This is a genomic window from Pseudomonas sp. CROZ-RG-20F-R04-15 (assembly GCF_022662375.1).
Lineage (GTDB): Bacteria > Pseudomonadota > Gammaproteobacteria > Pseudomonadales > Pseudomonadaceae > Aquipseudomonas.
In genome coordinates this window covers 52,024-94,700 of sequence record NZ_JAKNQL010000023.1, presented here as the reverse complement: position 1 = coordinate 94,700, position 42,677 = coordinate 52,024, and the positions used below count along the sequence as shown (strand labels likewise).

The following is a 42,677-nucleotide window of genomic DNA, read 5'->3' as shown; positions in this document are numbered from 1 at the left end:
TTTGGAATGCATTTCCCCTGTGGGAGCGAGCCTGCTCGCGAAGACGATAGACCAGGCGACAGAGAACCCTCTGGCATCCCTGAACCACCGCCTTATAATGCCCGCCTTTGCACAAACAGCAGGCTGTCCCACCTTGGCAAACATAGATAACCCGGTCGCCGAAATGGCCCCCGACGGCTTTTACCGCGTCGCGCTGGGCGTTGAGTACAAAGGCTCGCGCTACAGCGGCTGGCAGCGTCAGTTGACGGGTGTGGCGACGGTACAGGAAGAACTCGAAAAAGCCCTGTCGAAAGTCGCCAACTCGCCGGTTTCGCTACAGTGCGCCGGGCGCACTGACGCCGGCGTGCATGCCTGCGGACAAGTGGTGCACTTTGATACTACGGTCGATCGCTCGCTGAAGGCCTGGGTCATGGGCGCCAATATCAATCTGCCTCACGACATCAGTGTCAGTTGGGCGCGGGTGATGCCGGCGCATTTTCACGCGCGCTTCAAAGCCATCGCCCGGCGCTATCGCTATGTGATCTACAACGACCAGATCCGCCCGGCGCATCTCAACGAAGAAATCACCTGGAACCATCGCCCGCTCGACGTCGAGCGCATGGCCGAGGCCGCGCAGTACCTGATCGGCACCCACGATTTCAGTGCGTTCCGTGCCGGCCAGTGCCAGGCCAAATCGCCGATCAAGAAGATGCATCACCTGCGCGTGACTCGTCACGGCAAGATGATCGTGCTCGATATTCGCGCCAATGCGTTCCTGCATCACATGGTGCGCAACATCGCCGGGGTGCTGATGACCATTGGTGCCGGCGAACGTCCGGTGGAGTGGATGAAAGAAGTCCTGGAAAGCCGCGAGCGTCGCTCCGGCGGCGTCACGGCGCATCCGTACGGCTTGTATCTGGTGCAGGTCGAGTACCACGATGAATTCCCGTTGCCCGAGCGTTTTATCGGGCCACATTTCCTTACGGGTTTCTCCGAACTTGACGGCTGACGCCCTCGAACGCTTTTGTTACCATCCGGGACTTTCCCGGATTTTGCCTTGGAGTTTTTCTCGACATGTCAGCCGTTCGCAGCAAGATCTGCGGGATTACCCGCATAGAAGATGCGCTGGCCGCCGTCGAAGCCGGGGCGGATGCGATCGGGTTCGTGTTCTACGCCAAGAGTCCGCGTGCGGTGAGCGTGCAGCAGGCACGGGCGATCATCCAGGCGTTGCCACCGTTCGTGACCAGCGTGGGTTTGTTCGTCAATGCCAGCCGCTGCGAGTTAGGGGAAATCCTCGATGCCGTGCCGCTGGATCTGTTGCAGTTCCATGGTGATGAAACCGTTGAAGACTGTGAAGGCTGGCATCGTCCTTATATCAAGGCGCTGCGGGTCAAGGCCAGTGATGACATTGCTGCAGCCGTTGATGCTTACCCGAGCGCCAGTGGTGTGCTGCTCGACACTTACGTTGAAGGCGTGCCCGGCGGAACCGGTGAGGCATTCGACTGGTCATTGATTCCGCAGAGTTTGAGCAAACCGTTGATTCTGGCGGGTGGTTTGACTGCCGAGAACGTCGCAGACGCCGTGGCGCGGGTAAAACCCTATGCGGTAGACGTCAGTGGGGGAGTAGAGGCGAGCAAGGGCATCAAGGATCACGCAAAGGTTCGGGCGTTCATCGACGCTGTACGCAAAGCGCCATATTGATGTGACGGCTGGCAGTCTGCCGCCGTCCATCAATGCACTTGCACAAAGCAGGCGCGGCTGAGGGTTAATGAAATGTACGCAGGTCATGTTTCGCGCTGACCGTGGCTGTCCATCAACCATCGCCACACACATGAATTTAGCTGAAGGGCATACGCGGGGCTGCGAACCAGAGCGTTCGGGCCGCCGGTACTGGAGAAAGAAAGCATGAGCAACTGGTTAGTAGACAAACTGATCCCTTCGATCATGCGTTCCGAGGTCAAGAAGAGCTCGGTCCCTGAAGGTCTGTGGCACAAATGCCCGTCCTGCGAGGCGGTGTTGTATCGTCCAGAGCTGGAAAAGACCCTGGACGTTTGCCCCAAGTGCAACCACCACATGCGCATCGGCGCACGTGCACGCATCGACATCTTCCTCGATGCCGAAGGTCGCAACGAACTGGGCGCCGATCTGGAGCCGGTTGACCGTCTGAAATTCCGCGACGGCAAGAAGTACAAGGATCGCCTGACCGCTGCACAGAAGCAGACCGGCGAGAAAGACGCGCTGATCTCGGTCAGCGGCACCTTGCTGGGCATGCCAGTGGTGGTTTCGGCCTTTGAATTCGCCTTCATGGGCGGTTCGATGGGCGCCATCGTCGGTGAGCGCTTTGTGCGCGCCGCCAACTACGCGCTGGAAAACCGCTGCCCGATGATCTGCTTCGCCGCTTCCGGTGGTGCGCGCATGCAGGAAGCGCTGATCTCGCTGATGCAGATGGCCAAGACTTCGGCCGTGCTGGCGCGTCTGCGTGAAGAGGGCATCCCGTTCATCTCCGTGCTGACCGACCCGGTCTACGGCGGTGTTTCCGCGAGTCTGGCGATGCTCGGTGACGTGATCGTCGGTGAGCCGAAAGCCCTGATCGGCTTCGCCGGTCCGCGCGTTATCGAACAAACCGTGCGTGAAAAACTGCCGGAAGGCTTCCAGCGCAGCGAGTTCCTGCTGGAGCACGGTGCGATCGACATGATCATCCACCGTCAGGAGCTGCGCCCGCGTCTGGGTAACCTGCTGGCACAAATGACTGGCAAGCCGACGCCGAAATTCGTCGCCGCGCCAATCGAGCCGATCGTGGTACCGCCGGTCCCTGCTGGCCTATGACCGAGCGCACCCTTGGCGAATGGCTCGCCTACCTTGAGCAGTTGCATCCGTCGGCCATCGACATGGGTCTGGAGCGTTCGCAACAGGTAGCGTCCCGTATGGGGCTGGGCCAGCCGGCGCCTCGGGTGATTACGGTCACCGGCACCAACGGCAAGGGTTCGACCTGCGCTTTCGTGGCTTCATTGCTGCGCGCGCAGGGCCTGAGCGTTGGTGTCTACAATTCCCCGCACCTGCTGCGTTACAACGAGCGGGTGCAGCTCAATGGCGTAGAAGCCACTGACGTGCAGCTGTGCGAAGCCTTTGCTGCGGTCGAGGCCGGGCGCGGCGACACTTCCCTGACTTACTTCGAAATGGGAACTCTGGCGGCGTTCTGGCTGTTTCAACAGGCAAAACTCGACGCTGTGGTGCTGGAAGTCGGACTGGGCGGGCGCCTGGACACGGTCAACGTGGTCGATGCCGACATCGCGCTGGTCACCAGCATTGGCGTCGATCACGCTGATTATCTGGGCGACACCCGCGAATCCGTGGCTTTCGAAAAGGCCGGTATCTTCCGTCAGGGCAAACCGGCCTTGTGCGGCGATCTGAATCCTCCGCAACCGTTGCTCGACAAGGCGCGTGAACTCGCCTGTCCATTCTTTTTGCGTGGGCGTGATTTCGATCTCGGCATCAGTGATCAGCATTGGCAGTGGCGCGGTACTGATGCGCAAGGGCAGGTTGTCGAATTGCGTGACTTGCCGCTGCTCGACCTGCCAATGGAAAACGCCGCGCTGGCATTGCAGGCGTATCTGTTGCTCGGTTTGCCGTGGGATGCTCAGCAGATTGTCACAGCGCTGCAGGCGACTCGCGTGGTCGGTCGACTGGATCGGCGCTCGTTCGAGTGGAACGGCAAGCGCCTGAATTTGTTGCTGGATGTTGGTCACAACCCGCATGCCGCCGAGTATCTGGCCCGTCGTCTGGCCGCGCGGCCACCGGTCGGCAAGCGTCTGGCGGTGTTCGGTCTGCTGGCGGACAAGGATCTGGATGGTGTTGTCAGTGAATTGAATGCTAGTGTCGAGCATTGGGCCGTTGCCCCGCTGGATTCGCCGCGTGCCCGTCCGGTGGCTGAATTGAACGCGGCATTGCAGAACCTTGGTGCCGCCGTCACGTCTTACGACAGTGTCGCGTCCGCTCTGGAAGGGCAGTGCGCCGTGGCCACCAGTGACGACGAGATTCTGTTGTTCGGATCATTTTATTGTGTCGCCGAGGCCCTTGAATGGCTGGCCCGGCGCTCCACGGAGGAAGCGGCAAATGGCTTTGCTGGATAAAGCGTACAAGCAGCGCATGGTTGGCGCTTTGGTGCTGGTGGCGCTGGCAGTGATTTTCCTGCCGATGCTGTTTTCCCGTCAGGACGAGCAACGTCAGGTCACCGTCGAAGCGCCCGCCGCGCCGCAAGCGCCTGTCGTGCCGCAAGTGCAGATGGAAACGGTGGCCGTTCCCGAGCCGCAAGCCTTGCCGCAGGAGCCAGTGCCAACGGATGAAGAGGTCGCCGAAGAGACGGCACCTGCCGCACCCGTTGCGCCGGCACCGACAGCGCCCATTATGATCACCAAGCCTGTTGCGCCGCCGGCGGTGGCCAAGCCGATTCCGGCTCCTGCTCAGCCGATCACTGCGGCCTCGAGCAAACCTGACACTACGCAAAGCCGTGTCGATGCCAATGGCCTTTCGGTGAGCTGGTCGGTGCAGCTGGCCAGTCTGTCGAGTCGGGCCAGTGCCGAGAGCTTGCAGAAAACCCTGCGCAGCCAAGGCTACAACGCCTATATCCGTTCGGCCGATGGCAAGAATCGGGTGTTTGTCGGTCCGCTGATCGAACGTGCCGAAGCCGATCGTCTGCGTGATCTGTTGGGCCGTCAGCAGAACCTCAAGGGTTTTGTTGTGCGCTTCCAGCCCGAGCGCGGCTAAAAACTATCACCTCGATTGAAATGCACTGACAATCGCAGCTTACCGAGAGGCATGCGCTCTGCTAAAATGCGCCGCCTTATCCGTCTGTAGGCTGCACTGTGCCATTTACCTGGGTTGACTGGGCGATCGTTGCAATCATCGCCATCTCCGCTTTGATCAGTTTGAGCCGCGGCTTCGTCAAGGAAGCATTATCGCTGGTGACCTGGATCATCGCAGGAGTCGTCGCCTGGATGTTCGGTGGCTCACTGTCCGAGTACCTCGCCGGATACATCGAAACCCCATCGGCTCGCGTGATCGCGGGCTGTGCCATCATGTTTGTCGCCACACTGATCGTGGGCGCAATGATCAATTATCTTATCGGCGAGTTGGTTCGCGTCACCGGGTTGTCCGGGACCGATCGATTCCTCGGCATGGCCTTCGGCGCGGCGCGTGGCGTGTTGCTGGTGGTCGTGGCGGTCGGGCTGTTGAGCCTGGGGCCGGTACAGCAGGACGGGTGGTGGAAAGAATCACAGCTCGTGCCAAAGTTTCTATTGGTCGCCGACTGGTCCAAAAACCTGATCCTCGGGTGGAGCAGTCAGTGGCTTGCCAGCGGAATCAGCGTACCCGCTGATATTCCGTTCAAGGAGCAACTCTTGCCGTCGGCGAAAACGCCTCAGTGAGTGTTGTTCAGTTCAGATCCATTAAGTAGGGGTTGCGTCGCATGTGTGGCATCGTCGGTATCGTCGGTAAGTCGAACGTCAATCAGGCGCTGTATGACGCGCTAACCGTGCTCCAGCACCGCGGCCAGGACGCTGCCGGTATCGTGACCAGCCATGATGGCCGGTTGTTCCTGCGCAAGGACAATGGCCTGGTGCGTGACGTGTTTCAGCAGCGTCACATGCAGCGTCTGGTCGGCCACATGGGTATCGGTCACGTCCGTTACCCGACTGCGGGCAGCTCGACTTCGGCCGAAGCCCAGCCGTTTTACGTCAACTCGCCTTACGGCATTACCCTGGCGCACAACGGTAACCTGACCAACGTTGAGCAGTTGGCCAAAGAGATCTACGAATCCGATCTGCGTCACGTCAACACCAGTTCCGACTCGGAAGTGCTGCTTAACGTGTTCGCTCACGAACTGGCCCAGCGCGGCAAGCTGCAACCGACCGAAGAAGACGTGTTTGCCGCGGTGACCGACGTGCACAACCGCTGCGTCGGCGGTTATGCCGTTGTGGCGATGGTGACCGGTTATGGCATCGTCGGCTTCCGTGACCCGCACGGCATCCGCCCGATCGTGTTCGGCCAGCGTCATACCGACGAAGGCGTCGAGTACATGATCGCCTCGGAAAGCGTTTCGCTGGACGTGCTCGGTTTCACCCTGATCCGCGATCTGGCGCCGGGCGAAGCGGTCTACATCACTGAAGACGGCAAGCTGCACACCCGTCAGTGCGCGACCAACCCGTCCCTGACCCCGTGCATCTTCGAACACGTCTACCTGGCGCGTCCGGATTCGATCATCGACGGTGTGTCGGTCTATAAGGCGCGTCTGCGCATGGGTGAGAAGCTCGCCGAGAAGATCCTGCGCGAGCGTCCAGAGCACGACATCGACGTGGTTATCCCGATTCCGGACACCAGCCGTACGGCGGCACTGGAACTGGCCAACCACCTGGGTGTGAAGTTCCGCGAAGGTTTCGTCAAGAACCGTTACATCGGCCGTACCTTCATCATGCCGGGCCAGGCGGCGCGCAAGAAGTCGGTGCGTCAGAAGCTCAACGCCATCGAGCTGGAATTCCGCGGCAAGAACGTGATGCTGGTCGACGACTCGATCGTGCGCGGCACCACGTGCAAGCAGATCATCCAGATGGCTCGCGAAGCCGGCGCGAAAAACGTCTACTTCTGCTCGGCTGCCCCGGCGGTACGCTTCCCGAACGTCTACGGCATCGACATGCCAAGCGCTCACGAACTGATCGCGCACAATCGTTCGACTCAGGACGTGGCGGATCTGATCGGCGCTGACTGGCTGATCTATCAGGACCTGCCTGACTTGATCGAAGCGGTCGGTGGCGGCAAGATCAAGATCGAGAACTTCGATTGCGCGGTGTTCGACGGCAAGTACGTCACCGGCGACGTCGACGAGGCGTACCTGAACAAGATCGAGCAGGCGCGTAACGACTCCTCGAAGATCAAGACCCAAGCGGTCAGTGCGATCATCGATCTGTACAACAACTGAGTTTCTACCGGCCCTGAGGGGCCGGTTTTGTATCTGAATTTCAATTTTTGCGAACAGGGCAAGGAGTGACAGCATGAGTCAGGAATGGGATGCCGGTCGGCTGGACAGCGACCTTGAAGGCGTAGCGTTCGATACCCTGGCCGTACGTGCCGGTCAGCACCGTACGCCGGAGGGCGAGCACGGTGATCCGATGTTCTTCACTTCCAGCTACGTGTTCCGTACCGCTGCCGATGCAGCCGCACGGTTCGCCGGGGAAGTGCCGGGCAACGTTTACTCGCGTTACACCAACCCGACCGTGCGTGCGTTCGAAGAGCGTATTGCTGCGCTGGAAAGCGCCGAGCAAGCCGTGGCGACCGCCACCGGCATGGCCGCGATCATGGCAGTGGTAATGAGCCTGTGCAGCGCCGGCGATCACGTGCTGGTTTCGCGCAGTGTGTTCGGTTCGACCATCAGCCTGTTCGAGAAGTACTTCAAGCGTTTTGGCGTTGAGGTCGATTACGTACCGCTGGCTGACCTGTCGGCCTGGGATGCGGCAATCAAGTCGAACACCAAACTGCTCTTCGTCGAATCTCCGTCGAACCCTTTGGCTGAACTGGTCGACATCACCGCACTGGCGGAAATCGCCCACGCCAAAGGCGCGATGCTGGTAGTCGACAACTGCTTCTGCACCCCGGCGTTGCAACAGCCGCTGAAAATGGGCGCAGATATCGTGGTGCACTCGGCGACCAAGTTCATCGACGGCCAGGGTCGTTGCATGGGTGGCGTGGTTGCCGGTCGCAGCGAGCAGATGAAAGAAGTCGTCGGCTTCCTGCGCACTGCCGGCCCGACTCTGAGCCCGTTCAATGCGTGGATCTTTCTCAAAGGTCTGGAAACCCTGAACCTGCGAATGAAGGCGCACTGCGCGAATGCCCAGGAACTGGCTGAATGGCTGGAGCAGCAGGACGGCATTGAGAAGGTGCATTACGCCGGTCTCAAGAGTCATCCGCAGCACGAGTTGGCCCAGCGTCAGCAAAAGGGCTTTGGTGCGGTGGTGAGCTTTGAGGTCAAGGGCGGCAAAGAGGGCGCGTGGCGCTTTATCGATGCCACCCGGTTGATTTCGATTACTGCCAACCTCGGTGACAGCAAAACCACCATCACGCACCCGAGCACCACCTCCCACGGCCGTCTGGCGCCGCAAGAGCGTGAAGCGGCGGGCATTCGTGACAGCCTGATCCGCATTGCGGTCGGTCTGGAAGACGTGGCGGATCTGCAAGCCGATCTGGCACGCGGTCTGGCTGCGTTGTGATCGAGTTGTCCACTCCGACAGCGGGTACCCATGGCCGCGTCGCACTGGTCACGGGGGCCGCGCGCGGTATCGGTCTGGGGATCGCGGCGTGGCTGATCAGCGAAGGCTGGCAAGTCGTGCTGACCGATCTGGATCGTGCGCGCGGTTCGAAAGTGGCGAAGGTGCTGGGTGAAAATGCCTGGTTCATCGCCATGGATGTCGCCGATGAGGGCCAGGTTGCGCTTGGGGTCGCTGAAGTGCTGGGGCAGTTTGGTCGTCTCGATGCGCTGGTCTGCAACGCGGCGGTCGCTGATCCGCATAACATCACGCTGGAAAGTCTCGATCTGGCTTATTGGAATCGCGTGCTGGCGGTGAATCTCAGCGGGCCGATGCTGTTGGCCAAGCACTGTGCGCCTTATCTGCGCGCGCACAACGGTTCGATCGTCAACCTGGCCTCAACCCGTGCGCGGCAATCGGAGGCAGACTCCGAGGCCTATGCGGCGAGCAAGGGCGGGTTGTTGGCATTGACGCATGCGCTGGCGATCAGCCTGGGGCCGGAGATTCGCGTCAATGCGGTCAGTCCGGGCTGGATCGATGCGCGAGATCCTTCTGCGCGTCGGGCTGAGCCTCTGGCCGATGCCGATCATGCCCAGCATCCGGCGGGCAGGGTAGGGACGGTTGAAGATGTGGCAGCGATGGTTGCCTGGTTGCTGTCGAGGAATGCCGGGTTTGTCACCGGGCAGGAATTCGTCGTCGACGGTGGCATGACCAAGAAGATGATTTACAGCGAATAGATTGCGTTCTTTTTCTGAATTTGCGTTGAATGGACTGGCGCCTTCGCGAGCAAGCTCGCTCCCACATTTGGAATGCAATCCCCTGTGGGAGCGAGCTTGCTCGCGAAGGCGGTCTTGCAGGATGGAAGCAATTTCGTCTTTTTCAGAAAAACTTCAATCCTGCTATTGACTTAGGTTCGCTACCTGCGTAAATTTCGCGGCCTCGGAGATGCAAACGGGTGATTAGCTCAGCTGGGAGAGCGTCTGCCTTACAAGCAGAATGTCGGCGGTTCGATCCCGTCATCACCCACCACTCCCCGAGAGACTTGCGTAAGCAAGAGCGTAGGCTGAAAGTGCCTGCACCGACGCGCAGCGGTAGTTCAGTCGGTTAGAATACCGGCCTGTCACGCCGGGGGTCGCGGGTTCGAGTCCCGTCCGCTGCGCCATATTTTACGAGTCAGACTTGTCTGGTTCGCGATTGCAAAGCACCGAAGCTAGCAGTCAAAACGAGTTACTTGAGCGCAAGCTCAAAGCGATACGCAGCGGTAGTTCAGTCGGTTAGAATACCGGCCTGTCACGCCGGGGGTCGCGGGTTCGAGTCCCGTCCGCTGCGCCATATCTGCTTCAAGGACCACTGAACGCCTTGAAGCACCGAAAGCAACCATTGGTTGATTCGGAATCGATAGCAAAGACCCTGGTCGAAAGACCGGGGTTTTTTGTGTCTGAAATTTGGCTTTTCCGCTTTTTTCTTCTATCCCCTCCATCCTGTGCCCTACACAAATCCCTGTGGGAGCGAGCTTGCTCGCGAAGGCGCCGGCACATTCAAAATTTGCATCGGCTGGCACAACGCTTTCGCGAGCAAGCTCGCTCCCACATGGGCATGCCCAATTATCTCTGCGGTCTAGATGCGGTACCACGTCGCATTGATTTTTTGATCCTTTAGTCAAATTTTTGTAACTGGTTGTTTGCTGCGAGCACAGAAACCTTTAAAGTTAACCTTTCGGTCAGCTTTGCACTGTCAATATGCCCTTTGTTTCGCCAGAAAGGGCTTCTGCAAGACTCGAGATTCCCAGTAGATAACCAGAAGGGCGGACGTATAACCGCCCAGAGGATGATCCATGTCCAACCGTGATATATCCCGGCGCTCGTTCCTCCAGGGCGGGCTGGTGGCGGGTGTGAGCGTCACGCTCACGCCGCTCAGCACCCAGGCGCTGGCTGCCTTGATGGAAAACAGCGTCACCGTGCCGTCCGAGAAATGGCTCGGCAACAACGGCAAGGCGCGCCAGCGTAACGATGCATTGTCCAAGGTCTGCGGCAGCAAGGTCTTCGCTCGCGACATCCGCTCCAAGGACATGCCGGGCTGGCCCGAACAGCAAGGCCACGCCATGTTGCTGAAAACCATCAAGGCTGACCGCATCTACGACGGTTACGACCTGTCGTGGCTCGGCGCCGATTTGCAGCCGGACCGCATCGTCACCGCCGCGGACCTGGACAAGGACGGCATCGTCTTCCCGGAAGAGCACGCCCCGGATCCGTTGCTGCCGGAAGGCAAGGTGCCGATGTTCATCGGGCACCCGGTAGCGATCCTGATCTGGAACGATTTCGAGCGTTTCCGACAAGCCAAGAACAAACTCAAATTCAATGACAAAGCGATTCGTTACGGTGCGAAAGTGCCGTTCTACGAAGGCGATCCGTATGGCAGCTTCCGCTACGTACGTGTGGGCGGTGCGACCTCGGCAGACGAAGATGAATTTGCCAGCCTCAAGGACTCGATCCTGTTCCCGATGCTGAAAAACCGTCGTCCGGTGTGGAATTCCCAGCCCAATCTGCACGGCAACCTGACCGAGCGCGGCCTGTTCTACGCCGACCGCATGAAGCAAGAGATCGATACGCCGCCGGACAACTGGCTGGTATTCGACGAGCGCTACAAAACCCCGTCGATCGAACCGGCCGCGATGGAGCCGGACAACGGCAACGGCTGGTACGACCCGAAAACCAAGACCCTGCACTTCGTCGTGGCCACTCAGTGCCCATTGGAAGCTGCGACCGAGACCGCGAAAATGATCGCGCCGTCGCGCTTCGGCCTGGACAACCTGAACATGCACCCGGGTTACACCGTAGGTTACGGTTCCAAAGACCACAACATTTTCGTCTACTACGCAGCCCTTGCTGCACTGTACGGCGCTGGCGTGCCAGTGCGCCTGGCCAACGACCGCTACGAGCAATTCCAGAGTGGCATCAAGCGCCACCCGTTCGACATCCGCTACCAATTGGCCGTGGACAAGAACGACTACACCTTCAAGATTTTCCGCGCTGACATGAGCGTCGACGGGGGCGGCCGGGTCAACTACAGCCCATCCGTAGCGGCGGTTGGCGCCACGGCGGCGCAGTCGATCTACTACATGCCGCAGAACGACCTGCAGGTCACCGCCTACCACTCGCGTGGTGTCGAGGCAGGTTCGATGCGTGGCTACGGCACTCTGCAAAGCATGGCGGCGACCGAAATGATGGTCGACGAAATCGCCAATCGCCTCGGTGTCGATGCCATCGACTTGCGTCGCAAGAATGCCCTGCGTTCGGGCATGAAAAACACCCAGGGCGCGATTCCGGCCGGTGCTCTGCGCCTGCATGAAATTCTCGACAAAGCCTCGGTGCACGAAGTCTGGAAAAACCGTGACGCGATCAAGAAGCAGCGCGAAGCCGCCGACCCGGACAACTGGTACGGCGTCGGTTTCGCCATTTGCCAGAAAGACTTCGGCACCGGTTCTGAAGCGCCGATGGCCAGCATCGAATTCACCGCCGATGGTCGCATCACCCTGCGCCACATCGGTATCGAAATCGGTACCGGCATGTCCACCTCGCAAGCTCTGGTCGTCGCCGACTTCCTCGGCAGCCCGGCGCACGAAGTGAAGACCGGCGAAACCGAATGGAAGGAAATGCAGCTGATCACCAGCGGCAACCCCTACATCATGAGCCAGGCCGAACAGGACAACCTGCTGCGCAACCCGCGTTGGGTTGGCAAACTGGCTTCGGCTTCGTCGGCGACCAACTCGGCGTACTACTTCAGCCACGCCACCCGTGAAGCGGCACGCGTGCTGTTCAACAACGGTCTGTGGCCGGCGGCCATGGAGATCTGGCGTCAGGGCCCTTATGGCGGTCAAGCCAACCCTTACGTCGTGCGTCGCGAAGATGCGCACTGGGTTGACGGCAAGCTCACCGCCAACGGCATGCAACCGTTGACCTTCGAAGAGCTGGCCAGGCGCGCTCACGAGCGTGGTCTGGTGACCGGCGCCAGCGTTCACGCGTTCAACCGCTGGAGCTGGGCCGAGGCCGAATACAGCATCGACGGCGTGCGCGAACGCCTGCCGCTCGACGGTCTGGCTGTGAAGTACGGTGATGGTGCGCCGAAAGCGAAGAAAGCGTTGATGAGCACTTCCGGTTTCCACCTGTTGGATCGCCAAAACATCAATTACCCGGTTGTGCAGTTGAACAACGCTGCCGTGACCTACTACAGCCCGGTCGCCACGCTGGTCGAGTTGAAGGTCAACAAGGGCTCGGCGGAAGTCGAAGTGCTCAACCACCATTCGTGGGTCGAGTGCGGTCGCGTGTTGGTTGAAGAATTGGTCAAGGGCCAGCTCGAAGGCGGTATTGCCATGGGCATCGGCCACGCCTTGATGGAAGAGATGCCGCTGTATGAAGGCGGGCCGGGAGAGGGTGACTGGAACTTCAACCGTTACCGTCTGCCGATGGCGCGTCACGTTGCCGTGTGGAAGCAGACTGCGGAGATTCTGCCGCCGCTGTCGCCAAGCGATCCGTCCAAAGGCATCGCCGAAGTGGTGATGATCCCGATTGTCGGTGCCATCGGTAACGCCGTGGCGCACGCCATCGGTAAACGTGTTCGCGATCTGCCTATCACTGCTACGCGCATCAAGGAGGCCCTCAATGGCTAACCGTCCGCTTCAACTGACCCTCAATGGTCAATCCGTCGGCCCGGTGGACATCCCTGATGACCTGCCGATGATCGACTACCTGCACGAATACAAGAACCTCACCGGCTCGCGTTTGGGCTGCGGTCAGGGCATTTGCCACGCTTGTGTGGTGATCGTCGACAACCCGGACGGCACCAGCGAAGAAGTGCGCACCTGCATCACCGGCGCGCATTACTTCGAGGGCAAGAAAGTCCGCACCATCGAATCCCACGCCAAGCGCGACGAGTCAGGCCAGGTCACCGAGCTGAACCCGATCCAGCAGCGTTTCGTCGACGAATTCGCTTTCCAGTGCAGCTACTGCGCACCGGGCTTCGTCAACGCCGCGACCGTGCTGGTTGAAAAGTTGCAGCGCCAGCCGACCGTGCAAAGCAAGCTTGAACAAGTCATCGAGGACAGCCTCGGACATCACGTCTGCCGTTGCACCGGGTACGTGCGTTATTACAACGCGACCCGCAACGTGCTGACCGATCTCGGCCTGGTCAAGGAGGGTTAAGCATGAAGCTTTTTCTGACCCGCCTGACCCTGGCGGTCGGCTTGGCTGCGCCGGTGTTGTTTGCCCACGCCGATGATCAGGTCAAGCGCGGCGATTATCTTGCTCGCGCGGCTGACTGCATGGCTTGCCACACCGCACCGGGTGGCGCGCCGTTTGCTGGCGGCCTGCCGATCGTCTCGCCGTTCGGCACGATCTACGGCACCAACATCACTCCGAGCAAAGAGCACGGCATCGGTCTGTACAACGATGACGAGTTCTTCGCTGCGCTGACCGAAGGCAAGCGTCGCGACGGCGCCAACCTGTATCCGGCGATGCCGTACACCTCGTATCACTTGATGCCGCGCGAAGATTCCGATGCGATTCATGCGTACCTGAAAACCATCGAGCCCATCGAGCGCGCAGCACCGGTCACCAGCCTGAGCTTTCCGTTCAACGTGCGTCCGGGCCTGATCGGCTGGAACATGATGTACGGCAAAGACCTGAAGCTGGAGCCAGCCGAAGGCAAAAGTGCAGCCTGGAAGCGCGGCCAGTACATGGTCGAAGTGCTCGGCCACTGCGGCGAATGCCACACGCCGCGCGGTCTGCCGGGTGCGATGCAGTTGGATAAACGCCTGACCGGCGGCATCCTCAATGGTTACCTGGCACCGAGCCTGCTGGCCACTGATCTGGCCGCTCGCGGCTGGAACGAGCAGGATCTGGGCACGTTCCTCAAGCACGGCATGAGCGCGCAGGGGACGATGTTCAACGAGATGTTCCCGGTGTTCCACAACAGCACCCAAGGTCTGAGCGATGCGGATCTGGCGGCGATGGCGACATTCCTGCTCGGCGACAAACCGCCAGCAGCGAAAGCGCTGGTTGAAGTGCCTGTCGAGCAACTCAGCGCCAGTGCTCAGCGCGGCCGTCAGGAATATCTGAACGTCTGCGCCGGCTGCCATGCGGTGGGTGGCGAAGGCAAGCCGCACATTGCGGTGGCCATGCGCGGCAATACTACGTTGCGTCTCGAGGATCCGCGCAACCTGCTGCGGGTAATCGAGGATGGGATCGGCGAGCAGAAGTTCTCCGGGTTCGAGCACATGCAACCGATGCCGGGTTTTGCCGACAAACTCAGTCCGGAACAGCTGACCGATCTGCTCAACTACCTGCGCCAAGGCTGGGGCGGTCAGTCCGCCGAGCTGGCAGTCAGCGAGGTGCAGAAGCTGCAAGCCGACGCACCGTCCATCGAGCACAAGGCGCACTGACATGCAGCATCTCGATCTACAAGTGGTGCGCCGCGCGCTGGAGTGGTCGGTGGCGGGGCAGCGCATCTGGCTCTGCACCGTGCTGACGACTTACGGTTCGGCACCGCGTGCGCCGGGTTCGCTGCTGGCGGTGAACGATGGCGGACAGTGGATCGGCTCGCTGTCCGGCGGCTGCGTCGAGGAAGATTTCCTTGAGCGTGTCGCCGAAGGTGCGTTTCTCGATGCAGTCAATGTCGTGCGTTACGGCGAAGGCGATGATCCGCGCTCGCGGGTCAGCCTGCCCTGTGGCGGCATTCTCGATGTGCTGGTAGAGAAATTTGACGCTGACTGTGAGGTGCAGGCGCATCTGCGTGAACTGGAGTCGGCGCTGCTGGGTCAGCGCCGCTTGATTCGCGAGGTCGATCTGGCTAGCGGTGCGCGCAGTCTGTTCGCCGATCGTGAGCAGGGTGCTCGGATCGAGCGTGAGATTGATCGGGTGCGCATTCGTATCGGCGCGGCGCAGCGTCTGTTGCTCGCTGGGTATTCCAGCGTGGCACAGGCGTGTGCCGAGTTTGCCGTCGGCCTCGGGTTTGAGGTGATTCTCTGCGATCCACGCGATGAGGTTCTGGAAGGCGTGGTCCTGGATGGCGTGGAGATTCGTCGACAACTGCCCTCGGTGTTTATTGCCGACGGCGGCTGCCACCGTGATACGGCGGTCGTGGCGTTGACGCATGACCCGCGCATCGACGATCTGGCGATGATGGAAGCGGTGCGCACTGAAGCGTTCTACATTGGCGTGATGGGTTCGCTGCAAACATCGCAGAAGCGGTTTGAGCGTTTGCGCCGGATTGGCGGTTTGGGCGAGGCTGAGTTAGCGCGGATTCATGCGCCGATTGGTCTTAATCTCGGCAGCAAGACGCCGGCGGAAATCGCGCTGGCTGTGTTGGCGGATATCTTGCGCATCCGTAGCGGAATTGCTCGGGATCAGCTCTGAAACCGTTCAGTGTTGAATAAAACGGGCCGCTGTTCAGCGGCCCTTTTTTACATCCCGAATTTGTCGCGTAAGCCGTAATACCAGGCGCCCAACGCAGCAAACGGTGTGCGCAACAGTTGTCCGCCGGGAAACGGGTAGTGCGGCAAATCGGCAAACGCATCGAAGCGCTCGGCCTGACCGCGCAGCGCTTCGGCGAGGACCTTGCCCGCCAAATGCGTGTAGGTCACGCCATGGCCGCTGCAGCCTTGCGAGTAATAGATGTTGTCGCCCAAGCGCCCGACCTGTGGCAAGCGCGACAGGGTCAGCAGGAAATTTCCGGTCCAGGCGTAGTCAATCTTCACATCCTTGAGCTGCGGGAAAGCCTTGAGCATCTTCGGGCGGATGATCGCCTCGATATTCGCCGGATCGCGCGCGCCATACACCACGCCACCGCCGAAGATCAGGCGTTTGTCGCCCGTGAGGCGATAATAGTCGAGCAAGTAATTGCAGTCTTCAACGCAGTAATCCTGTGGCAGCAAGGCTTTTGCCAGCTCATCGCCCAGCGGTTCGGTGGTGATCACTTGCGTGCCGCACGGCATCGATTTGGCCGCCAGCTCCGGCACCAGATTGCCGATGTACGCGTTACCGGCGACGATAATGAATTTGGCTCTGACCTTGCCTTGCGGTGTATGTACCACCGGATTGGCGCCGCGCTCGATGCGCACGGCAGGCGATTGTTCATGGATCGTGCCGCCGAGCGATTCGACCGCTGCTGCTTCGCCGAGCGCGAGGTTGAGCGGATGAATATGGCCGCCGCTCATGTCGAGCATGCCGCCGACGTACTGATCGCAGGCAACCACTTCGCGGATGCGGCGTTGATCGAGCAGTTCGAGTTGCGTATGGCCGAAACGCTCCCAGAGGCGTTTCTGCGATTCCAGATGGCCCATCTGCTTGGCGGTCAGGGCTGCGAATACACCGCCGTCCTTCAGATCGCACTGGATGTTGTACTTGGCCACGCGCTCGCGAATGATCCGGCCACCCTCGAACGCCATCTGCCCGAGCAGTTGCGCTTGCTTGGGGCCAACGCTGCGTTCGATGACGTCGATGTCGCGGCTATAACTGTTAACGATCTGCCCGCCATTGCGCCCGGAAGCCCCGAAACCGACCTTGGCCGCTTCCAGCACGGTGACGCGAAAACCGTTTTCCAACAGGAACAGGGCGGAGGACAGCCCGGTATACCCGGCGCCGATCACACAGACGTCCGTCTCCACATCATCCTGCAAGGCAGGGCGGGGCGGTACGGCATTGGCCGACGCAGCGTAATAAGACTCTGGGTAAGGGGTGTTCGCCATCCTGCAGCCTCTGTTTAATATATTTTACGAGTGCGTCGATCCTACCCGAGTTGAAAAACCGCCGCCAGCCACCGGAAAATCTTCGCCAACGACCCGAAATTAAATATTTTGCATATTCATAGGGTTAGGTGAAAAAAAGGTGTTGACACCCCTCCGGAATTCCGTAGAATGCCGCCTCACAGCAGGCACGTAGCTCAGTTGGTTAGAGCACCACCTTGACATGGTGGGGGTCGTTGGTTCGAGTCCAATCGCGCCTACCAAACAAAATCCGCTCTGCTGGGCGGTCTGGAAGGGCTCACCGAAAGGTGAGCCCTTTTTTGTTGTCTGCGATTTGCAAAACTTTTGCAAAACCCCCCACCTCGCAAGCAGGCATGTCCTTATATGCCTCGGATTCATCCCGAGCCTGATCACAATATCTGCGCGCCGCTGGAGTCTCAGGTATCTGAGATACTCTTCGAGAAATTCACTCAGGTTGTTTAGGCAGTTCATGTCGCGATTCGAGATTTTCAGTAATGGGCAACATATCGGGTGGTCCGATCTCGAACTTGGCGATCCGCCTATGGGGGTTGCTTGTGGTGTGTTTGTACCAAGCCCTGACTACTCCGGCTTCCAGCAGCAGATCAGAGCCTCAACTCAGCGTGACCAGAGACACCTCAACTTTGCTGTTCGCATTGTGGGAGGGGAGCAAATTCGTGCCACCGTGTCCATTGCAGACTACTCGGCTGATTGTGGGCCGGATGCAATAGAGATCACTGTTCTAGGTATCGAGTACCCCGAGTATGGTGAAATTTTTCCTGAGCACGTTGATGCTTATCGACGCCAATTTGATGTCTAGTTGCATCAGCAATTGTGGTTTACGGATTTATCGCTGCGCAGGTTATGGCGAGGGATGCTGATGCACTGTGAGTCGTGCTTCATCGTTTTGCGGTCCTTGCTGAATTGCGCACGCAGGTCTTCGTTGTGCGCCCATCATGATCGAGTTTCCGCATCGTCGGGCCGGGCAGTTAGTTGACGATTCGCCGTTCGTCGCCAGCACCCTTTAAAAAAGTGTGGATATTGAACAAGTTACGGCTGTTACTAACCAACCAGTTATCAAAAAAACGTTGTTACCGTTCGTGGAATTAAGTAACATCCGCCCCGCGTTCACCACCACGGTTTATGCATTTTTAAGTCCCAAGCTTCCATCAGCTGCTTGGGATTTTTTTTGCCTGCGATTTGGCATCCGCTGTTTCAAATTCTCCTCGCAATGCTTCATCGCGCCCGGCGATTTTGCCGCAAGCAAATCCCTGCTTTTTCGACTACTACTGACTGGCCGATTTACAACTCGTTTTGATGGGGGTGTATCGATGCTGGTTCATTGGTTACTTGCAGCTATTCATCTACTGGCTTTTGCCCTGGGCTTTTGGGCGGTTCTGACTCGAGGGACGGCATTCAGCCGCCTCGCTGTTGGCGCAGGTGAGGCCAGGCGCGTTTTGCTCGCCGATAATCTATGGGGTATTTCTGCGCTGATTCTGTTGATCACAGGTGGGATGCGTGCCTTCGGCGGCTATGAAAAAGGCACGGACTATTACCTTCATCAGCCACTCTTTCATTTGAAGATGACGCTGTTCGTGCTGATTCTGCTGATGGAGCTTGCCCCGATGATCACGTTGATAAAATGGCGAATTGCCAAAGCGCGGGGTGCAGTGCTCGATACTGGGCGGTCAAAGTTGTTCGCACGTATCAGTCACGTTGAGGCGTTGCTGTTGGTGCTGATGGTGATTGCGGCCACGGGCATGGCGCGAGGCGTGACATTCGGTTAGAAGGCGAATTCTCTGCGCTCTATCGGAAATGTCCGACAGCCAGTCACGGGGATGGCAGGTAGTATCGGGCGGCAAGGAGAGAGTGGGGGGAAGTGGAATCGGAATTGGCGTGTCAGGCGCCGTGCCCAGCAGAGTGGGGAGCGGATGGCAATACGGCGCGTGAATCTCTAGCCAGTCATTCCACAAGGTAAACGGACTGGCTACTGACTGCGATTGGTTCAGGGGGTCTGTGGCTTGTCCGGGGCGGTCAGGCCAGCCTGAATACGCTGGTAAATCTCTTCACGGTGCACGGCAACGTTTTTCGGAGCGTTGATACCAATGCGGACCTGTTGGCCGCTAACGCCCAGAATGGTGATAGTGATGTCATCACCGATGTTTATGCTTTCACCGACTTTGCGGGTGAGTATCAGCATGGTCTTCTCCTTGATTGCTTTGTAGGGCACCTGATTCAGACAGTGCAGAGGTCGGTGGTACGTATAGATTAGTGCGAAGTCTCACGGTTTGGGTGCCTCTTTCTGACGCGCAGAAGCGGCATTAATTCCCAGGGCGTAACTATACAGAGGCTGCAACCATCAATCTCGTTGTTTTGTGCCCATTTTGCGGGGCTCGCGAAGTATTTATGAATGATAAGATCGCGGCTTTGAGAATTTCGAGGAAAGCGTTGTGCGCAAATTGGTTTGGGTAGTCGCGGCACTGGTATTGGCAGGGTGTGGTGAAGGCAAGAATGTAGACGCACCAAAACCACAGTCGACAACAGTGACGGCGTCGGCGGCGGCCGCTGCACCACAGTGGGATCTCGAAGTGCGCGGCGAAACTCCACAGGCCGTCAGCGACCTGAGCGGCTGGCTGATCGAGCACGCCTTCGTGCCTACGGTAATCAAGGACAGCAGCGGCAAAACGCGGATCCTGATTGGCCCGTTCAATTCCCAGGCTGAAGCCGAAGCTCGTAAGGTACAAGTGGATGCGGCGTTGGTGAAGGCCAAAAAACAGAACATTGAATCGGTGTTGGTCGAGCATCCGCTCACGCCATAAACGATCCGGTCGGCGGAATCTCCTAAAGGCTATCAAACGCGACTCGTTACTAAAGGGTCCAGATGATTTCCAGAAGGAGTTCCCCATGGCCTCCGCCAATCCTTACAAATTATTCGATGCCATTTTGCATCGTAAAACTCAGCTGAGCCCGCACATGATGCGGATCACGCTCGCAGGCCCAGCAGTCAGCGAGATGGCTACCTGGGCGCCGGATCAGCGGGTGAAGCTGTTTTTCCCTGCAGCCAACGGTTCTCACGCGAAGCTTTCCCAGGAAGACGGTTGGTACGCTCGCTTCCGTGCGATGTTGGCAGATCGACGTCCCGCCATGCGCACCTACACCATCCGCAATCTGCGAGCGGAGCAAGGCGAAGTCGATATTGATTTTGTTCTGCACGGTGAGACCGGTCCGGCGTCGCGCTGGGCGCTGCGGTCGCAGCCGGGTGATTCGATGCAGATGCTCGCGCCTGATCGGCATTTTTCGGCGAAGGAGGCTGGCGGTTTCGAGTGGAAGCCACCACACGCGCTCAATCAAGTTTTGCTCGTTGCAGATGCGACCGCGCTGCCGGCAGCCATGGGTATTCTGGATGAGCTGGCGTTGCTCGCCGCGCCGCCGCAAGTCCAGGCATTTTTCGAAGTGGGCAGCGCTCAAGACATGCTTGCCGTTCCTGATTGGCCTGGGCTGTCGGTGCGTTGGCTGATCCGGGATCCGGCGAACGAAACCGTCGCGGGAGCGCTGATGGTGGAAGCGGTGAGGGCGGCGACTCTACCCGTTCAGGTTTCTTCGGCGGGACAAGCGATCGAATTGGCTGACGTCGACATAGAACAGGACCTTCTCTGGGAAATCGCCGAAACCGCCACTGAAGGGTTTTACGGCTGGATTGCCGGAGAGTCTGCCGCAGTGATGAGCTTGCGCAGATACCTTATCAAGGAGTGTGGCATCCCTCGTGAGTCACTCAATTTGATGGGTTACTGGCGACACAACAAAGCGGCTAATTAAGCGCAAATGAAAAGGCCTCGAACATCGTGTTCGAGGCCTTTTTGTTGGCACTGAAATCAGCCGCAGGCTTTCATGTTCACCGGGCCGACAAACTCATTGCCGCGCCCCATCACGCACGCCACGCTCTGATTGCGCTGACGTTCCCAGTCCTGAACCGGGTAAGTCTTGTCCCACGCTTCATACAATTGGCGGTCCTGTTTCGACAGGCGCAAGCCGTACTGCTTGCTCATGTAAAAGTATGTGCGGGCAATCATGCCGCGAATCGACGGGCGAGGCATGACCTTCTTCGCCTTGAAGTCGACTTGAGTCAGGCACGAGCCATATTGCCCGGATTGCACTGGCAGCCAGCCGTAGCTGAAGTTGCTCCGGTCTCCGTTGACCTCGCCAATGCTCGGCACCAGGTTGTGCAGATCGGCTTCAGCCTTTTGATAGCTTGGGTCGTATCGGGTGCAGTTTTTGCGTCCGCCTTCCTGCCAGCACTGACGCTGATGGCCGAATTGCCAGGCCGGCACAATGTGTTCCCATTCAATGCGCGATGCGCGCTTGGCATTCTTGCGTGGGACATAGCCGCAGGCTTTCAGATCAACCTTGTTGCCGGTGTATTTGCACCCGCAGTAAAACTCTGTGGACTGCGGCGCGTAAAGCTTCCAGGCAACCTTCTTGGCTTCGGTAAATGTGCGGGGTGCGCCAGCCTGCGCGCCCATGGAGATGAACAGCAACAGCAATGCAAAACAGCGGACACTCATTGAATCAATCTTCCTTCGGTACGACCCAAAAAATCTGCACGCCACCATCGTCGCGATAGGCGAGGGTGACGTTGTCGTTCTCGTCGATTTCCTCGAGCAGGCGCTCCCATTCATCCATCGGTTCATCCGGCAGACGGAAGATCAGTGCGGCTTTGGCTTTTTGGGCGGTGGGAGAATTGATGATTTTCTGAACGCGCATACCCATGCGTTCGTAAGCGTCAGGAGCATCTGGGGAGGTGGCCACGAGGTTATCCTTATTAAGCTGTACGTGCATACAGTATTTAACTGTAAGCATTTTCGCAACTGCTTAAAATTCAAGAAAATCCTCTGACAGCGCTTTTCCGATTTTGGTGTAGGCCATGTCGAATTTTTTGTGGGAAAAATGCGAGAGCGTTGTGAGCGATGCACCACCCAGCCGACAGGCGAGTGGCGCAGGGTGCCCAATCAAGAATTGATTGGGCGAAGGTCCATCAATATTCCCAGAACATCCGCTGCAGCTCTTTGCTGTCGTTGGTTTTGGTCAGTGCGACCATCGCCAGGATGCGCGCTTTTTGCGGGTTCAGGTCGTGAGCCACAACCCAATCGTACTTGTCGTCCGGCTGTTCGGCGTTACGCAGAACGAAGCCGCCAGCGTTGACGTGGGAGGAACGAATGATTTGCACGCCATCCTTGCGTAGTGCTTGCAGGGTCGGAACTACGCGAGAGGACACCGAGCCGTTGCCGGTACCTGCATGGATGATTGCCTTGGCACCGGACTGTGCGAGAGCCTTGTAGGCGGTATCGCTCACGTTGCCGTAGGAATAAGCGATTTCTACGTCAGGAAGGCTCTTGATGTTTTTGATGTCGAATTCCGAATCCATGGTGTGACGCTTGGCTGGCAAGCGGAACCAGTAGGATTTGCCTTCAACCACCATGCCCAATGGACCCCAGGCGCTTTTGAACGCTTCGGTCTTGATGTTGATCATTTTGCTGACGTCGCGACCGGACTGGATTTCATCATTCATGGTCACCAGTACGCCTTTGCCGTGCGCTTCTTTGCTGCTGGCCACGGCCACGGCGTTGTACAGGTTGAGCATGCCGTCCGCAGACATGGCGGTGCCCGGACGCATCGAGCCGACGACGATAATCGGCTTGTCGGTTTTTTCCACCAGGTTGAGGAAGTAGGCGGTTTCTTCCAGGGTGTCGGTGCCGTGGGTGATGACGATGCCATCGACGTCTTTGCTGTCAGCCAGTTCGGCCACGCGGCGACCCAGTTGCAGCAGGTTCTCGTTGGTGATGCTTTCCGAGGCAATCTGCATGACTTGTTCGCCACGCACATTCGCCAGTTTGCTCAGCTCGGGAATGCCGGCGATCAATTGCTCGACACCCACCTTTGCTGCCTGGTAGGTGGCGCTGTTGGCGGCGCTTGCGCCAGCACCGGCAATGGTGCCGCCGGTGGCAAGTACCACAACGTTAGCGAGCTTGGTCTGGGTTTCGACTTCTTTTGCCTGAAGGGCGGTGGGCAGGAGCAGGAGGAGGGCCAAAGCGCCCGGAACCAAAGTGTTGAAAGCAGATTTCATTATTTTTCTCTCTAGTAGTGAGACGGTGCTGATGCAGGTTCATCTAGATGCATCCCAAGCCGATCTGGATCCTTGGGATGCGATGAAGGGAGCAGGATCTGTACCAGCGCTACTTTGCGTTAGAAAAATGTTTAACCTGATGATTTACATCAAGATTTTATGAGTTGGCAAATGGTGGGGTGAATCGTTTATCCGGTTTTCCGAACAATGGGCGCTTTCGCGTTCGGCTCTCCGAAAGGGACTACTGCTTTTGTCGAGTATTTCGAGTGGCCGGTTTCGGCTTTTGTGCTAAAGAAACCCTCCTGTAGGCCGATGATGGTTCAAGGAAACTAGAATCTAGGGAGTTCACATGTCACTGACAGTCGGTTTATCTAATCCTGCTGCAGTCACCATCGGCGGCAAAACCGCAGCGACCATCAATGCATTGAGTGAGGCGGGAGCGGAGGCTTCCACCGAGGCGCTGGGCACTGAGAAAGAGTCCGGCAATCAGGTGCGAACCGGTGGCGCTGCGCCAGAAGACAGCAAGGCTGAAAGCGGCGATAACCTGAGCGTTACCGTCAAGATGCTGCTCAAACGCATGCAGGAATTGCAGAAGCAGCTTCAGGAGCAGCAACAGCAATTGGCAGCAGCCCAAGCCGAGACCTACCCGACGCCCGAGGCCAAGTCGCAGGCAGTCATGTCCATTCAGGGGCAGATCGTGCAAACCAGCGCCGCGATGGCAGAAGTGGCGGGTGCCTTGGTCAAGGAAATGACCAAGAGTTCCACCAGCGGTAATCTGGTCAACACCACGGTATGAGCAGCGGTAGGGTGAATCAGACGATTCGCCCTACAATAAATGACGATTTCTGATTGTTGACAAATGTCGGCGGGATTCGCATAGTTCGGTCTACGCAAACGTTTGCGAGGCTCTCCCGGCGCTATATGGCCTGGCAGATAGCCGAGTAGCTTACGCCAGCGCAAACGTTGCTCACAATAATCATAAGATCGGAGTGAACCCATGAAGCTGCCATTCGCTGGACGTCTTCTTGCTGTCGCTATGCTGGCTGCCACAGCCGCCGCACTACCTGTCTCTTCGGCATTCGCCGAGTCCGCCGAAAAACCCAAAGTCGCGTTGGTCATGAAGTCTCTGGCCAATGAATTCTTCCTGACCATGGAAGACGGCGCCAAGGCTTACCAGAAAGAACACTCCGCCGATTTCGACCTGATCTCCAACGGTATCAAGGACGAAACGGATACTGCCGGCCAGACGCGCATCGTCGAGCAGATGATCCTGGCCAAGGTCAACGCGCTGGTGATCGCGCCATCTGACTCCAAAGCCATGGTGCCGGTGATCAAGAAAGCCGTCGATGCCGGCATCACCGTGATCAACATCGATAATCAGCTCGATCCGGCCATCGTCAAAAGCAAAAACATCAGCGTGCCTTTCGTAGGTCCGGACAACCGCAAAGGTGCGCGTCTGGTCGGTGAATACCTGGCCAAGCAGCTCAAGGCCGGTGACGAAGTCGGCATCATTGAAGGCGTGTCCACCACGACCAATGCCCAGCAACGTACTGCGGGCTTCAAGGATGCGATGGACGCTGCACAGATCAAGATCGTTTCCCTGCAATCCGGTGACTGGGAAATCGACAAGGGCAACAAGGTTGCTGCTTCGATTCTCAGTGAATACCCGGACGTCAAAGCGCTGCTGGCCGGCAACGACAGCATGGCTGTAGGTGCGGTTTCCGCCGTTCGCGCTGCTGGCAAGGCCGGTCAGGTTCAAGTCGTCGGTTACGACAACATCAATGCCATCAAGCCAATGTTGAAGGACGGCCGCGTGCTGGCCACTGCAGACCAGTTCGCTGCGAAGCAAGCTGTGTTCGGCATCGAAACCGCGCTGAAAATCATCAAAGGCGAGAAAGTCGACAGCGGCGCCAATGGCGTGATCGAAACACCGGTCGAGCTGGTCACCAAGTAAGTCTTCTGGCGACACAACGGCGCTCGTCCGTCCGGGCGAGCGCATGGAGAGTTTTTATGTCTGTTTCCGCCCCGAACGCTGTCCTCTCGGTCAGCGGTATCGGTAAGACCTATGCGCAACCGGTGCTCACCGGCATCGATCTGACGTTGATGCGCGGTGAAGTGCTGGCGCTGACCGGCGAGAATGGTGCCGGCAAAAGTACGTTGTCGAAGATCATTGGCGGACTGGTCACGCCGACCACCGGCCAGATGCAATTCCAGGGCAAGGACTATCGTCCGGGCAGCCGCACCCAGGCCGAAGAGCTCGGCGTGCGTATGGTCATGCAAGAACTCAATCTGTTGCCGACACTGTCGGTCGCGGAAAACCTGTTTCTCGACAATCTGCCAAGCAATGGCGGCTGGATCAGCCGCAAGCAATTGCGTAAAGCCGCTATCGAAGCCATGGCGCAAGTCGGTCTCGACGCCATTGACCCGGATACGCTGGTCGGCGAGTTGGGTATCGGGCATCAGCAGATGGTCGAAATCGCCCGTAACCTGATCGGCGATTGCCATGTGCTGATTCTCGATGAGCCGACAGCGATGCTGACGGCGCGCGAAGTCGAAATGTTGTTCGAGCAGATCACCCGGTTGCAGGCGCGCGGCGTCTCGATCATCTACATTTCCCACCGCCTCGAAGAGCTTGCCCGAGTGGCGCAGCGCATCGCCGTGCTGCGTGACGGCAATCTGGTCTGTGTCGAGCCGATGGCCAATTACAACAGCGAGCAACTGGTAACGCTGATGGTCGGTCGCGAGTTGGGTGAGCATATCGACATGGGCCCGCGCAAGATTGGTGCCCCGGCGCTGACGATCAAAGGTCTGACGCGCTCCGACAAAGTGCGCGATGTCTCGTTTGAAGTCCGTGCCGGCGAGATCTTCGGGATTTCCGGACTGATCGGGGCAGGGCGCACGGAATTACTGCGTTTGATATTCGGTGCGGACACCGCTGACAGCGGCAGCATTGCACTCGGCTCGCCAGCCAAAGTGGTCAATGTGCGCTCGCCCGTTGATGCGGTACGCAATGGCATCGCACTGATCACTGAAGACCGCAAAGGTGAAGGCCTGCTGCTCAGTCAGTCGATCAGTGCCAACATCGCGCTCGGCAACATGCCGGAAATTTCCAGTGGCGGTGTCGTCAACAACGGCGACGAGATCGCTTTGGCACAACGTCAGATCGACGCCATGCGCATCCGCAGTTCAAGTCCGACACAGCTGGTTTCGGAGTTATCCGGTGGCAATCAGCAGAAGGTCGTGATCGGCCGCTGGCTGGAGCGTGACTGTTCGGTGCTGCTGTTCGATGAGCCGACCCGAGGCATCGACGTCGGTGCCAAGTTCGACATTTATGCCTTGCTCGGCGAGCTGACGCGCCAGGGCAAAGCGCTGGTGGTGGTGTCCAGTGACCTGCGCGAACTGATGCTGATTTGCGACCGGATCGGCGTGTTGTCGGCTGGGCGGCTGATCGACACCTTCGAGCGCGACAGCTGGACCCAGGATGACTTGCTTGCCGCCGCGTTCGCCGGCTACCAAAAACGTGATGCGTTGCTCAACGAAGCGGCGCCTAGGGATCTCCCATGAAAACTGCATCTCCTGCCGGCAAACGTGGTGGCAACTTCTATGGCCTGGGCACTTACCTGGGTCTGGCCGGTGCATTGCTGGCGATGATTGCGCTGTTCTCGGTCTTGAGCAGCCACTTTCTGTCGTATAACACCTTCAGTACTTTGGCCAACCAGATTCCTGATCTGATGGTCTTGGCGGTCGGCATGACCTTTGTGCTGATCATCGGTGGCATCGATCTGTCCGTTGGATCGGTGCTGGCATTGGCGGCCTCTACGGTCAGCGTCGCCATTCTCGGTTGGGGCTGGGGCGTATTGCCGTCGGCATTGCTCGGTATGGCTGTGGCGGCAATGGCCGGTACGGTCACCGGGTCGATCACCGTGGCCTGGCGGATTCCATCGTTCATCGTCTCTCTCGGTGTGCTGGAAATGGCCCGAGGTCTGGCGTATCAGATGACCGGATCGCGCACCGCATACATCGGAGACTCGTTCGCCTGGTTGTCGAATCCGGTCGCATTCGGTATCTCGCCGTCGTTCATTATTGCGTTGCTGGTGATTATCATCGCCCAGGCTGTGTTGACCCGGACCGTGTTCGGTCGCTACCTGATCGGCATCGGCACCAATGAAGAAGCGGTGCGACTCGCAGGGATCAATCCAAAACCTTACAAGATTCTGGTTTTCAGCCTGATGGGCCTGCTGGCCGGTATCGCCGCGCTGTTTCAGATTTCCCGTCTGGAAGCCGCTGACCCGAATGCCGGTTCTGGTCTTGAGTTGCAGGTGATCGCCGCTGTGGTGATCGGCGGCACCAGCCTGATGGGCGGGCGCGGCTCGGTGATCAGCACGTTCTTCGGCGTGTTGATCATCTCCGTGCTGGCGGCGGGTCTGGCGCAGATCGGGGCGACCGAACCGACCAAACGAATCATCACTGGCGCCGTCATCGTGATCGCGGTGGTACTCGATACTTATCGCAGTCAGCGCGCCAGTCGCCGGGGCTAAGAAATGGCAACGATCAAGGACGTGGCAGCCCTCGCGGGAATTTCCTACACGACGGTGTCGCATGTGGTGAACAACACCCGGCCGGTCAGTCAGGAAGTGCGGCTGAAAGTCGAGGCGGCGATCAAGAGCCTCGACTATGTGCCAAGTGCAGTGGCGCGCTCGTTAAAGGCCAAGACCACTGCGACCATCGGCTTGCTGGTGCCAAACAGTCTCAACCCGTACTTCGCGGAGTTGGCGCGGGGCATCGAGGATTACTGCGAGCGCAACGGCTACTGCGTGATCCTCTGCAACTCCGATGACAATCCTGACAAGCAGCGCAGCTATTTACGCGTTCTGCTGGAGAAGCGCATCGACGGTTTGATCGTCGCCTCCGCTGGCGGTGACAGCGGTCTCGCGCAGGGGCTGGCCGGGGTGAAAACGCCGATGGTCATCGTCGACCGTGGACTCGACGGTGTCGATGCCGATCTGGTGCGCATCGACCACGAATACGGTGCATACCTGGCGACCCGTCATCTGCTGGAGTTGGGTCATCGCGACATTGCCACCATTGGCGGTCCGGCCACTACCAGTGTGGCGCAGATGCGTCAGGCCGGTTATTGCCGGGCGCTGAAAGAGGCGGGCATCGACGTCCGCCAGGAGCGCATGCTGGAAAGCGACTTCACCAGTACGGGTGGATACAACGCGGCGGCGATTCTCCTTGAGAGCAATCCGCCGAGTGCGATTTTTGCCGGTAACGACATGATCGGCATCGGCGTGCTGCGTGCGGCGGCGGAGCGCAATGTGCGCGTGCCGAGCGAGCTGTCGGTGATCGGTTTTGACGATATCCAGATGAGCCGTTACGTGTATCCGGCACTCACTACGGTGGGGCAATCGATCCTGCAACTGGGTGAGATGGCGGCCGAAGTGCTGCTGCGAAGAATTGCTACGCCGAATCTGGGCACTGATCAGCGGATCGTGACCCCGAGTATTGTCTTGCGCGAATCGACCGCACCGTTGTCCGGTGTGTTCACCGAATACCGCTGAAACCGAATTGACGAGTAATGATGTATGCCAGCAAATGTAGTGGTAATAGGCAGCCTGAACATGGATCTGGTGACCCGGGCGCCACGGCTGCCCGCAGGCGGTGAAACGCTGATCGGTCATTCGTTTGCCACGGTTTCCGGTGGCAAGGGCGCCAATCAGGCAGTGGCCGCAGCGCGTTTGGGCGCGCAGGTGGCGATGGTCGGTTGCGTTGGCAATGACGACTACGGCGTGCAATTGCGTGACGCTTTGCTGGCTGAGCAGATCGATTGTCAGGCCGTGAGCACCGTCGAGGATTCCAGCGGTGTGGCGTTGATTGTGGTCGATGACAACAGTCAGAACGCAATTGTCATTGTCGCCGGTGCCAACGGTGCCATGACACCCGCAGTGATCGATCGGTTCGATGCGGTGCTGAAAGGCGCCGACGTGATCATCTGCCAGCTGGAAATTCCTGATGCGACGGTGGGGCATGCGCTCAAGCGTGCGCGCGCGCTGGGTAAAATTGTCATCCTCAATCCGGCGCCGGCCAGTCGTCCGTTGCCGGCAGACTGGTTTGCCGCGATCGACTACCTGATTCCCAACGAGAGCGAAGCGAGCGCATTGAGCGGATTGCCGGTGGATTCGCTGGCAACCGCAGAAGTTGCTGCCAACCAGCTGATCGCCATGGGGGCGGGCAAAGTCATCATTACTCTGGGGGCTCAAGGCTCGCTGTTCGCCAATGGCAAAGGCTTCGAGCATTTCCCGGCGCCGAAAGTGAAGGCTGTCGACACCACTGCGGCGGGGGACACCTTCGTCGGTGGTTTTGCCGCTGCGCTGGCCAATGGCAAGTCCGAGGCAGAAGCGATCCGCTACGGGCAGATCGCCGCCGCGCTGTCGGTAACCCGTGCCGGTGCGCAACCGTCCATTCCAACTCTATCCGACGTGCAGGCTTTTAAACACGTATGAAAAAGACTCCTCTGCTCAACGTCGCCTTGTCGCGGCTGATCGCGTCCCTGGGCCATGGCGACATGGTTGTCATTGGTGATGCTGGACTGCCGGTGCCGCCAGGGGTCGAACTGATCGATCTGGCGCTCACTCACGGCGTGCCGGATTTCATCAGCACCCTGAAAGTCGTGCTCAGCGAGATGCAGGTAGAAAGCCATGCACTGGCCAAAGAAATCTTCGACAAGCAACCGGCCGCGCTGAATACGCTGGACGAGTTGAATGAAGAGGGCGCTCTGGGCCGTCGCGATCTGCTCGGTCACGAGCAATTCAAGGTTCTCAGCCGACAGGCTCGAGCGATTGTTCGGACCGGTGAATGCCAGCCGTACTGCAATATCGTCCTCGTCGCTGGGGTTACGTTCTGATTTTCGATTCCACATGCACAAGGAATGCGCCATGCAACGCTATGCTCAGAAACTGCATCAACTCATCCGGGGTTTATTGCTTTTGTCCGTAATCACTGCGACCGGCGCTCAAGCGGCGGAAAAAATCGACCTGATCATCGATACCGATCCAGGAGCCGACGATGTGGTCGCCCTGTTGTTCGCGCTGGCCTCGCCGGATGAACTGAACATTCGCGCGCTGACCACCGTGGCCGGCAACGTGCGCCTCGACAAGACTTCGCGTAACGCGCGCCTGGCTCGCGAGTGGGCAGGGCGCGAAGACGTACCGGTTTATGCGGGTGCGCCAAAGCCGCTGATGCGCACGCCGATCTACGCCGAGAACATCCATGGCAAGGAAGGCCTGTCGGGTGTCACCGTACATGAGCCGAAAAAAGGTCTGGCTGAGGGCAATGCGGTCAACTATCTGATCGACACCCTGAAAAAAGCCAAGCCGCACAGCATCACTATCGCCATGCTCGGTCCACAGACCAACCTGGCACTGGCGCTGATCCAGGAACCTGAAATTGTTCAGGGCATCAAGGAAGTGGTGATCATGGGTGGTGCGCACTTCAACGGCGGCAATATCACCCCTGTGGCCGAATTCAACCTGTTTGCAGATCCGCAAGCGGCTGAAGTTGTGCTGAAAAGCGGCGTGAAGCTGACTTATCTGCCGCTGGACGTGACCCACAAGATCCTCACCAGTGATGCGCGCCTGAAGCAGATCGCTGCGCTGAACAACAATGCGAGCAAGATTGTCGGTGACATTCTCAACGAGTACATCAAAGGCGACATGGAGCACTACGGTATTCCGGGTGGCCCGGTGCATGACGCTACCGTTGTGGCCTATTTGCTCAAGCCGGAGCTGTTCACCGGTCGTTCGGTGAATGTCGTGGTGGATAGCCGTGAAGGGCCGACTTTCGGTCAGACCATTGTCGATTGGTACGACGGCCTGAAGGCGCCGAAAAACGCCTTCTGGGTGGAAAACGGCGACGCGCAGGGCTTCTTTGACTTGCTGACCGAGCGCCTGAAGCGCCTGAAGTAAATCATTCGCCCGCAGGTGCCAGCCTGCGGGTTTTTACACTCTCTCAGTGGGTTCGTCCTGTTCGGTCGGGTAGCGCTCGAAAATCTGCTGGATAAATTGCTTGGCTGCTTCCGTGCCGAGTTCCTTGACCAATAGATCGATACCAATCAGCGCCAGTTCTTCTGTGGTTCCCGGGCTGTAGGAGCTGTGGCCGTCTGCCCATTTGGCTTTGATGTCGGCGTCGATGCTGATGGTGGTCATGGGAGCGCTCGAAAAGTCGGAAAGTCTGAGATTCGAGTTAACCATTTTGTCGGGCGTTTGGCACTGCGACTTAGGCATGAACGGATCGCTATGCGACACTTGGTCTTTTAAAGCTTTCCAAGGATCGTCTTGTGCAGATCGATTTGAACACCCCTGACGGCCTCACACTCGAAGCCGTGCGTCAATTGCTCGCGTCGGCCAGTGATGATGAGCACACGCAGGTGCGCGTGACCAAGGGCGGTATCGCTTATATTTCTTCGGGCATCACCGGAGGGCAGGATATCGATGATCTGTTGTTTCGCCTGGAAACCTGGGCCAAGGGGTCGGGGTACGTCGGCAATGTCGCGGCCAGCGACGAGGTGTGGGTGATGCAGATTTTCAATGCACTGAAGGACAACTGGCCGAATCCGCCGTATGACTACATCGACGTTTATTGAGCGCCGTTAATATTCAGTCACGATTGATTGATGAGGCGGCACGTGCCGCTCAGGCAAACTCGGCGTTTTTCCGGTCGTGGGGCAGGGTGATGGCCTTGGCTGTGAAACCAAATGCCGGAACGGCGGTCGCACGATCTCAGCTTAACCATTTTGAAAACAAGGAGGCTTCATGCCTTTGAAGTTCGCGACACTGGGTGCACTTATGGCCGCTGTGATGTTGGCCGGTTGCAGCACGACCTCCAGCGAGTCGGCAAAGGAATCTGTGGCAACCGAAGCCGGTCATAGCCGCTGTGAAGCATCGGCGGCGGAGTTCGCCATCGGCAAGAAAGCTTCGCCAGAGTTGCTGGAGCAGGCGCGTGCCAAGGCTGGTGCGCAAAATGCCCGCTTCCTCAAGCCGAACGACATGATCACGCTCGAGTACCGCTCCGATCGCCTGAATCTGAACACTGACAACAACCTGGTGATCACACGCGTCAACTGCGGCTGATTAGCCAAGGCTTTTGTTGCAGGCATAAAAAACCCCGTCACATGGACGGGGTTTTTTTAGTGCGCCGAGAAATTACTCTGGGCGAACCTGTGCAGCTTGCATACCCTTTTGGCCTTTCTCAGCCACGAAGGAAACGGTCTGGCCTTCTTTCAGGCTTTTGAAACCGTCGCTTTCGATAGCTTTGAAGTGTACGAACAGGTCGTCACCGCCACCTTGAGGAGTGATGAAGCCGAAGCCTTTTTCATCGTTGAACCACTTAACGGTGCCGGTTTGGCGATTAGACATGGTGTATCTCCAAGAAACATATATTTTTCAGTACTGTGCTGCTCAGGCCAACTGGGCACACCCGGGTATCATAGTCGAAATGTTCGCTTTGGGAGCCCCCCGGACGTGCTGTTTGCCAATCAGTCGTGTTTTCTTTACTGCCTTTTTTCGCTGAAAGCCCCGGTTTAAAAGGCTTTGCGCGCAACGTAAAGACAATAAAAAAACCTGTAAAACCTGCATAAATCCTCTGAAAAGGCTCAAATTCAGCCCTTTTTTCGGGCGCTGAGCCGAGTCAGAACGGTTTTTTTATCACTTTTTGGCCGGTACATTTGCCTTGCATTTGGCAATCTGGCCCAGCGCTTTCTGCTGCAGTTCAGGTGTGGCCTTGTTGTCCATCAGCGCCTGAATGTCAGCGGCAGGATAAGACTTGATGGCATCTGCGCCACAAGCGCAGTGCGATTTGGCCGCCGCAGCGCCAATTTGCGGAGTCGCCGCCTGCGTGCACTGCGCCATGTACTTCTCGCGCTCGCCCTTCGGCCAATCGGCGTGGGCGCTCAGCGGCAGCAGCATAACGATGGGGGCGACTACGGCGAACAGGGTATTCAGACGCATGCGAGGATGCTCCTTGTGGGTCAATGTCTTGTTATCTGAGGGCTGAAGGGGCCATCAAGTTCAGCACTCTGGCATAAAAACAGACGATTTGCCTTCTGATCAAACAGAGGCGTAGGTGACCGCTCATCTGTGCTAGGATGCCGGGCTCAAGCGTTCTCAAGCTCCGGATGACCTTCAGTCCCGGCAGCGGTCAGCGTGCGAATATTTCGATTTGAATCCCAGTCACTCTGGTTCGGTTTTCCGGTTGGCCGCAAGGCTCCTGCCGCTGTAAGGCAGGCGTTCGTCATTGAATGGCCTGGATCGGATCTTGTACTGGCTCATCCCAACCCACGTGACCTTTGGTAGGGGTCACCACTAGGAGAGGAGGCGCCATGCCAACTATTACTCTTCCCGACGGCAGTCAACGTTCATTCGATCACCCGGTTTCCGTAGCCGAGGTCGCCGCATCCATTGGTGCGGGTCTGGCCAAAGCCACCCTGGCCGGCAAGGTCAATGGGCAACTGGTCGACGCCAGCGACATCATCAGCAGCGACGCGACCCTGCAAATCATCACGCCCAAGGATGAAGAGGGGCTGGAGATCATTCGCCACTCTTGCGCTCACCTGGTGGGCCATGCGGTCAAGCAGCTGTACCCGACTGCGAAAATGGTCATCGGCCCGGTCATCGACGAAGGCTTCTATTACGACATCGCCTTCGAACGTCCTTTTACTCCGGACGACATGGCCGCTATCGAACAGCGCATGCAGCAGCTGATCGAAAAAGATTACGACGTCATCAAGAAAGTCACTCCGCGCGCCGAAGTGATCGAAGTGTTCAAGGCCCGTGGCGAAGACTACAAGCTGCGCCTGGTCGAGGACATGCCGAACGAACAGGCCATGGGCCTGTACTACCACGAAGAATACGTTGACATGTGCCGCGGCCCGCACGTGCCGAATACACGCTTCCTGAAATCCTTCAAGCTGACCAAACTGTCGGGCGCCTACTGGCGTGGCGACGCCAAGAACGAGCAATTGCAGCGCGTTTATGGCACCGCTTGGGCAGACAAGAAGCAGCTGGCGGCTTACATCCAGCGCATCGAAGAAGCGGAAAAGCGCGATCACCGCAAGATCGGCAAGCGTCTGGGCCTGTTCCACACCCAGGAAGAATCCCCGGGTATGGTGTTCTGGCACCCGAACGGCTGGACTCTGTACCAGGTACTCGAGCAGTACATGCGCAAGATCCAGCGCGACAACGGCTACCTTGAGATCAAAACCCCTCAAGTCGTTGACCGTAGCCTGTGGGAGAAATCCGGGCACTGGGCCAACTACGCCGACAACATGTTCACCACTCAGTCGGAAAACCGCGACTACGCGATCAAGCCGATGAACTGCCCGTGCCACGTGCAGGTGTTCAACCAGGGCCTGAAGAGCTACCGCGAGCTGCCGATGCGTCTGGCCGAATTCGGTGCCTGCCACCGTAACGAGCCGTCGGGTGCGCTGCACGGCATCATGCGCGTACGTGCGTTCACTCAGGACGACGCCCACATCTTCTGCACAGAAGAGCAGATGCAGGCCGAATCCGCCGCGTTCATCAAGCTGACCATGGACGTTTATCGTGACTTCGGCTTCACCGATGTCGAGATGAAACTGTCCACTCGTCCGGAAAAGCGCGTCGGTTCCGACGAACTGTGGGATCGCGCTGAGGCCGCATTGGCTGCAGCCCTTGATTCTGCGGGCCTGCCGTACGATCTGCAGCCGGGTGAGGGTGCGTTCTACGGTCCGAAGATCGAGTTCTCGCTGAAAGACTGCCTTGGTCGGGTCTGGCAATGTGGTACTCTGCAGCTCGATTTTAACCTGCCTGTCCGTTTGGGCGCTGAATACGTCTCTGAAGACAACAGCCGCAAACACCCGGTGATGTTGCACCGTGCGATCCTCGGTTCCTTCGAGCGATTCGTCGGGATTCTGATCGAGCACTACGAAGGTGCGTTCCCTGCATGGCTCGCGCCAACGCAGGCGGTGATCATGAATATCACTGATAAACAGGCAGATTTTGTTGCAGAAGTTGAAAAAACTCTCAACGAAAGCGGATTTCGTGCCAAGTCCGACTTGAGAAATGAAAAGATCGGCTTTAAAATCCGCGAGCATACTTTGCTCAAGGTTCCCTATCTCTTGGTAATCGGAGATAAGGAAGTCGAGATGCAGACTGTCGCTGTGCGTACTCGTGAAGGTGCTGACCTGGGCTCGATGCCCGTCGCCCAGTTCGCTGAGTTTCTCGCGCAAGCGGTTTCCCGGCGTGGTCGCCCAGATTCGGAGTAATTATTATTAAGCGTGAAATGAGACAAGATAAACGAGCTGCACCGAAAGCCCCGATCAACGAGAATATCTCGGCACGCGAGGTTCGGTTAATTGGGGCTGAAGGTGAACAGCTTGGGATTGTGTCAATTGAAGACGCGCTTCTTAAGGCTGAAGAGGCCAAACTGGATTTGGTGGAAATTTCCGCCGATGCAGTACCCCCTGTTTGCAAACTGATGGACTACGGCAAATCGATCTTCGAGAAGAAGAAACAGGTTGCCGCAGCCAAGAAAAACCAGAAGCAGATTCAGGTTAAAGAAATCAAATTTCGTCCAGGGACGGAGGAAGGGGATTACCAGGTAAAACTGCGCAACCTGGTACGTTTCCTGAGTGATGGGGACAGGGCCAAGGTATCCTTGCGATTCCGCGGCCGTGAGATGGCCCACCAGGAGCTGGGGATGGAACTCCTCAAGCGGGTTGAAGCTGACCTGCTCGAGTACGGTTCGGTCGAACAGCATCCTAAGATGGAAGGACGCCAGCTGATCATGGTCATCGCCCCGAAAAAGAAGAAGTAATCAACAGGGCACGGCAGGCCTTCTGATTATGTTTATCAACTGAATGCGGAGTATCCGAACATGCCAAAAATGAAAACCAAAAGTGGTGCTGCTAAGCGGTTTCTGAAAACTGCTAACGGTATCAAGCACAAGCACGCTTTCAAGAGCCACATCCTGACTAAAATGTCGACCAAGCGTAAGCGTCAACTGCGCGGTAGCAGCTTGCTGCATCCGTCTGACGTGGCAAAAGTCGAGCGCATGCTGCGCCTTCGTTAATTTTAGTCAAGAATAGAGGAAGTAACTCATGGCTCGTGTAAAGCGTGGCGTCATTGCCCGTAAGCGTCACAAAAAAATTCTGAAACTTGCTAAAGGCTACTACGGCGCACGCTCCCGCGTATTCCGTGTTGCCAAGCAAGCGGTAATCAAGGCAGGCCAATACGCCTACCGTGACCGTCGTCAGAAAAAACGTCAGTTCCGCGCTCTGTGGATCGCTCGTATCAACGCTGGTGCTCGTGTTAACGGTCTGTCCTACAGCCGTTTCATCGCTGGCCTGAAAAAAGCGTCCATCGAGATCGACCGTAAGGTTCTGGCTGATCTGGCAGTGAACGAAAAAGCGGTGTTTGCTGCGATTGTCGAGAAAGCTAAAGCCACCTTGGCTTAAGTACCCCCGACAATCACCCGGCCTCGCTTCCGTGGGGCCAGGTGGTAAACGTCTTAAATAGGGGAAGAGCCTTCAAGCTCTTCCCCTATTTTGTATCTGGAGTCTGTACATGGAAAACCTGGATGCGCTGGTCTCTCAAGCACTAGAGGCTGTGCAAAGCGCTGAAGATATCAATGCCCTGGAGCAAATCCGGGTTCAATACCTTGGCAAAAAAGGTGAATTGACTCAGGTGATGAAGACCCTGGGGAATTTGCCGGCAGAAGAGCGTCCGCAAGTCGGCGCCCTGATCAACGTTGCCAAGGAACGTGTCACAGGCGTTCTCAATGCGCGCATGGCTCTGTTTGAAGAAGCCGAACTGGCTGCCAAACTGTCCGCCGAATCCATTGACGTGACGTTGCCGGGCCGTGGTCAGACCTCCGGTGGTCTGCATCCGGTGACCCGGACTCTGGAACGCGTAGAACAGTTCTTCACCCGCATTGGCTACGGCATCGCCGAAGGCCCTGAGGTCGAAGACGACTATCACAACTTTGAAGCGCTCAACATCCCAGGCCACCACCCGGCCCGGTCGATGCATGACACCTTCTATTTCAACGCCAACATGTTGCTGCGCACCCATACCTCGCCGGTTCAGGTCCGCACCATGGAATCGAAGCAGCCGCCGATCCGCATCGTCTGCCCAGGCCGCGTGTATCGCAGCGACTCCGATATCACCCACTCGCCGATGTTCCACCAGGTCGAAGGCCTGCTGGTTGATCGCGACATCAATTTTGCCGATCTCAAAGGCACCATCGAAGAATTCCTGCGGGTGTTCTTCGAGAAAGAGCTGGCCGTACGTTTCCGTCCTTCGTACTTCCCGTTCACCGAGCCATCCGCTGAAGTCGATATGGAATGCGTGATGTGCAGCGGTAAAGGCTGCCGCGTCTGCAAGCAGACCGGCTGGCTGGAAGTGATGGGCTGCGGCATGGTTCACCCGAACGTGCTGCGCATGTCCGGCATCGATCCGGAAGAGTTCTCCGGTTTTGCTTTCGGTATGGGCGTCGAGCGTCTGGCCATGCTCCGTTACGGCGTGAACGACTTGCGTCTGTTCTTCGACAACGACTTGCGGTTCCTCGCGCAATTTCGCTAGTCGTAACGAATTCTTAGGAGAGCAGGATGAAATTCAGTGAACAATGGCTGCGTGGCTGGGTTAGCCCGCAGGTAAATCGCGACGAGCTGGTTGCTCGTCTGTCGATGGCTGGCCTGGAGGTCGATAGCGTGACCCCGGCCGCCGGTGTTTTCAGTGGTGTTGTGGTGGGCGAGGTGCTGAGCACCGAGCAACACCCTGATGCCGACAAGTTGCGCGTTTGCCAGGTCAGCAATGGCGCGGAAACCTTCCAGGTCGTGTGCGGAGCGCCAAACGTGCGTCCGGGCCTGAAGATTCCGTTCGCCATGATCGGTGCCGAACTGCCGGGCGACTTCAAGATCAAGAAAGCCAAGCTGCGCGGCGTTGAGTCCAACGGCATGCTCTGCTCGCAAGCCGAGTTGCAGGTTGGTGAAGGCAACGACGGTCTGATGGAGCTGCCGGCCGATGCGCCGGTGGGCGAAGACTTCCGTGTGTACCTGGAGCTGGAAGACGCCAGCATCGAGGTCGACCTGACTCCGAACCGCGGCGACTGCCTGTCTCTGGCCGGTCTGGCCCGTGAAGTCGGCGCGCTGTACGACGCGCCGGTCACCCGTCCGGTGGTCATGACCATTCCTGCCGTGCACGACGAAGTGCGTTCGGTAGAAGTGCTGGCGCCTGCCGCGTGCCCACGTTACCTGGGCCGGGTTATCCGTAACGTTGATCTGTCCAGGCCAACGCCGCTGTGGATGGTTGAGCGTCTGCGTCGCGCCGACGTGCGCAGCATCGACGCTGCCGTCGACATCACCAACTATGTGATGCTCGAACTGGGCCAGCCGCTGCACGCGTTCGATCTCGCCGAAATCAACGGCGGCATCCGTGTACGCATGGCGGAAGAGGGCGAGAAACTTGTGCTGCTCGACGGTCAGGAAGTCAGCCTGCGTAGCGATACGCTGGTCATCGCCGACCACACCCGCGCGCTGGCGATTGCCGGTGTCATGGGTGGCGAGCACAGCGGTGTGTCCGCGACCACTCGCGACGTATTCCTGGAGAGTGCGTTCTTCGACCAGATCGCTGTGGCGGGCAAGGCTCGTTCCTACGGCCTGCACACCGACGCTTCGCACCGCTACGAGCGTGGCGTCGACTGGCAACTGGCCCGTGAAGCCATGGAGCGCGCCACTGGCCTGCTGCTGGAAATCACTGGCGGCGAAGCCGGCCCGATCATCGAGACCGTCAGCGAACAGCATCTGCCGTCGATCGCGCCTATCACGTTGCGTTCCCAGCGCATCACTCAGATGCTCGGTATGGAAATGGATTCCGCCCAAGTCGAGCGTCTGCTCAGCGGCCTGGGTCTTGGCATTGCTGCCGACGGTGAAGGCCAGTGGCGCGTAGAAGTGCCAAGCCATCGCTTCGACATCAGCCTGGAAGTCGATCTGATCGAAGAGTTGGCCCGTCTGTACGGCTACAACCGTCTGCCTGTTCGTTACCCGCAAGCGCGTCTGGCGCCACAAGCCAAAGCTGAAGCGCGTAGCGATCTGCCGGAACTGCGTCGCCTGCTGGTGGCGCGTGGTTATCAGGAAGCGATCACCTACAGCTTCATCGATCCACGCCAGTTCGAACTGTTCAACCCGGGCGTCGAGCCGCTGTTGCTGGCCAATCCGATCTCCAACGACATGGCTGCCATGCGCTCGTCGCTGTGGCCGGGTCTGGTCAAGGCGCTGCTGCACAACCTCAACCGTCAGCAGGATCGCGTGCGTCTGTTCGAAAGCGGTCTGCGCTTCGTTGGTCAGCTGGAAGGTCTGAAGCAAGAGCCGATGCTGTCCGGTGTGGTTTGCGGTAGCCGTCTGCCGGAAGGTTGGGCGCAGGGTCGCGACACCGTAGACTTCTTCGACGTCAAAGCTGATGTGGAAGCAGTACTCGGCTTCGCCGGTGCACTGGATTCGTTCACCTTCGCACCGGGCAAACACCCGGCGTTGCACCCGGGTCAAACCGCGCGCATCGAGCGCGAAGGGCGTGAAGTCGGCTTCATCGGCGCCATTCACCCGGAATTGTCGAAAGCCTTGGGTCTGGACCGTCCAGTCTTCGTTTTCGAGCTGGTTCTGGCGGAAGTGGCACTCGGTAAAATGCCGAAATTCCACGAGTTGTCGCGCTTTCCTGAAGTGCGTCGTGACCTTGCACTGATTGCGCACAAAGACGTCGCGTCCGCGGCCGTACTGGACGTAATCCGAGAAAATGCAGGCGAATGGCTCACAGATCTCAGGCTGTTTGACGTGTATCAGGGTAAAGGCATTGATCCTGATAGAAAAAGCCTTGCAGTTGGCTTGACCTGGCAGCATCCATCGCGCACTCTTAATGACGATGAGGTGAATTCGACGACGCAAAATATCCTCACCTCGCTCGAACAAAGGTTGAACGCCACGTTAAGGAAGTGACGTATGGGGGCTTTGACGAAAGCTGAGATGGCGGAACGTCTGTATGAAGAGCTGGGCCTGAACAAGCGGGAAGCCAAGGAATTGGTCGAACTGTTTTTCGAGGAAATCAGGCACGCTCTTGAAGACAACGAGCAGGTCAAATTGTCCGGTTTCGGCAATTTCGATCTTCGGGACAAACGCCAGCGGCCTGGCCGCAACCCGAAAACGGGGGAAGAAATCCCGATCACGGCTCGCCGTGTGGTCACCTTTCGTCCAGGGCAGAAGTTGAAGGCCCGAGTTGAGGCTTATGCTGGAACCAAGTCATAACGACGAACTACCCGTCATCCCGGGCAAACGCTACTTCACCATCGGTGAAGTCAGCGAGCTGTGTGCCGTAAAGCCACACGTGCTGCGCTACTGGGAGCAGGAGTTTCCTCAGCTCAACCCCGTCAAACGCCGCGGAAACCGCCGGTATTATCAGCGCCAGGATGTGCTGATGATCCGGCAGATCCGCGCGCTCCTTTACGATCAGGGTTTCACCATCGGCGGCGCACGCTTGCGTTTGTCCGGTGATGAGGCCAAAGACGACACGACCCAGTACAAGCAGATGATTCGGCAGATGATTGCCGAACTGGAAGACGTACTGGTGGTTCTCAAGAAATAAAAAGCAGCGTTTGAATACTTCCAGTTTTCAAACGCTTGCGCTATATTCTTGAGCGTTCTTCGAGGTGAAGAACGAGTTGCAAGACCAGTCGGGGCGTAGCGCAGTCCGGTAGCGCACTAGCATGGGGTGCTAGGGGTCGAGTGTTCGAATCACTCCGTCCCGACCATATAATTCAATGACTTAGCCCAACTTTAGCGAGTTGGGCTTTTTCATGCGTAGGGACTTTTGCGGGGGTTCATCCCGTTTTTCTCCTCAAGATGGTCAGAGCCGGTCCTCGAGAATCGGTTGCCGACACTTTGTTTGCCGCCTCAATCAAATGCTCAAGCTCTGCGGTAGAATAGTGGCTCGTAATGCTGCCGTTCTTGTGCCCAAGTAATGCCTTTCGATCTTCCTCTGTCACGTTCGCTGCACGAAGCCTTCTGCCAAAGGTGTGCTTCAGATCGTGAACCCTGATCGACCGGAACCCAGGGTGTGCTGGCGACTTGTGTTCCTTCTCCCATTTCGCCGCCGCCCTGATCCTGGCACTCTTCCATGCCGTGTCGTTCATGCGGTGCATCGCGGTTGGCCCGTACTCGTCCGGCTGCCCATAAGGGAACACGTACTTTGTGTGCAGACCGCGCTGGCCGTCGATAATCGACATCGCAACCCGATTCAGCACCACCAACCTCTCATCCCTATTTTTAACTCCCGCCTTTTCGTGCCTCCCACCAAATTCTGATGGGATCAGGAACACGCTCGTTCCCAATTCCGGCACCCGTATCTCCCAATCCCACTGAAGTTTGCAGACTTCCTGTTCCCGGCTTCCCGAGTTCACTTTGTAGAGTGCCATCCTCAGCAGGTGATCCGGGATCTCAGCGAACAACATCGACTGCTCTTCCCATGACAACGGGTAGGGCTTCCGGCTCGACCTCTTTTCCTCCAGCATCGAGATCATCGGCACGCTATCCAGCCATGGCCGTTTCTCTGCGTCTCGCCACTTCCTGTGGCACAGGTTCAAGATCCGTACTACTCGCTGCAGAGCGATGTTCACCGTCCTGTTCGATACGCCTGGCTTTACTTTCCCATTCGCTGTTTTTGTTGGCTTCTGCCGATCTCGCTTGAAGGCGGCCAGAGTGCCGTCATCTATATGCGTGATTGGCAGGTCGCCAATGTACGGGTCGAGCTGTTCGATGTGAGACGCAGACAGGGCAATCGAGGCTTGATCCTTGAACTCCACCAGAAATCTGGTGGAAGCCTCCCGCCAGGTTCGCACCTCGCGCACTCCGTAAACCTTTTCCTGCCTGAGCTTTTCCAGGCGGTGGATCAGGTACTGCTCCGCTTCCTGCCTTTCGCTTGATCCAGTGCTTTCCTGAAGTCGCTGACCTCTGACGACTTTGTCGATGTGCCAAATTCCGTTCCTCTCGTAGAGGCCGGAGATTGTTTTTCGCGCCATTTACTTGCTCCTTGGCGCCCACTGCGGGGCTGATTGTTGTCCTGATTGGCGGCTTTTTCAATTGCCATGGACTCGATGTAGGCGTCAGCCCACTGGTCAAGCTCAATCCGGTCGAACCCGATGCCCTGTTTCCCGATCGGGAATTCGCGGACGTTCGGGCGCACCGTTTTGTTGAATTCGTCCCGGCACATACCGAGATAGCCGTATGCCTCGCCGGCGCGAATGAAGCGCGGGAGGATGGGCGCGACCTGGGCCGCGCTTCGATTTGACATGGTGATGCTCCATGCCGCGCGTGGCGGCAGAAGGTGGTGATGAGTTATGCGGCTTGGCGACGTGCCTGAGCTGCGTTTCTGCGTCGAGCCATGAGCAGTTGCAGTCGATAAGTCCGGAACCGCCGGCCATCTTGCGACCTGATTTCTTGAGCCAAGTCGGCCAA

Annotated in this window: 47 protein-coding genes and 5 tRNA genes (1 of these 52 running past the window's edge); 41 read left to right on the top strand and 11 right to left on the bottom strand. The window is 58.1% G+C overall.

Annotation, left to right across the window (positions count from 1 at the left end):
- Positions 1-163: 163 nt before the first annotated feature.
- The 16 genes from truA to L8H52_RS24925 all read left to right on the top strand — a co-directional run bounded on the left by truA (position 164) and on the right by L8H52_RS24925 (position 15,679).
- Positions 164-988 carry a tRNA pseudouridine(38-40) synthase TruA gene (truA, locus tag L8H52_RS25000; protein WP_034152768.1) on the top strand — a complete coding sequence of 275 codons (825 nt, stop codon included), beginning with the start codon at positions 164-166 and terminating at the stop codon, positions 986-988.
- Positions 989-1,053: 65 nt separating this feature from the next.
- A complete protein-coding gene (locus tag L8H52_RS24995; RefSeq protein ID WP_242209070.1) occupies positions 1,054-1,680 on the top strand; it encodes a phosphoribosylanthranilate isomerase in 627 nt (208 codons plus the stop codon).
- 204 nt (positions 1,681-1,884) lie between these two features.
- A complete protein-coding gene (gene accD / locus L8H52_RS24990; RefSeq protein WP_007913458.1) occupies positions 1,885-2,805 on the top strand; it encodes an acetyl-CoA carboxylase, carboxyltransferase subunit beta in 921 nt (306 codons plus the stop codon).
- The gene (gene folC / locus L8H52_RS24985; protein ID WP_242209071.1) at positions 2,802-4,109 is read left to right on the top strand and encodes a bifunctional tetrahydrofolate synthase/dihydrofolate synthase; all 1,308 of its coding nucleotides are present in this window, start codon (positions 2,802-2,804) and stop codon (positions 4,107-4,109) included. The genes accD and folC overlap by 4 nt, the downstream gene beginning before the upstream one ends.
- Positions 4,093-4,743 (top strand): SPOR domain-containing protein, encoded by a 651-nt coding sequence (locus L8H52_RS24980; protein WP_242209072.1) that lies wholly within the window; start codon positions 4,093-4,095, stop codon positions 4,741-4,743. Before folC ends, L8H52_RS24980 begins: the two co-directional genes overlap by 17 nt.
- A 98-nt stretch (positions 4,744-4,841) precedes the next feature.
- Positions 4,842-5,402 (top strand): CvpA family protein, encoded by a 561-nt coding sequence (locus L8H52_RS24975; protein WP_007913461.1) that lies wholly within the window; start codon positions 4,842-4,844, stop codon positions 5,400-5,402.
- 41 nt (positions 5,403-5,443) lie between these two features.
- The gene (gene purF, locus L8H52_RS24970; RefSeq protein WP_007913462.1) at positions 5,444-6,949 is read left to right on the top strand and encodes an amidophosphoribosyltransferase; all 1,506 of its coding nucleotides are present in this window, start codon (positions 5,444-5,446) and stop codon (positions 6,947-6,949) included.
- Between the two features lie 73 nt (positions 6,950-7,022).
- Positions 7,023-8,234: an O-succinylhomoserine sulfhydrylase gene (locus tag L8H52_RS24965; RefSeq protein WP_242209073.1), complete on the top strand. Its 1,212-nt coding sequence runs from the start codon at positions 7,023-7,025 to the stop codon at positions 8,232-8,234.
- On the top strand, positions 8,231-9,007 hold the full coding sequence (locus tag L8H52_RS24960) for an SDR family oxidoreductase (RefSeq protein ID WP_008083223.1): 777 nt from the start codon (positions 8,231-8,233) through the stop codon (positions 9,005-9,007). Before L8H52_RS24965 ends, L8H52_RS24960 begins: the two co-directional genes overlap by 4 nt.
- Before the next feature lie 216 nt (positions 9,008-9,223).
- Positions 9,224-9,299 (top strand) — tRNA-Val (locus L8H52_RS24955).
- A gap of 56 nt (positions 9,300-9,355) precedes the next feature.
- A tRNA-Asp gene (locus L8H52_RS24950) sits at positions 9,356-9,432 on the top strand.
- A 93-nt stretch (positions 9,433-9,525) separates the two neighbouring features.
- Positions 9,526-9,602: transfer RNA gene (locus L8H52_RS24945), tRNA-Asp, on the top strand.
- A gap of 502 nt (positions 9,603-10,104) precedes the next feature.
- Positions 10,105-12,936 carry a xanthine dehydrogenase family protein molybdopterin-binding subunit gene (locus tag L8H52_RS24940; protein WP_242209074.1) on the top strand — a complete coding sequence of 944 codons (2,832 nt, stop codon included), beginning with the start codon at positions 10,105-10,107 and terminating at the stop codon, positions 12,934-12,936.
- Positions 12,929-13,468, top strand: coding sequence for a (2Fe-2S)-binding protein (locus tag L8H52_RS24935; protein WP_038369461.1), 540 nt, complete (start codon positions 12,929-12,931; stop codon positions 13,466-13,468). The genes L8H52_RS24940 and L8H52_RS24935 overlap by 8 nt, the downstream gene beginning before the upstream one ends.
- A 2-nt stretch (positions 13,469-13,470) precedes the next feature.
- The gene (locus L8H52_RS24930; RefSeq protein ID WP_242209075.1) at positions 13,471-14,706 is read left to right on the top strand and encodes a cytochrome c; all 1,236 of its coding nucleotides are present in this window, start codon (positions 13,471-13,473) and stop codon (positions 14,704-14,706) included.
- 1 nt (position 14,707) lies between these two features.
- Positions 14,708-15,679 carry an XdhC family protein gene (locus tag L8H52_RS24925; RefSeq protein WP_242209077.1) on the top strand — a complete coding sequence of 324 codons (972 nt, stop codon included), beginning with the start codon at positions 14,708-14,710 and terminating at the stop codon, positions 15,677-15,679.
- A gap of 47 nt (positions 15,680-15,726) precedes the next feature.
- Here L8H52_RS24925 and L8H52_RS24920 read toward each other — a convergent pair whose 3' ends face one another.
- Entirely contained in the window at positions 15,727-17,010 is a 1,284-nt protein-coding gene (locus tag L8H52_RS24920) for an FAD-binding oxidoreductase (protein ID WP_242209078.1), read from the bottom strand.
- 183 nt (positions 17,011-17,193) lie between these two features.
- Here L8H52_RS24920 and L8H52_RS24915 point away from each other — a divergent pair.
- The 3 genes from L8H52_RS24915 to L8H52_RS24905 all read left to right on the top strand — a co-directional run bounded on the left by L8H52_RS24915 (position 17,194) and on the right by L8H52_RS24905 (position 18,812).
- Positions 17,194-17,270, top strand: a tRNA-Val gene (locus L8H52_RS24915).
- A gap of 227 nt (positions 17,271-17,497) precedes the next feature.
- Positions 17,498-17,845, top strand: coding sequence for a hypothetical protein (locus L8H52_RS24910; protein ID WP_242209080.1), 348 nt, complete (start codon positions 17,498-17,500; stop codon positions 17,843-17,845).
- A 511-nt stretch (positions 17,846-18,356) separates the two neighbouring features.
- The gene (locus tag L8H52_RS24905) at positions 18,357-18,812 is read left to right on the top strand and encodes a DUF2214 family protein (RefSeq protein WP_242209203.1); all 456 of its coding nucleotides are present in this window, start codon (positions 18,357-18,359) and stop codon (positions 18,810-18,812) included.
- A 218-nt stretch (positions 18,813-19,030) separates the two neighbouring features.
- On the opposite strand, the gene csrA is transcribed toward L8H52_RS24905, so the two are convergent.
- A complete protein-coding gene (gene csrA / locus L8H52_RS24900; protein ID WP_003179932.1) occupies positions 19,031-19,225 on the bottom strand; it encodes a carbon storage regulator CsrA in 195 nt (64 codons plus the stop codon).
- A 250-nt stretch (positions 19,226-19,475) separates the two neighbouring features.
- On the opposite strand from csrA, the gene L8H52_RS24895 reads away from it, so the two are divergent.
- Positions 19,476-19,844, top strand: a complete 369-nt coding sequence (locus L8H52_RS24895) for an SPOR domain-containing protein (RefSeq protein ID WP_242209081.1) — start codon at positions 19,476-19,478, stop codon at positions 19,842-19,844.
- Between the two features lie 85 nt (positions 19,845-19,929).
- Positions 19,930-20,841, top strand: a complete 912-nt coding sequence (locus L8H52_RS24890) for a siderophore-interacting protein (RefSeq protein WP_242209087.1) — start codon at positions 19,930-19,932, stop codon at positions 20,839-20,841.
- 56 nt (positions 20,842-20,897) lie between these two features.
- On the opposite strand, the gene L8H52_RS24885 is transcribed toward L8H52_RS24890, so the two are convergent.
- From L8H52_RS24885 to L8H52_RS24875, 3 genes are all read right to left on the bottom strand, one after another.
- Entirely contained in the window at positions 20,898-21,587 is a 690-nt protein-coding gene (locus tag L8H52_RS24885) for an endonuclease I family protein (protein WP_242209088.1), read from the bottom strand.
- Positions 21,588-21,591: 4 nt separating this feature from the next.
- On the bottom strand, positions 21,592-21,882 hold the full coding sequence (locus tag L8H52_RS24880) for a DUF1654 domain-containing protein (RefSeq protein ID WP_034152753.1): 291 nt from the start codon (positions 21,880-21,882) through the stop codon (positions 21,592-21,594).
- Between the two features lie 175 nt (positions 21,883-22,057).
- Complete coding sequence (locus L8H52_RS24875; protein ID WP_093432129.1) at positions 22,058-23,146, bottom strand: asparaginase; 1,089 nt, start codon at positions 23,144-23,146, stop codon at positions 22,058-22,060.
- Here L8H52_RS24875 and L8H52_RS24870 point away from each other — a divergent pair.
- From L8H52_RS24870 to L8H52_RS24830, 9 genes are all read left to right on the top strand, one after another.
- Entirely contained in the window at positions 23,130-23,309 is a 180-nt protein-coding gene (locus L8H52_RS24870; RefSeq protein WP_242209089.1) for a hypothetical protein, read from the top strand. The genes L8H52_RS24875 and L8H52_RS24870 overlap by 17 nt on opposite strands.
- A gap of 186 nt (positions 23,310-23,495) precedes the next feature.
- Positions 23,496-23,942 (top strand): hypothetical protein, encoded by a 447-nt coding sequence (locus L8H52_RS24865; RefSeq protein ID WP_242209091.1) that lies wholly within the window; start codon positions 23,496-23,498, stop codon positions 23,940-23,942.
- A gap of 201 nt (positions 23,943-24,143) precedes the next feature.
- Positions 24,144-25,100, top strand: a complete 957-nt coding sequence (locus L8H52_RS24860) for a sugar ABC transporter substrate-binding protein (RefSeq protein WP_016984936.1) — start codon at positions 24,144-24,146, stop codon at positions 25,098-25,100.
- 56 nt (positions 25,101-25,156) lie between these two features.
- Positions 25,157-26,710: a sugar ABC transporter ATP-binding protein gene (locus L8H52_RS24855; protein ID WP_242209092.1), complete on the top strand. Its 1,554-nt coding sequence runs from the start codon at positions 25,157-25,159 to the stop codon at positions 26,708-26,710.
- Positions 26,707-27,684, top strand: a complete 978-nt coding sequence (locus L8H52_RS24850) for an ABC transporter permease (protein ID WP_242209093.1) — start codon at positions 26,707-26,709, stop codon at positions 27,682-27,684. Before L8H52_RS24855 ends, L8H52_RS24850 begins: the two co-directional genes overlap by 4 nt.
- 3 nt (positions 27,685-27,687) lie before the next feature.
- On the top strand, positions 27,688-28,707 hold the full coding sequence (locus tag L8H52_RS24845) for a LacI family DNA-binding transcriptional regulator (protein WP_242209094.1): 1,020 nt from the start codon (positions 27,688-27,690) through the stop codon (positions 28,705-28,707).
- 24 nt (positions 28,708-28,731) lie between these two features.
- Complete coding sequence (gene rbsK, locus L8H52_RS24840; protein ID WP_242209108.1) at positions 28,732-29,649, top strand: ribokinase; 918 nt, start codon at positions 28,732-28,734, stop codon at positions 29,647-29,649.
- Entirely contained in the window at positions 29,646-30,050 is a 405-nt protein-coding gene (gene rbsD / locus L8H52_RS24835; protein WP_242209126.1) for a D-ribose pyranase, read from the top strand. Before rbsK ends, rbsD begins: the two co-directional genes overlap by 4 nt.
- Before the next feature lie 31 nt (positions 30,051-30,081).
- Positions 30,082-31,110, top strand: a complete 1,029-nt coding sequence (locus L8H52_RS24830) for a nucleoside hydrolase (protein WP_016984942.1) — start codon at positions 30,082-30,084, stop codon at positions 31,108-31,110.
- A 33-nt stretch (positions 31,111-31,143) separates the two neighbouring features.
- Here the strand turns inward: L8H52_RS24830 and L8H52_RS24825 are convergent, their stop codons facing one another.
- Positions 31,144-31,350, bottom strand: a complete 207-nt coding sequence (locus L8H52_RS24825) for a hypothetical protein (protein ID WP_242209127.1) — start codon at positions 31,348-31,350, stop codon at positions 31,144-31,146.
- A gap of 131 nt (positions 31,351-31,481) precedes the next feature.
- On the opposite strand from L8H52_RS24825, the gene L8H52_RS24820 reads away from it, so the two are divergent.
- Together L8H52_RS24820 and L8H52_RS24815 are read left to right on the top strand one after the other, a co-directional pair.
- Entirely contained in the window at positions 31,482-31,787 is a 306-nt protein-coding gene (locus tag L8H52_RS24820; RefSeq protein ID WP_242209128.1) for a hypothetical protein, read from the top strand.
- A 169-nt stretch (positions 31,788-31,956) separates the two neighbouring features.
- A complete protein-coding gene (locus L8H52_RS24815) occupies positions 31,957-32,274 on the top strand; it encodes an I78 family peptidase inhibitor (RefSeq protein ID WP_242209129.1) in 318 nt (105 codons plus the stop codon).
- A 72-nt stretch (positions 32,275-32,346) separates the two neighbouring features.
- Here L8H52_RS24815 and L8H52_RS24810 read toward each other — a convergent pair whose 3' ends face one another.
- Positions 32,347-32,559: a cold-shock protein gene (locus L8H52_RS24810; protein WP_003179963.1), complete on the bottom strand. Its 213-nt coding sequence runs from the start codon at positions 32,557-32,559 to the stop codon at positions 32,347-32,349.
- Between the two features lie 288 nt (positions 32,560-32,847).
- Positions 32,848-33,150: a hypothetical protein gene (locus L8H52_RS24805; protein WP_242209130.1), complete on the bottom strand. Its 303-nt coding sequence runs from the start codon at positions 33,148-33,150 to the stop codon at positions 32,848-32,850.
- Between the two features lie 371 nt (positions 33,151-33,521).
- Here L8H52_RS24805 and thrS point away from each other — a divergent pair, with 371 nt between their 5' ends.
- The 9 genes from thrS (at position 33,522) to L8H52_RS24760 (ending at position 40,975) form a co-directional block, all read left to right on the top strand.
- The gene (thrS, locus tag L8H52_RS24800; protein WP_007913488.1) at positions 33,522-35,444 is read left to right on the top strand and encodes a threonine--tRNA ligase; all 1,923 of its coding nucleotides are present in this window, start codon (positions 33,522-33,524) and stop codon (positions 35,442-35,444) included.
- Positions 35,444-35,995, top strand: coding sequence for a translation initiation factor IF-3 (infC, locus tag L8H52_RS24795; protein ID WP_170947229.1), 552 nt, complete (start codon positions 35,444-35,446; stop codon positions 35,993-35,995). Before thrS ends, infC begins: the two co-directional genes overlap by 1 nt.
- Positions 35,996-36,055: 60 nt before the next feature.
- The gene (rpmI, locus tag L8H52_RS24790) at positions 36,056-36,250 is read left to right on the top strand and encodes a 50S ribosomal protein L35 (RefSeq protein WP_002553160.1); all 195 of its coding nucleotides are present in this window, start codon (positions 36,056-36,058) and stop codon (positions 36,248-36,250) included.
- Positions 36,251-36,278: 28 nt separating this feature from the next.
- Positions 36,279-36,635 (top strand): 50S ribosomal protein L20, encoded by a 357-nt coding sequence (rplT, locus tag L8H52_RS24785; RefSeq protein WP_007913489.1) that lies wholly within the window; start codon positions 36,279-36,281, stop codon positions 36,633-36,635.
- Positions 36,636-36,744: 109 nt separating this feature from the next.
- A complete protein-coding gene (pheS, locus tag L8H52_RS24780; RefSeq protein ID WP_003226365.1) occupies positions 36,745-37,761 on the top strand; it encodes a phenylalanine--tRNA ligase subunit alpha in 1,017 nt (338 codons plus the stop codon).
- A gap of 26 nt (positions 37,762-37,787) precedes the next feature.
- The gene (pheT, locus tag L8H52_RS24775) at positions 37,788-40,166 is read left to right on the top strand and encodes a phenylalanine--tRNA ligase subunit beta (protein WP_242209131.1); all 2,379 of its coding nucleotides are present in this window, start codon (positions 37,788-37,790) and stop codon (positions 40,164-40,166) included.
- 3 nt (positions 40,167-40,169) lie between these two features.
- On the top strand, positions 40,170-40,472 hold the full coding sequence (gene ihfA / locus L8H52_RS24770; RefSeq protein ID WP_002553164.1) for an integration host factor subunit alpha: 303 nt from the start codon (positions 40,170-40,172) through the stop codon (positions 40,470-40,472).
- Positions 40,453-40,809, top strand: a complete 357-nt coding sequence (locus tag L8H52_RS24765) for a MerR family transcriptional regulator (RefSeq protein ID WP_003179985.1) — start codon at positions 40,453-40,455, stop codon at positions 40,807-40,809. The genes ihfA and L8H52_RS24765 overlap by 20 nt, the downstream gene beginning before the upstream one ends.
- 89 nt (positions 40,810-40,898) lie before the next feature.
- Positions 40,899-40,975: transfer RNA gene (locus tag L8H52_RS24760), tRNA-Pro, on the top strand.
- A gap of 69 nt (positions 40,976-41,044) precedes the next feature.
- On the opposite strand, the gene L8H52_RS24755 is transcribed toward L8H52_RS24760, so the two are convergent.
- The 3 genes in view from L8H52_RS24755 to L8H52_RS24745 are tightly spaced (at most 44 nt apart) and all read right to left on the bottom strand, a layout consistent with a single transcriptional unit that may run on beyond the window.
- Positions 41,045-42,226, bottom strand: a complete 1,182-nt coding sequence (locus tag L8H52_RS24755) for a tyrosine-type recombinase/integrase (RefSeq protein ID WP_242209204.1) — start codon at positions 42,224-42,226, stop codon at positions 41,045-41,047.
- Positions 42,112-42,513, bottom strand: a complete 402-nt coding sequence (locus L8H52_RS30545; RefSeq protein ID WP_224794775.1) for a hypothetical protein — start codon at positions 42,511-42,513, stop codon at positions 42,112-42,114. The genes L8H52_RS24755 and L8H52_RS30545 overlap by 115 nt, the downstream gene beginning before the upstream one ends.
- A 44-nt stretch (positions 42,514-42,557) precedes the next feature.
- Positions 42,558-42,677, bottom strand: partial view of a hypothetical protein gene (locus L8H52_RS24745; RefSeq protein WP_242209132.1) — the 3' end only. It continues 240 nt past the right edge of the window; only the last 120 of its 360 coding nucleotides appear in the window; its start codon lies off the right edge, out of view — the gene reads right to left on this strand; it ends in the stop codon at positions 42,558-42,560.

Excerpts from the sequence above, each read along its gene's own strand:
- pheS (WP_003226365.1), top strand. The coding sequence starts at position 36,745 with ATGGAAAACCTGGATGCGCTGGTCTCTCAAGCACTAGAGGCTGTGCAA.
- L8H52_RS24935 (WP_038369461.1), top strand. The coding sequence starts at position 12,929 with ATGGCTAACCGTCCGCTTCAACTGACCCTCAATGGTCAATCCGTCGGC.
- L8H52_RS24850 (WP_242209093.1), top strand. The coding sequence starts at position 26,707 with ATGAAAACTGCATCTCCTGCCGGCAAACGTGGTGGCAACTTCTATGGC.
- L8H52_RS24930 (WP_242209075.1), top strand. The coding sequence starts at position 13,471 with ATGAAGCTTTTTCTGACCCGCCTGACCCTGGCGGTCGGCTTGGCTGCG.
- rbsK (WP_242209108.1), top strand. The coding sequence starts at position 28,732 with ATGCCAGCAAATGTAGTGGTAATAGGCAGCCTGAACATGGATCTGGTG.
- L8H52_RS24920 (WP_242209078.1), bottom strand. The coding sequence starts at position 17,010 with ATGGCGAACACCCCTTACCCAGAGTCTTATTACGCTGCGTCGGCCAAT.
- L8H52_RS24860 (WP_016984936.1), top strand. The coding sequence starts at position 24,144 with ATGAAGCTGCCATTCGCTGGACGTCTTCTTGCTGTCGCTATGCTGGCT.
- thrS (WP_007913488.1), top strand. The coding sequence starts at position 33,522 with ATGCCAACTATTACTCTTCCCGACGGCAGTCAACGTTCATTCGATCAC.
- L8H52_RS24980 (WP_242209072.1), top strand. The coding sequence starts at position 4,093 with ATGGCTTTGCTGGATAAAGCGTACAAGCAGCGCATGGTTGGCGCTTTG.
- L8H52_RS24995 (WP_242209070.1), top strand. The coding sequence starts at position 1,054 with ATGTCAGCCGTTCGCAGCAAGATCTGCGGGATTACCCGCATAGAAGAT.
- L8H52_RS24875 (WP_093432129.1), bottom strand. The coding sequence starts at position 23,146 with ATGAAATCTGCTTTCAACACTTTGGTTCCGGGCGCTTTGGCCCTCCTC.
- L8H52_RS24965 (WP_242209073.1), top strand. The coding sequence starts at position 7,023 with ATGAGTCAGGAATGGGATGCCGGTCGGCTGGACAGCGACCTTGAAGGC.
- rplT (WP_007913489.1), top strand. The coding sequence starts at position 36,279 with ATGGCTCGTGTAAAGCGTGGCGTCATTGCCCGTAAGCGTCACAAAAAA.
- L8H52_RS24890 (WP_242209087.1), top strand. The coding sequence starts at position 19,930 with ATGGCCTCCGCCAATCCTTACAAATTATTCGATGCCATTTTGCATCGT.
- ihfA (WP_002553164.1), top strand. The coding sequence starts at position 40,170 with ATGGGGGCTTTGACGAAAGCTGAGATGGCGGAACGTCTGTATGAAGAG.
- L8H52_RS30545 (WP_224794775.1), bottom strand. The coding sequence starts at position 42,513 with ATGTCAAATCGAAGCGCGGCCCAGGTCGCGCCCATCCTCCCGCGCTTC.
- pheT (WP_242209131.1), top strand. The coding sequence starts at position 37,788 with ATGAAATTCAGTGAACAATGGCTGCGTGGCTGGGTTAGCCCGCAGGTA.
- truA (WP_034152768.1), top strand. The coding sequence starts at position 164 with ATGGCCCCCGACGGCTTTTACCGCGTCGCGCTGGGCGTTGAGTACAAA.
- L8H52_RS24910 (WP_242209080.1), top strand. The coding sequence starts at position 17,498 with ATGTCGCGATTCGAGATTTTCAGTAATGGGCAACATATCGGGTGGTCC.
- rbsD (WP_242209126.1), top strand. The coding sequence starts at position 29,646 with ATGAAAAAGACTCCTCTGCTCAACGTCGCCTTGTCGCGGCTGATCGCG.
- L8H52_RS24830 (WP_016984942.1), top strand. The coding sequence starts at position 30,082 with ATGCAACGCTATGCTCAGAAACTGCATCAACTCATCCGGGGTTTATTG.
- L8H52_RS24885 (WP_242209088.1), bottom strand. The coding sequence starts at position 21,587 with ATGAGTGTCCGCTGTTTTGCATTGCTGTTGCTGTTCATCTCCATGGGC.
- L8H52_RS24845 (WP_242209094.1), top strand. The coding sequence starts at position 27,688 with ATGGCAACGATCAAGGACGTGGCAGCCCTCGCGGGAATTTCCTACACG.
- L8H52_RS24810 (WP_003179963.1), bottom strand. The coding sequence starts at position 32,559 with ATGTCTAATCGCCAAACCGGCACCGTTAAGTGGTTCAACGATGAAAAA.
- purF (WP_007913462.1), top strand. The coding sequence starts at position 5,444 with ATGTGTGGCATCGTCGGTATCGTCGGTAAGTCGAACGTCAATCAGGCG.
- L8H52_RS24765 (WP_003179985.1), top strand. The coding sequence starts at position 40,453 with ATGCTGGAACCAAGTCATAACGACGAACTACCCGTCATCCCGGGCAAA.
- csrA (WP_003179932.1), bottom strand. The coding sequence starts at position 19,225 with ATGCTGATACTCACCCGCAAAGTCGGTGAAAGCATAAACATCGGTGAT.
- rpmI (WP_002553160.1), top strand. The coding sequence starts at position 36,056 with ATGCCAAAAATGAAAACCAAAAGTGGTGCTGCTAAGCGGTTTCTGAAA.
- L8H52_RS24805 (WP_242209130.1), bottom strand. The coding sequence starts at position 33,150 with ATGCGTCTGAATACCCTGTTCGCCGTAGTCGCCCCCATCGTTATGCTG.
- L8H52_RS24905 (WP_242209203.1), top strand. The coding sequence starts at position 18,357 with ATGCTGGTTCATTGGTTACTTGCAGCTATTCATCTACTGGCTTTTGCC.
- L8H52_RS24865 (WP_242209091.1), top strand. The coding sequence starts at position 23,496 with ATGTCACTGACAGTCGGTTTATCTAATCCTGCTGCAGTCACCATCGGC.
- accD (WP_007913458.1), top strand. The coding sequence starts at position 1,885 with ATGAGCAACTGGTTAGTAGACAAACTGATCCCTTCGATCATGCGTTCC.
- L8H52_RS24880 (WP_034152753.1), bottom strand. The coding sequence starts at position 21,882 with ATGCTTACAGTTAAATACTGTATGCACGTACAGCTTAATAAGGATAAC.
- L8H52_RS24855 (WP_242209092.1), top strand. The coding sequence starts at position 25,157 with ATGTCTGTTTCCGCCCCGAACGCTGTCCTCTCGGTCAGCGGTATCGGT.
- L8H52_RS24940 (WP_242209074.1), top strand. The coding sequence starts at position 10,105 with ATGTCCAACCGTGATATATCCCGGCGCTCGTTCCTCCAGGGCGGGCTG.
- folC (WP_242209071.1), top strand. The coding sequence starts at position 2,802 with ATGACCGAGCGCACCCTTGGCGAATGGCTCGCCTACCTTGAGCAGTTG.
- L8H52_RS24925 (WP_242209077.1), top strand. The coding sequence starts at position 14,708 with ATGCAGCATCTCGATCTACAAGTGGTGCGCCGCGCGCTGGAGTGGTCG.
- L8H52_RS24815 (WP_242209129.1), top strand. The coding sequence starts at position 31,957 with ATGCCTTTGAAGTTCGCGACACTGGGTGCACTTATGGCCGCTGTGATG.
- L8H52_RS24825 (WP_242209127.1), bottom strand. The coding sequence starts at position 31,350 with ATGACCACCATCAGCATCGACGCCGACATCAAAGCCAAATGGGCAGAC.